This is a genomic window from Burkholderia sp. 567 (assembly GCF_040545115.1).
In the GTDB taxonomy this organism is placed as follows: Bacteria; Pseudomonadota; Gammaproteobacteria; order Burkholderiales; family Burkholderiaceae; genus Burkholderia; species Burkholderia ambifaria.
Map to the genome: position 1 here is coordinate 674,962 of NZ_JBEPLG010000001.1, position 57,671 is coordinate 732,632.

Below are 57,671 nucleotides of genomic sequence, written 5' to 3' on the forward strand. Positions count from 1 at the left end.
AGCGCGGGCCCGACGGGCCACAGCGGCACCTTGAACTTCAGCGCGGCGACTTCCGCGCTCGACAGGCGACGGCGCATCGCGACCTGCGACAGCAGGATCATCAGCCACACCCACACGGTCGCGAACGTCGCGATCGCGGCGACCACCAGGAACACGTCCTTCGGCATCAGGTAGTTGAGCACCACGCCGACCAGCAGCGCGCCGGCCATCACGAGCACCGTGACCCACGGTACGCCGTGCCGCGACGTCGTCATCAGCACGCGCGGCGCCTGGCCCTGCCGCGCCATCCCGAACATCATCCGGCCCGCGCCGAAGATGTCGCTGTTGATTGCCGAGATCGCCGCGCTGATCACCACGAGGTTGAGGATCGTCGCGGCCGACTTCACGCCGAGCGCCGAGAAGATCTGCACGAACGGGCTGCCGTCGCTGCCGACGCCGGTCCACGGGCTGATCGACATCAGCACGACCATCGTCAGCACGTAGAACAGCAGGATGCGCGCGGGCACCGCGTTGATCGCGCGCGGAATCACGCGCTCGGGATCCTTCGCCTCGCCTGCGCTCATCCCGATCACCTCGATGCCGCCGTACGCGAAGATCACGACCGACAGCGACGCGATCAGCCCGCCGATCCCGTTCGGGAAGAAGCCTCCATGGTTCCACAGGTTCGCGAATGTCGGCACGTCGGCCGAATGGCCGAAGTGCATGCCAGTCAGCAGGATCGCGACGCCGCCGCCGATCATCGCGACGATCGCGCCGACCTTGATGATCGACAGCCAGAATTCGAGCTCGCCGAACACCTTCACGTGACACAGGTTCAGCCCGCAGATGACCGCGACGACGCCGAGCACCCAGATCCATTGCGGCACGTCCGGAAACCAGAAGCTCATGTAGATGCCGAACGCGGTGATGTCGGCGATCGCGACGATCACCATTTCGAGCGTGTAGGTCCAGCCGGTGACGAAGCCGGCGAACGGGCCGAGGTTTTCGGTCGCGTAGTGGCCGAACGAGCCGGCGACGGGTTCGCGCACGGCCATCTCGCCGAGCGCGCGCATCACCATGTAGACGGCCGCGCCGCCCAGGATGTAGGCGAGGATCACCGCCGGGCCCGCGAGCTGGATCGCGGATGCCGAGCCGTAGAACAGGCCGGTGCCGATCGCCGAGCCCAGCGCGAGAAAGCGGATGTGCCGTGCGCTCAGGTGGCGCTGCAGGTTCTTCATCGAGTCTCCGATATCGTTATGCGACGGACCGGGCGAGCAGGGCTGGCCCGGTCGGCTCAAGTTGTCTATACAACTTGAATGTGAACGAATGATAACAAGCCCGGCCATGTGACCGGAATCGGGTATTCCCTGACTGGCGCAACCGGTTGAATCGCGGGTGGGACAAACGCGCGGCGCGCGCACGGGCCGGGTGGGACGGGCGGGTCATGCTGCGGAACGGTATTGCGGGAGCGGGGAAGCGGTGGAGCGCCGCCGGTCGGCCCGCTTGCATGCGCGGCCGGCCGGCGGCGGGAACGACGTCATGCGGTCATGCAGGCAGGCGGATGACGCTCGCGTCCTTGCGGATCAGCAGCGACGACGCGAGCATCTGCTTGCACTGGTGTGCGAGCACCTTCAGGTCGTGCGTGAGCTCGGCGCCCACCGCGTCGGATTTTTCCGCGGACACGACCATCGCGTCGAGCTCGCGCGTGATCTGCTTCGTCGCATCGAGCTGGTCGGCCGGCGGCGGCTCGCCGGCTTCCGCCTTCTCGAGGTTCTCCAGCACGGCGGACAGGCCGCGGTGCAGCGCGTCGTCGTGGACGAGGCTCTCGTCGGCCGCGCACGCGCTGCGGATCAGCGGCGCGGCGGCGGTGATCTGCGCACCGAGCACGTGCGTCTGCACGAGCAGGTCGTTCAGCTCCGGCACGAAGCGCTGGTGCGCCTTCGGCTCGATCATCATCCGCTGGAACGCCTGGCCGAGGTTCGCGAACGCGATGTGCACGTCCTTGCGCGCGAGGCGGTAGCGGTAGTCGTCGTCGAGGGCGGTGGTGGGCGCTTCGATCGCCGCGGCGACGACCGGCACGACCGCCGCGCCGTCGGCGGTCGGCACGGGCGGCGGCGATGCGCCGCGCCCGGCGCGCCACACGGCCTCGAAATACTTGCGGGTCGACGTCAGCATGTCGGTGACGAGCTTGCCCATCAGCCGGTATTCCCAGTACGGGAACAGGCGGCTCGCGGCGATCGCGATCATGCAGCCGACCACGGTGTCGATAGCGCGCTCGCCGATGATCCGCATGCTGCCCGGCGCGAGCAGGTGGAACATCAGCAGCACGTACGACGACGTGAACACGACGCTCGCCGCGTAGTTGAACAGCAGCAGGCTGTAGCTCATCACCATCGAGCCGAACATGATCGCGATCAGCAGGTGCGGCTCCTTCACCGTGTAGATCAGCGCGATGCTCGCCGCGCAGCCGATCAGCGTGCCGACGATACGCTGCGCATTGCGCTGCTTGGTGAGCGAGTAGCCGGGCTTCAGGATGATGATGGTCGTCATCACGATCCAGTATGCGTTCGTGAGCGGCAGCAGCCGGCCGAGCCAGAAGCCGACCGCCACCGCGATCGTCACGCGCAGTGCGTGGCGAAAGCTCGGCGAGCGCATGTTCAGGTTCGAGAAGATCAGCAGCGGCGACATCCGGCGCCGCTGCAGGAAGCGCGTGAGCGCCTTGTCGATCTTCAGTTCCATCTGCTGCGGGTCGGCATGGCCCGACAGGTTGCGGCGCATCCGGTCGATCAGGCGCGTCGCGCTCCAGATGCGCCGGAACGTCGCGAGCACCGCCGCGTACGCTTCCGCATTGCTGGCCGGGAAATTCTTCTTGCGCATCAGCTCGATCTCGTACTCGATCGCGCGCAGTTCGGCCTTCACGCTGATTCGCGAATGCGGCGCGCGGTTTTCGAGCACCGCGAGGCCGATCTGCTCGAGATCGGCGGCTGCCTTGCGGATCAGGTCACGGTAGAAGATGATCAGATCCGAGCCGCCGAACGTGTTGCGCACGAGCGGATAGTCGGTGTGCGCACCGACGAACAGCTCGTGCAGGTCGACGCTGTTGATGAACAGGTTGTACATCGTCGCGCGGCCGGGATCGAGCTTGCCGCGACGCAGCTTCGGCAGATTGCGCAGCACGATGTCGCGCGCGGTTTCCTGCGTTTCGACCGCGGTGATCTGCTTCGCGACGAGGTTGCGGTAGCACTCGTCGAGATCGGCGTCGAGATCGTAGAACTGCGCGCGCGCGAGTAGGTAGTCGGCGCAGGCGAACAGGCTTTCGGCCAGCGCCTGCTGTTCGATCCGGCGCGCCTGCCATTGCGACACGAACGTCGCCCAGTACGTGTACCAGAGGCCGCCCGCGAGAATCCAGCCCGCGTTGACGAACGCCTCCAGCGGCGTGAACTTCTCCTCGAGCGTCATCACCATCATGAACAGCGTCGCGAAGCTGATCTGCGGCCAGCGGTTGCCGTAGACGACGATCAGCGACAGCACGAACGTGAGCGGCACGATCGTCAGCCACAGCCCGAAGATGTTCGGCGTGGCGAGGCCGGTCGCGAGCGCGGCCAGGAAGCCGATCACGCTGCACGCGAGCATTTCGTTGTGCTTGTACTTCAGCGGGCCCGGCATGTCGACGACGCACGCGCCGAGCGCGCCGGTCGAGATCGTGAAGCCGAGCTCGCGGTTGTGAAACACGATCAGGCACAGCACGGCCGGCAGCGACACGCCGACCGCGATCCGCAGGCCGCCGAAAAAGTACTGGCTGTAGAGAAACTTTCTGATTTCGACCGAATAGCGCATCGATGGGCTGAATGACAGACGAAGACGCCGGGGCGGCGTATTGACTGGCGACGAGTCTATCGTATTTCGCGGTCCGCAAAACCTGGCCGTTCGGCCGAGCTTCGTGGTGACGGTCCTTTTGCTATCCTTGGTGCTTCTGTTCGCCCGGCCCGGCCGGCGCGACGCTTCGACACCCGCTTGATGCTCCATCTCTTCTATTCGAACCGTCACGAAACGCTCGCCGACGCACTGCTCGACGACCTCGCCGCGTTCCCGGCCCGCAACGGCCCGTGGGCGCCGCAGCAGGTCATCGTGCCGAGCGCGGCGCTGCGCCGCCGGCTCGAGCTCGACATCGCCGCGCGCCACGGCGTGTGCGCGAACGTCGAGTTCACGTATCTCGCGCAGTGGCTGTGGGCGCAGATCGGCCGCGTACTGACGGTGCCCGCGCGTTCGCCGTTTGCACCCGACCGCCTCGTGTGGCGCTGCTACCGGTTGTTCGCGCAGGCCGCGGGCGGCGCGCCGTGGTTCGCGTCGCCGCGGCTGGCCGCGTATCTGTCCGCGTCCGACGATGCGATGCGCTACGAGCTTGCGCAGCGCGTCGCGGCCGTGCTCGATCATTACCTGACCTATCGGCCCGAATGGCTGGCCGCGTGGCAGGCCGGCGAGTCGGTGCTCGCGGGCGACGCCGCGCCGCGCGGGATCAGCGATGCCGCACGCGACGACGAGCACTGGCAGGCCGCGCTGTGGCGCGCGCTGCTCGCCGAGCTGAGCGACAGCGGCACGCCGCCCGCGCATCGGTTCCTCGTGGAGGCACGCAACCTCGATGCCGAAACCGTCGCTCGCGCCGACTGGCCGGAATCGGTCAGCGTGTTCGCGCTGCCGACGATGCCGCCGCTGCACGTCGCGCTGCTGCGCGAGCTGTCGCGCTGGATCGACGTGCGCGTCTATGCGCTCAACCCGTGCCGCGAATTCTGGTTCGACATCGTCACCGCCGCGCATGCCGAGGCGCTCGATGCGGCCGGCCGGCTCGACTACCAGCAAGTCGGCCATCCGTTGCTCGCGGAGTGGGGCCGGCAGACGCAGGCGCAGCTGCACATGCTGCATGAACTGACCGAAAGCGCCGCGTTGGGCGACGCGTCGCGCTTCGTCGGCAATCCCGCGCCGACCTGGCTCGCGCGCGTGCAGAACGCGATCCTCGACCTGCAGCCGGAGGCCGAACTCGGCGAAGCGCCGGCCGAGCGCGGGATCGAGGTGCACGTGTGCCACAGTCTCGCGCGTCAGCTCGAGGTGCTGCATGACCGCCTGCTCGCGTGGTTCGACGCCGACGCGACGCTGCAGCCGTCCGATGTGCTGGTGGCGGTCGCCGATCTCGCGGCGGCCGGGCCACTGATCGATGCGGTGTTCGGCACGGCGGGCGCCGGCGGCGCGCGCGTGCCTTACCGGATCACCGGCCTGCCGCCGTCGCAGGCGAACCCGGTCGCGCGCGTGCTGCTCGAATGGCTCGCGTTGCCGGAGCGGCAGGTCGGCGCGCCGGAGCTGGTCGAATGGCTGCGCGTCGACGCGGTCGCGGCCCGTTACGGCATCGACGCCGCCGCGCTCGAGACGGTGCAGACCTGGCTCGCGGCCGCCGGCGCGCGGCGCGGGCTGTCGCCGACGGCGAGCGACGATGCGGCGGTGCCGGCGCCGCGCCATACATTCTCCGATGCGCTCGCGCGGCTCTTCCTCGGCTATGCGATGCCCGAAGGCGCGGCACCCGTCGGCGCGTGGCTGCCGATCGAGGCGGCCACCGGCAGCGAGGCCGAACTGCTCGGCCGGCTCGCGCGCTTTACCGACGATCTCGATGGCTTTTCACGGCGGCTCGCCAGCGCGCATACGCCGCGCGCATGGAGCGAACTGTTCGCCGACACCCTCGCGCGCTTCTTCGATTCCGGCGCCGCGTATGCCGATGCGCTCGCGGGCGTGCGCGACGCGCTCGACGCGATGCTCGCCGCGATGACCGAAGGCGCGCCCGACGAGGCGTTGCCCGCGGCCGTCGTGCGCGCGGGGCTGACAGCCGCGCTCGACGATCCGGCGCGCGGCGGCGTGCCGTGGGGCGGCGTCACGTTCTCGTCGCTGACGAGCTTGCGCGGCTTGCCGTACCGCGTCGTGTGCCTGCTCGGCATGGACGACGGCGTGCTGCCGAGCCTCGCGCGCGCGGACGAGTTCGACCTGATGGCCGTCCTGCCGAAGCTCGGCGACCGCCAGCGCCGCGACGACGAGCGCAACCTGTTTCTCGATCTGCTGCTCGCGGCGCGCGACCGGCTGCTGATCGCCTATACGGGGCGAAGCATTCGCGACAACGCGCCGTTGCCGCCCGCGGCGCTCGTCGACGAACTGCTCGACCATCTCGCGCTCGTCACGGCCGGCGCGGACACCGCGCCGGGCGCCGTCGATGCCGCGCGGCGCGCGTTCATCGTCGAGCATCCGCTGCAACCGTTCGCGGCCGAGTATTTCCGGCTCGGTAGCGAACTGGCGTCGTACGACGCCGAGCGCGCGACGCTCGCGTCGCTGCTGGCGGCCGAAGCCGCGCGCGACGCGACGCGCGAGCAGCCGTTCTTCGCGCAGCCGCTGCCGGCCGAGCCGGTCGAGCCCGTTGCATTCAGCGAATTCGAACGTTTCTGGCGGCATCCGGCGCGCGCGCTGCTGCGTGCGCGGCTCGGCATCGTGTTGTCCGACGCGCAGGCCGAACTGCTCGACACGGAGCCGTTCGCACTCGACTTCGCCGGCAGCGACGCGCTCGCCGAGCGCGTGCTGCCGCTCCTGATCGAATCGGATGAAGGCGGCGTGCACGATCATGCGCTGCGCATCGCGGACGCCAGCCCCGAACTGCCCGGCGGCGCGACGGGTGCCGTCTGGCGCGACCAGGCGCTCGGCTCGATGATGCAGCTTGCGTCGAACGTGCGTCGTGCGCTGGCCGACGGCATGGAGCGGCGGCCGTTTACGATCGCGATCGCGCCCGCATGGCCCGACACCGACCAGGCGCTGTTCGGCGCCGATGACGCGATGCTGTCGGGCGACGCGGTGAGTGCGCGGCTCGAATTGCACGGCACGCTGAACCGGCTGACGCCGGCGGGCCAGATCATCTATCGCTATGCGCGGCCGAGCGCGCGTGACTACCTGTCCGCGTGGCTTGCGCACCTCGTCTATTGCGCGGTGGAGCCCGACGGCCCGCGCCGCACGCTGTGGTTCGGCAGCGGCGGCGCGTTCGAACTCACGCCGGTCGCTGCACCGCTCGAGCGTCTCGCGCCGCTTGCCGCGCTGTTTCGCGCGGGGCGGCGCATGCCGCTGCGATTTTTCCCGCGCAGCGCATGGGCACGCGTTTCCGACGGCGAGGCGAAGGCCGCGAGCGTCTGGATCAACGAGCGCGTGGTGAGCGAAGCCGACGACCCGGCCATCGCGATCGCGTGGCGCGGCGCCCATCCGTCGCTCGACGAGCCGTTCGGCACACTTGCGCGACTCGTGTTCGAGCCGATGCTGGAACATCTGAAGGAGATCGCATGAGCGCCGCATCGCAGCCGCAGGCGGCGCTCGAACTCGACGTGTTCGCGTGCCCGCTCGACGGCGTCAACCAGATCGAGGCGTCGGCCGGTACCGGCAAGACGTGGAACATCTGCGCACTGTACGTGCGGCTGCTGCTCGAGAAGGATCTCGGCGCGGACGAAATCCTCGTCGTGACCTTCACGAAGGCCGCGACCGCCGAACTGCACGAGCGGATCCGCGGGCGGCTCGCGCAGCTCGCGCATGCACTCGATACCGGTGACGACGGCGGCGATCCGTTCGTCGCGCGCCTGCTCGAGACGACACTCGGTGACGCCGGCACGCTCGACCCCGAGACCGCCGCGAAGCGGATCCGGCGCGCGTTGCGTGCATTCGACCAGGCGGCGATCCACACGATCCACGCGTTCTGCCAGCGTGCGCTGCAGGAAGCGCCGTTCGCGGCAGCGATGCCGTTCGCGTTCGACATGCAGGCCGACGATGCGGCGCTGCGCTTCGAACTCGCGGCGGACTTCTGGCGCACGCGCGTCGAACCGATAGCCGCGCGCTGGCCCGGCTTCGCGACGTGGCTCGTCGATTCGGGCGCGGGCCCGGCCGCGCTCGACGCCCAGCTTGCGCGCCGGTTGAAGAAGCCGCTCGCCGCGCTGCGCTGGGACGGCGTCGTCGAACCGGACGAATCGGCGGAGGCCGCTGCCGCCGAGTGCTTTGCGGAGGCGGCACGGCTGTGGGCCGACGAGCGCGATGCGATCGACGCGTTGCTGCGCGCCGCGCAGCCCGCGCTCAACCAGCGCTCGCACAAGCCCGACGCGCTCGCCGATGCACTCGCCGCGTGGAGCGCGCATTTCGCGCAGGGCGATGCCGCGGCCGCGCTGCCGAAGGCGGCGCTCAAGCTCACGCGCACCGCGCTCGCGAAGGCGACGAAAAAGGGCGGCGTGACCCCCGAGCACGCGTTCTTCGACGTGGCCGACGCGCTCGAAGCGGCGGTGGCCGCGGCCGAGGCCACGCAGCGCGCCCGCTGGCTCGCGCTGATCGCCGACTGGCTCGACACCGCGCCGGGCGAGCTGGCCGAACGCAAGCGTACGCGTCGCGTCGTGTCGTTCGACGACCTGCTCGCGAACCTGTATCACGCACTGCACGCGCACCCGTGGCTCGCCGAGACGCTGCGCGCGCGCTATCCGGCCGCGCTGATCGACGAATTCCAGGATACCGACCCGCTGCAGTTCGCGATCTTCAACCGGATCTTCGCGCCGGGCGGGCCGCTCTTTCTCGTCGGGGACCCGAAGCAGGCGATCTACAGCTTCCGCGCGGCGGATCTGCATACCTATCTCGCCGCACGGGCAAGCGCGAGCGCGTGCTATACGCTCGCGGTCAACCAGCGCTCGACGCCGGCGATCGTCGACGCGTGCAACCGCTTCTTCATGTCGAACCCACGCGCATTCGTGCTCGACGGGCTCGACTATTACGCGGTGCGCGCCGGCACGCGCGTGCGCGCACGGTTCGTCGACGCAACCGATCCGGGCCCGGCCGGCGATTTCCGGATCTGGTCGCTGCCGGGCGGCGATGGCACGCTGCTCAAGCGCGATGCGCAGGCGCAGGCCGCGCAGGCATGCGCGGCCGAGATTGCCCGGCTGATGCGCGGCGCGCGCGAGGGCCATGCGCGGCTCGGCGATACGCCGCTGTCGCCGGGCGACATCGCGGTGCTGGTGCAGACGCACCGGCAGGGCAGTCTCGTGAAGCGCGTGCTCGCCACGTGGGGTATCGGCAGCGTCGAGCTCGCGCAGGCGTCGGTGTTTTCGACCGGCGATGCGGAGCAGCTCGAGCGCGTGCTGGCGGCGATCGACGCGCCGGGCGACTTGCGGCGCTTGCGCTCGGCGCTGGCCGCTGACTGGTTCGGCCTCGATGCCGGTGCGCTGTGGCGGATGGAGCAGGGCGACGGCGACGCGTCGCGCGAAGCGGCTGACAGCGCGGACGCGATGAGCTGGGTCGAGCGCTTCTCGCGCTATCGGCTGCTGTGGCGCGAACGCGGCTTCGCGGTGATGTGGCGCACGTTCACGCGCGAGCTGCGCATCGCCGAGCGGCTGATGGCCGGCGCGGACGGCGAGCGCCGCGTGACCGACATCAACCATCTGGCCGAACTGACGCAGGCGCGCGCGTCCGCGCAGCCCGGCATCGCGCCGACGCTGCGCTGGCTCGCCGCGCAACGGCTCGACGGTGGCGGCGAGGAGGCACAGCTGCGCCTCGAATCCGACCGCAACCTCGTGCAGATCGTGACCGTGCACAAGTCGAAGGGCCTCGAATACGCGGTCGTGTTCTGTCCGTTCCTGAACGACGGCGGGCTGCGCGAGCCGCCCGCGTCGGGGTTGCCGGACGCGCGCGAGTATCACGACGACGCGGGCGACGCCGTGCTGCATTACGGGTGCGACGACGAAGCCGCCGAGCATGCCGCGCGCCAGGCGCTGCGCGAACAGGCGGCGGAACGCGCGCGGCTCGTCTACGTGGCGCTCACGCGCGCGGTGTATCGGTGCTATCTCGTCGCCGGGCCTTATCTGTCGTCGCGCTCGACCCGCGAGGCACGGCGCAGCGTGCTGAACTGGCTCGTGGCCGGCGCCGGCCAGTCGTTCGACGCGTGGCTCGACGAGCCGCCCGACGAAGCGGTGCTCGACGCGGCGTGGCAAGCGCTGGCCGGCGGCCCCGTGAGCGTTGCGCCGTTGCCGGTGCCGGCTCGGCGCGAACGGCTCGCGGCCGGCCACGATGCAACGCAGACGCTCGCGGCACGCCATGCGACGCGCGTGCTGCGCGACGCGTGGCGGATGGCGAGCTTCAGTTCGCTGACGGCGTCGATGGCGCGCGAGGAGGCGGGCGTCGCGGTCGTGCCGGACGACGAGCTTCGGCCCGATCACGATGCGCTAGCCGCCGTGACGCCGGACGGCGCGTTCGTCGCGGTCGACACGATCGCTACCGAGCCGCCGGACGACGACATCCTCCGGTTTCCGCGCGGTGCGGCAGCGGGCGAGTGCCTGCACCGCCTGTTCGAACTCAGCCGCTTCACGGAGCCCGATTCGTGGCATCAGGCAGCGCTCGGCGCGCTGCACGACCGGCCGGTCGAGGCCGAGCCCGAACTCGCGACGCGTCTGCCGGCGATGATGGCGCGGCTCGTCGACGATGTCGTGCGTACGGAGCTCGTGCCGGGCATGCGGCTTGCGGATCTCGACCCCGCCAGGCGGCTCGACGAAATGGGTTTCCTGTTCCCGGCGCCGTCGCTGGAGCTGGGCACGCTGCGCCGGCTGCTGGTGGCGCACGGCTATCCGGACGTGGCGCTCGACTCGGGCATGCTCGCCGGTTTCATCAAGGGTTTCATCGACATGATCGTCGAACACGACGGCCGGTTCTGGATCGTCGACTGGAAGTCGAACCATCTCGGCAATACGCCGGATGCGTATGGCCCGCGCGCGCTCGACGTCGCGATGGCCGATCACGCGTATCACCTGCAGGCGCTGCTCTATACGGTCGCGCTGCATCGCTATCTGCGCGGGCGGCTGCCCGACTACGACTACGACACGCATATGGCGGGCTACCTGTACCTGTTCGTGCGTGGCGTGCGGCCCGACTGGCGCAGCGGCGGCGAACCGGCCGGCGTGCATGCGCGGCGGCCCGCGCGCGAACTCGTCGACGCACTCGACCGGATGATGGAAGGGGGCCGCGCATGAACGCGTCCGACGATACGCTCGAATTCACCGGCGGCCTCGTCGCGCGCCTGCCCGAGCCCGCGGATTTCGGCATCGCGCTCGCGGAAGGATTCGCGCGCCGCATGGGCGACCTGTCGCGCCGCGCGGGTGCGCCGGCCGTGGCCGCACGCTGGGCGGCGCGTGCCGCGTTCGCGGCGAGCCGGGCGACCGCGGGCGGCCACGTGTGCGTGTCGCTGGGCGCGCTCGCGCAGCGCTACGAGGAGCCGGTCGACGACGTGCGCGCGGCGCTTGCCGCGAGCGGCGTGGTGGCGTTCGGTACGCTCGCGCGCGGCGACGAGCGGCCGCTGATCGTCGACCGGCTCGACCATCTGTATCTGTCGCGCTATTTCGACTACGAACGGCGGCTCGCCGATGCGCTCGTCGCGCAGGCCGGCGTCGCCGCACCGGGCGACGCGCTGTCGCCCGAGCGCTTGCGCGACAGTCTTGCGCGTTACTTCGGGCCCGCGACCGGCGAGGTGGACTGGCAGCGCGTCGCGGCGATCGTTGCGCTGACAGGGCGCGTGACGATCGTCAGCGGCGGCCCCGGCACCGGCAAGACAACGACCGTCGTCGGGGTGCTGGCTTGTCTGCTCGACGCGCATCCGGGGCTGCGGATCGCGCTGGCGGCGCCGACCGGGAAGGCCGCGCAACGGATGCAGGAAGCGTTGCACGCGCGGGCGGGCGACCTGCCGCCGGAACTCGCCGCGCGCCTGCCCGACACGTCGTACACGCTGCATCGCCTGCTGGGCGGCGGCGGAGCGGCGGGCTTCCGCCATCACCGCGACAATCCGTTGCCGTATGACCTGATCGTCGTCGACGAGGCGTCGATGATCGACGTCGCGCTCGCCGCGCATCTGCTCGATGCGCTCGCGCCCGGCGCACGGCTCGTGCTGCTGGGCGACAAGGATCAGCTCGCCGCGGTCGAGGCCGGCGCCGTGTTCGCCGAACTCAGCGCACGGCCGACGTTTACCGCCGCGGCACGCACGCGCATCGCGGGTGCGCTCGGGATCGACGAAGCGGCTTTCGTCGCGGCGTTGCCTGTGCCGGACGGCGAGGCGGCGGCGGTTGCGGCGCCCGCTCCAGCTCCGGCCTCAGCGCCAGCTCCGGCATCCGCGCCGGTGTCGACGAGCGCCGCGCGCAAGCCGCCGGCGCGACGGAACGTGGATACGCGCCAGGCGTCGCTGTTCGACGACGATCCGCAGGACGAAGCAATGTCCGCTGCCGATGTCGTGCCGCCGGCCGTGTCGTTGCCAGCCGCGGCGCCCGGGCCGACCGACATCGACAGTATCGGCGCTTCCGCCGATCCTGCATGGATCGAAGCCGAGGACCTAGCGTGGCTCGACGCGATCGAGCTCGCGCCATTCGATCCGGCCGATGCAGCCGATGCAGCCAATGCGGCAAATGCAGCCAATGCGGCAAATGCGGCAAATGCGGCAAATACCTCGCTTGCATCGGCCGTCGCAACGCAACCCGACGACCACGCCGCAGCGTCACCCGCGCCCGCACCGCTTGCAGACTGCGTCGTGTGGCTCGAACGCAATTACCGTTTCGGTCTCGATTCGCCGATCGGCCGCCTGTCGCTGGCGATCCGCCGCGGGGACGTGCAGGCCGCGCTCGATGCGTTGCCGACGGACGATGCCGCTGCCGCGTCGTTTCATGACGACGCGGGCGATACGCTTGCGGCGTCGACGGTCGAGCGGCTCGCGCGCCGGTTCGGCGCGTACCTCGACGCATTGCGTACCGCGTTGTCCGAGCCGGTGCCTGACCCATTGCCGCTGTTCGATGCGCTCAACCGTTTCCGGATCCTGTGCGCGACGCGCACCGGATCGCGCGGCGCCGAGCACGTCAATGCGCTGGTGGCCACGCACGTGCGACATGCCGCGCGCGTGCCGCTCGCGGTCGGCGCACACTGGTTCACGGGACGGCCGATCATGGTCACGCGTAACGACTATGCGCTCGGGCTGTTCAACGGCGACATCGGCATCGCGTTGCCGGACGCGCACGGTGTGTTGCGCGTGTGGTTCCGGCGCGCGGACGGCACCGCGCGCGCCGTGTCGCCCGCCGCGCTGCCGCCGCACGAAACCGCGTTCGCGCTGACGGTCCACAAGTCGCAGGGCTCCGAATTCGACGAGGCCGCGCTCGTGCTGCCGGCATCGTTCGGGCGCGTGCTCACGCGCGAACTTGTCTATACGGCCGTCACGCGCGCGCGCACGCGCGTGCAGGTGATCGGCCCGCGGCGCGTGCTCGCGCAAGCGGTCGCGACGCGCACGCAACGCGATTCGGGCCTCGCGGCCCGCGTCGACGAGGCGCTCGCGCGGCGTCGCAAGGAGCCGTCGCGATGATGATCCGCTACACGCTCGATCCGGCCGAAGTCGAATGGACCGCCGTGCGCGCGCAGGGAGCCGGCGGACAGAACGTCAACAAGGTGTCGAGCGCGATTCACCTGCGCTTCGACATTCGCGCGTCGTCGCTGCCGCCCGTCATCAAGGAGCGGCTCCTCGCGCTGTCCGACCAGCGCATCACGCGCGACGGCATCGTCGTGATCAAGTCGCAGGAATACCGCACGCAGGAGAAGAACCGCGACGCGGCGCTCGCGCGGCTCGATGCGTTGATCGGCAGCGTCGCGTACACGCCGCGTGCGCGGGTCGCGACACGCCCGACGCGCGCATCGAAGGAGCGGCGGCTCGAACACAAGTCACGTCGCAGCGCGGTGAAGTCGGGAAGAGGGAAGGTGACGGACTGACGAAGGGCTAGGCTGGGCTGGCCGGCGTTGCGCACGGTTCCGGGCCGCCGAGCGCGCTACCGCATCACGGTGCCCGCGCTGTCCAGCACGAAGTCGACGCAGAACACGACGAGGCGGCTTTGCGCGCGAATCGCGACCGCCGCGGTATAGCAGTCGCGGCCTTCGGTCAGCGAGAAGTGCGGGCCCATCAACGCGACGCGTCCCGGCGCAGCGATTGCGCGCTGGAAGTACGGGCGTCGCGACCAGTTGCTGTGCGTTTCCGGAAACAGCGGCGAGAGCCGGGTGCCGCCCGCCTGGCCGTCCTCGGGGGGCGCGCCGATCGACGGCAGGAACTGTTCGCCGATCTCGTCCGTGACGAACACGCGGCGCGCGGCCGGCACCGTGAAGACGCGCTGGGCGGCGTCGTTCAGGTCGCCGCTCGCGGAAAACGCGGCTGCGCCGGCGAGCACGAGCCGCTCGATCGCGTCGAAGCCCGGCTGCTCGGCGCTCCCCGGCGTATGCCGCTGCGCGATGAAACGCTGCCACGCGGCATCGAGCATCGCGGGCGCCGCGGCGCTCGCATGTGCGATCGATCCATCGGGCTGGCCGAACTGAAAGCCCTGGACGAAATCGATATCGGCGTCCATCAGCGCCTGCAGTGCGTCGTCGTTTTCGACACCCTCGGCGAGCACCATTGCGCCGGCCTGGTGGAGCATCGATACCAGGTGATGCATGATGCGGCGATCCTCGCCCGAGCCGGTCGCACGTTCGACGAGCGAGCGGTCGAGCTTGACGATATCCGGCCGTGCGCGCCACACGCGGTCGAAATTCGAGAATCCGGTGCCGAAATCGTCGATCGCGATCAGGAAGTCGCGATGCTGGATCATGTCGATCGTGCGGGCGAGCGCGGCTTCGTCGCGCGACGGCTGCTCGACGACTTCCAGCACGATGCGGTTCGGCGGGAGTGCGAAATGCCGGCACAGCGCCTCGACGAATTCGCGCTGCACGAGGCCCGAATCGAGCACGCGCGGCGTCACGTTCAGGAACAGCCAGCCGTCGCCGATGCCTTGCGCGACGAAGTTGGCCGTATGCAGGCAGCGCGCGAGCCGGTCGAGCAGCAACGCGTCGGCGGCCGCGCGCGTCTTGTCGAACAGTGCGACCGGCGACACCAGCGTGCCGTTCGCGTCCACCACGCGCAGCAGCGCTTCGTAGCCGACCACGCGTTTGTGCGTGATCGACAGCACGGGTTGGAACACGCTGCGCAGCGTCGTCTCGCGATACGTGGCGATCCAGCCGCTGGGCGTCGGCGTCAGGCGTTCGAGCAGGGATTCGAGCGAGAGCTCGCGGGAGGCCTTCATGTCAGTGGTGCGCTGGCGCGCTCCGGGGGGCCGTGTCGTGCCGCCACGCCGAAGCCGTCGCACGCGCAGGTGGACGCGAAAGAACGTGGCGCATCGTGACCGCCTTCTGCGGATGAGTGTCCCGAGTGTAACGGGAATGGCGCGGCGCGCGTATCAGGGTTACTCCAGACGCAAACGCTACACAGCACGGGGGCGGGGTTGTCCGGCCGGAAACATGCACCCCGCGAGGGCGCCGGTCGAGCCGCGGCGACAGCGCAACGTGGCCCGCATGCATTGCGTGCGAAGAATGCGGCGGGATTCCGAAAACGGTGGGGCCGGAAGGCTACGCACCGCGCGAGGTCATCGGCGTCGGGCGAAAGACGCCGTGCTTCGGCGCGTATCGGTGGGCGCGCGGTGCTCGAAGAAGACCGAGAACTGACAACGGGCGCGTCACGCGAAACAGAGAACCGGTGGGGCGCCGGCCGCCACGCTCACCGCCGTTCAGTCCGCTCAGGCTGCTCAGTCCGCTCACACGCTCACACCGTTCACACCACTCAGGCAGCTCAGGCAGCTCAGTCCACGTAGTCCGCTCCGGCCGCACAGTCAGCTCAGGCCGCTCACGCAGCTTCCTCCCCCCGCGGGCGGACCCCGGGAATCCGCTTGATCACGCCGGTCGCAAGCGCGGTGCCGACGAGCACGATCGCGCAGCCCTCGAGCATCACGACCGATACGTGTTCACTGAGGAACAATGCGCCCCACAGCAGCCCGAACACCGGGATCACGAACGTCACGGTAATCGCGCGGGCAGGGCCGACATGCGCGATCAGGTAGAAGAAGATGAAATACGCGATGCCCGTGCACGCGATGCCGAGCGCGAGCACCGCGCCCCATGCATGTGCACTGACCGCCGCCGCAGGCCAGGTCGCGATTGCAAACGGCAGCAGCAGCACGGTCGAGCCGATCATGCTGCCGGTCGCGTTGACGAGCGGATCGACGCCGCTGAGCTTGCGCTTCGTATAGTTGGCCGCGATGCCGTACAGCAACGTCGCGCCGAGCGCGGCGACGGCAGCCAGCGCGGTCGCGCTGGCGCCGGTGCTGCCGTGCGCGTTCGCGATCTGATCCCAGACGAGCGTGAGCACGCCGGCAAAGCCGATCACGAGGCCGAGTGCGCGCGGCAGCGACAGCTTGTCCTTCAGCCATACGTAGGCGACGAGCGCGCCCCACAGCGGCGTGGTCGCGTTGATCACCGAGGTCACGCCGGCCGACAGCGTCAGTTCGGCATAGGCGAACAGGCAGAACGGCGCGCCCGAGTTCAGCAGGCCCACGACGAACAATGGCCACGCATGCCGGCGCAGCCGCGCGGCGAGGTCGGCGGGCTTGAAACGCGTCAGCGCGAGGCCCGTCAGGAACAGCGCGCCGATGCCGACGCGCAACGCCATCAGCGGCGCGACGCCGAATTCGGCGACGCCGATCCGGATGAACAGGAACGACGCGCCCCACAGGGCGGCGAGTACGGTCAGCAGAAAGGCGTTCTTGGGCGACATCGAGGGGGGCGGGCGTGGGGAAGGGATGCGCTAAATCTTACACCGCGCTACCACGCCGTCGTTTCACGATCGGATGAAACGACAAGAAACGGGAACTCCGCTCGCTGCCGCCGCGAGCCGGCCGGATGGCCGGCTCGGTGGCTCAGTGATGGCGATGGCCGCCGCGTCCGCCGAAACCGAAGTTCAGTGACAGCGCGGGGCCCCAATAGCCGCCCCATGCCGGCGCATACGCGGGGGCCGGATAGTAGTACGCGGGGCCGGGCTCGACATACACCGGCGCGGTCTGTACCGGCGCCGCTGCGTAATAGCCGGACGGATAGTAGCCGTAAGGGTAGTAACAACCGGCGAGTGTCGCGCACGCGAGCGCCGCGGCGACGAGGGTCCTGTTCATGATGTTTCTCCGGCGTAGCCGGCAATCGGCGGATGCTTAAAGCTTAGGCCGCACGACGATGACGCGGTGCGCAAAACGGTAACGGATCATTTCCGCGCGTCGGCTGCGCCGGATGCGAAAACGGCGCTTCCGCAATGCGGAAACGCCGTCTGGTCAAAACTGGAACGTGCCGCGCGTCGCGCGGCACGCGTGGGGCCGGCTTACTTGCCGACCTGGTTGCCGATCAGGCCGCCGGCTGCCGCGCCGCCGAGCGTCGACAGTGCATTGCCGCCGATCGCCGCGCCGGCTACGCCGCCGACACCCGCACCGATTGCCGTATCGCGCTGGCGCCGTGACATCGAATCGCAGGCCGACAGGCTGGCCACCGTCGCGACCAGGAGCGCGTATACCCCAAAACGCCGAATCGAGTTCATGATCGTTGTCCTTGTGGTAGTGGGCGGAAGTCGCGCGACCCCCGGGTCGCGCATGACCCCAATCTACGCGCCGTACCCCCACGCTGCTGTAAGGACTTGTTAAGCCTGGTACGGTTTCGTAATCAATTGTTTCCCGCGCCTGAGCAGGCATGCGTGATGCGGGCGCAAAAAAGCCCGCTCGAAAGCGGGCTTCCTGCAGGGCGTCACGAGGCGATCCGTGCGGATCGCTATGCGCGCTTACTGACGGTGATAGATCTCGGCGCCGGTCTTCACGAACTCGACCGCCTTGACTTCCATCCCCTTCTTCAGCGCCTCGGTTTCCGACACGCCCTGCTGCGCGGCGAACTCGCGCACGTCCTGCGTGATCTTCATCGAGCAGAAGTGCGGGCCGCACATCGAGCAGAAGTGGGCGACCTTCGCCGAGTCCTTCGGCAGCGTCTCGTCGTGGAACTCGCGCGCCTTGTCCGGATCGAGGCCGATGTTGAACTGGTCTTCCCAGCGGAACTCGAAACGCGCCTTCGACAGCGCGTTGTCGCGCACCTGCGCGCCGGGGTGACCCTTGGCGAGGTCGGCGGCGTGCGCGGCGAGCTTGTACGTGATGATGCCTTCCTTCACGTCGTCCTTGTTCGGCAGTCCGAGGTGTTCCTTCGGCGTCACGTAGCACAGCATCGCGGTGCCGAACCAGCCGATCATCGCGGCGCCGATGCCGGACGTGATGTGGTCGTAGCCCGGTGCGATGTCGGTGGTCAGCGGCCCGAGCGTGTAGAACGGCGCTTCCTTGCACCAGTCGAGCTGGAGATCCATGTTCTCCTTGATCAGCTGCATCGGCACGTGGCCGGGGCCTTCGATCATCACCTGCACGTCGTGCTTCCACGCGATCTGCGTGAGCTCGCCGAGCGTCTTCAGTTCGCCGAGCTGCGCTTCGTCGTTCGCGTCGTAGATCGAGCCGGGACGCAGGCCGTCGCCGAGCGAGAAGCTCACGTCGTACGCCTTCATGATCTCGCAGATATCTTCGAAGTGTTCGTACAGGAAGCTTTCCTTGTGATGCGCGAGGCACCACTTCGCCATGATCGAGCCGCCGCGCGACACGATGCCCGTCATCCGGTTCGCGGTGAGCGGCACGTACTGCAGCCGCACGCCCGCATGGATCGTGAAGTAGTCGACGCCTTGCTCGGCCTGCTCGATCAGCGTGTCGCGGAAGATTTCCCAGGTGAGATCCTCGGCCTTGCCGTTGACCTTTTCGAGCGCCTGGTAGATCGGCACCGTGCCGATCGGCACCGGGCTGTTGCGGATGATCCACTCGCGCGTTTCATGGATGTGCTTGCCGGTCGACAGGTCCATCACGGTGTCGCCGCCCCAGCGGATCGCCCACGTCATCTTGTCGACTTCCTCGCCGATCGACGACGTAACGGCCGAGTTGCCGATGTTCGCGTTGATCTTCACGAGGAAGTTGCGGCCGATGATCATCGGCTCGGATTCCGGGTGGTTGATGTTCGCGGGAATGATCGCGCGGCCGCGCGCGACTTCGTCGCGCACGAACTCGGGGGTGATCTCGGCGAGTGCGTTCGCGCCGAAGGCCGCGGCGCCGAACGCCTGGCCCGGGTGCTGGCGGCCCATCATCGCGGCGAGCTTCGCGCCGTTCGGGCCGCTCGACTTCAGGCTCTCGATGTACTCGGCGCGGCGCTGGTTCTCGCGGATCGCGATGTATTCCATTTCCGGCGTGATGATGCCCTGACGCGCGTAGTGCATCTGCGTGACGTTCTTGCCCGGCTGCGCGCGGCGCGGGTTGCGGTGCAGGCCCGGGAAACGCAGGTCGGCGGTGGCCGGGTCGGCCGCGCGCTCGAGGCCATACTGGCTCGACAGGCCGTCGAGCACCTCGGTGTCGCCGCGCGCTTCGATCCAGCCCTGGCGCAGCGCGGGCAGGCCCGCGCGGATGTCGATCTTCGCGTCCGGATCGGTGTACGGGCCCGACGTGTCGTACACGTAGATCGGCGGATTCTTTTCGCCGCCGAAGCCGGTCGGCGTGTCGGCCTGCGTGATTTCACGCATCGGCACGCGGATGTCGGGCTGCGAGCCGGTTACATAAACCTTTCGCGAATTGGGCAGCGGCGCGACGGCAGCGGCATCGACGTGGGCGTCGGCGGACAGAAACTTCGGATTGGCGTTCATGCAATCTCCTGTGTGAGCGCCGGACACGCGCTACGGCGCTTGCCCGGAGCCCTTGACGTATGTGGGGCTCGAGCTAAGCAGGAGACGAGGTTTGGTGAGGCGGCGGATTTCGTCAGAAGGAAGGCGGCGAAATCCGTACGCTTCCCTGCGCTGGCATTATCCAGATCAGGTTCAAAGGGTATTTCTCACCCGCAATGCCGGTTTGTTTGACCGAACGCATTGCAGGACCCCCGCGTTAGCAAGGGCACACGATACACCGGCTTCGCGGCGGTTTCAACCGGGGGCGGAACTTAGGCGAGGGTGCGACCGCAGCATCGCGGGCCGCGCGCGCGGCCGGCGGCGGGGCCGCCAGCACGGCCGCCGCGGCGAAGCGGTGCGGCATCGCGGCCATTCGATTCCTGCCGGAAACGCCGACCAAAAAAAATATTCAAACGGCTGTCATTTCCAGGCTCATGCTGCGTCTATTCGGCTCCTTAAACCCATGTACCGGAGAGATGTCATGAAAAATGGACTGCTGGCTGCCTGTGTCGCCGCTTTCGCGATGGTTGCCGTGAGCGCGCATGCGCAGAACGATGCGATGTCGAAAGACGGCACGTCGATGTCGAAGGACGCGATGGGCCACGACGCGATGGCGAAGGACGGCGCGATGAAGAAGGGCACCATGAAGAAGCATGCGATGAAGAAGGACGCGATGGGCCACGACGCAATGGGCAAGACGACGCCGAGCGACAAGATGGCGCCGTCGAACTGACGCCGGCGGGCGCGGCAGGCGGTGCGTGCATTGCATCGCCCGCCGCGCCGTATGAGGGCGTGTGCATCATTCCCGCATCTCCGGAGGTTTCATCATGCAAACCGTTCCCGCCACAGGTCGCGACGCGGCGTCACCGCCCGCGCGCCCGATCCATCCGGTGTGGGTGCGCGTGAGCCACTGGCTCAACGCGCTCGCGGCGATCCTGATGGTGTTGTCCGGCTGGCGCATCTACGACGCGTCGCCGATCTATCCGCCGTTCACGTTTCCTCACGGCATCACGCTCGGCGGCTGGCTGGGCGGCGCGCTGCAGTGGCATTTCGCGGCGATGTGGCTGCTCGTCGCCAACGGATTGTTCTACCTCGCGATGTCGATCACGACCGGGCGCTTCGCGCGCATGCTGCTGCCGGTCACGCCGGCGTCCGTTTGGCGCGACCTGCGTGCCGCACTGCGCGGACGGCTGTCGCATGACGACCTCGGCGTCTACAACGCGGTGCAGCGCACCGCGTACCTGACCGCGATCGTCGACCTCGTCGTGCTGGTGCTGTCAGGGCTCACCATCTGGAAGTCCGTGCAGTTTCCGCTGCTGCGCGAGCTGTTCGGCGGCTACGACATGGCGCGCGTCGTGCATTTCTGGGCGATGTCGCTACTGGTCGCATTCGTCGTCGTGCACGTCGCGATGGCGTTGCGCGTGCCGCGCTCGCTGCTCGCGATGCTGCGCGGACGTTGACCCGCACCGTGCGGGCAAAGGGGATCATCATGTCGGAATCCGAAAGCACGCGCGACGGTTCGCGCTGGACGCTCGACCGCAAGTCGCTCGAACTCGACGTACGCCGCACGCTCGACATGCCGTCGCGGCGGCTTTTCAACCGCCGCATCCTGACGCTCGGCGGCCTGACGATGCTGACCGGCTGTTCGCTGCACGACGACGCGTCGGTCAACACGTTTCTCGAGCGGGTATCGCGGCTGAACGATCGCGTGCAGGCGTGGATCTTCAGTGGCGAGCGGCTCGCGCCGACCTATACCGAAGCCGACATTACGCGGCCCTTCCCGTTCAACGCGTACTACGGCATCGACGAGGTGCCGCACGTCGACGCGGCGACGTACCGGCTGATGCTGTCGGGCCGCGTGACGGGCAAGCGCGTGTGGACGCTCGACGAGCTGTATGCGCTGCCGCACGCGGAGCAGATCACGCGGCACATCTGCGTGGAAGGGTGGAGCGCGATCGGGCGCTGGGGCGGCACGCCGTTCGGCGCGTTTCTGGCGCGCGCGGGCGCCGATACGCACGCGAAATACGTCGGCTTCAAATGCGCGGACGATTACTACGAAAGCATCGACATGCCGACCGCGCTGCACCCGCAGACGCTGCTCACATTCGACTACGACGGCCAGCGCCTGCCGCCGGAATTCGGCTTTCCGATGAAGCTGCGGATGCCGACCAAGCTCGGCTACAAGAATCCGAAGCACATCATGGAGATCTTCGTGACCGATACGTTCCCGGGCGGCTACTGGGTCGACCAGGGGTACAACTGGTTTGGCGGATCGTGAGCGGCGGGGCTTGCCGATGCGTTACGCCGATTGGCGCACCTGCAGATCGACGCGCAGGCCGACGGCCGACGCCATGTTCACGAGCGCGTCGAGCCCGAACAGGTTGATCTTGCCGCGCAGCAGGTCGGACACGCGCGGCTGCGTGACGCCCAGTTGTTTCGCGGCCTGCGCCTGGCTGAGTTCCAGCTGCGCGATGCGCTGCTTGAGCGCGATCATCAGTTCGGAGCGCAGCTTCATGTTCTCGGCCTCGGCCGGCTGGCCCTCGATTGCATCCCAGACATTCGTATAGCGTTCGTTGCTCATCGTTTCCTCTCGATCGTCAGCGCGCGATAGCGCCGGGTGGCCAGTTCGATATCGGCCTGGCAGGTGCGCGCCGATTGCTTGCGGAAGCAGTGCAGCACGTAGATCGCGTCGGCGAATGTCGCGACGTAGATGATCCGGAATGCGCCGCTCGCATCGCGCAGGCGAATTTCCCGCACGCCGGGGCCGACGGTGCGCATCGGTTTCCAGTCGTCGGGCGCCAGACCGCGCTGCACCTGGTCGATCTGGTGACCGGCTTCGCGGCGCGCGGGCAGCGGAAAGCCGCGCAGCGCGTCAAGCGCGCCGCCGACGAAGACAACCGGCTTCGGCGGAAGAATGGTTGGATTATACAAAATTTTGTATGGGTGGTGTGCGAATCGAATGAACGGAATGTCGGCGGCCCGACGGCAGGCCGATCGTCACGATAAGCGCGAAGCGACACCTGCAGCGCATGACTGGCCATCAGGCCGAGGTATCGAACGTGGCGCGGGGGAAGGGTTCGAGCACGGCGCTCGCGACGCCCGTACAGCGCGTATCCGGCCCCGGGTCCACCGTGAGCGGCGGCCCGAAAATGTCGCGCCGAAACGTCAGTCGATATCCTTTCAGACGGGTCCGACGATGCTTTCGAATCCGTGATGCCATAATGCCGAGCATTGCGTGGACGAAGCCGTTCACGCACGTTTTCGTGACCCTCTGCCGCCGCTCGCCGGTTCTTATTCGTCGCCGTTCGCACCGCCATGTCGTTCCGCACGTTTGTCTGCGCCTTCCCGGTCCCGTCAGGGCCGTTTGCCGGTTTCTCCGGTGTCTTTCAGCGCAGCGCGCGGCACGTCGTGCAGGCAGGCTGACCGATGACACCGCTCGACCGCCTCCTCGATTTCCTCGCCCGCCTGCCGTTCCGGATCCGCCTGCCGCAAAGCCGCGGCGGCCGTGTCGCACTGGCGCTGGTATTCATCTATTTCGTCTGGGGTTCGACCTACAGCGGCCTGCATTTCGCGCTGCAGTCGTTCCCGCCGCTGCTGCTGTCGGGGCTGCGCAACCTGCTCGGCGGGATCGGCCTGTTCATCTTCGCGCTGCGGCGCAAGCCCGAATGGCCGACGCTGCTGGAAATCCGCAACTCGGCGATCGTCGGCACGATGCTGGTCGCGCTGTCGTCCGGCACGATCGCGCTCGGGATGCGCACGGTCAGCAGCGGCTCGGCCGCGGTGATGGTCGCCACGGTTCCGCTGTTCGCGACCGTGATCGCGGCGGTGGCCGGGCGTCCGGTGACGAAGGGCGAGTGGTCGGCCGTCGCGCTCGGGATGGTCGGCATCGTCGTGCTGAATTCGGGCGGCGCAGCTGCCGCGAACTCGGCGCTCGGCACGATCTGCGTGCTGGCCGGCGCGCTGTTCTGGGCGGGCGGCGCGCATCTGTCGACGCGGCTCAAGCTGCCGTCGGACCTGTTCCTGTCGACGTCGCTGCAGATCGGTCTCGGCGGGCTGATGTCCACGCTGGCCGCGTGGCTGCTCGGCGAGCGCATCGAGCAGGTCACGGCGGCGCCGGTGTTCGCGTTCCTGTACCTGATGGTGTTCTGCACGATGGCGGCGTACGTCGCGTACGGCTACCTGATTCGCCACACGAGCCCGATCATCGCGAGCAGCTGCATGTACGTGAACCCGATCGTCGCGGTCGCGCTCGGCGCGCTGATGCTCGGCGAGCCCGTGACGATGGCCACCGTGATCGCGACGGTCGCGATTCTCGGCAGCGTCGGGCTGTCGTTCCTGTTCGATCCCGCGCGCCGTCCCGCGGCGCGCGCGGCGGCCGACGTTTCGCCGGCCGTGGCGACCGGCTCGGCGGCGGCGCCTGCACCGGCACCTGCACCGGATCAGGCCGCGGTGCCGGATCCGGCGCCGATCCTCACGCCTTCCGCGATACCGCTTGCGGTGCCGACCCCGGCCGCCGTCGTGGACCCGGCCGCGGTCATGGACCCTGCTCAGGCATTCACGCCGCCACCCGCAGACGAACCGGCCGAGTCGCGCGCCCGCGCGTGACGCCGCCGCGCGCGGCGCAGGTCAGCCGCGTTGCGCGCCGCGATGGTGGAACCAGGCGGCGAGCGCGGTAAACAGCAGGCCGGCCGCGCACATGCCGATCCAGCCGAATGCATGCCACGCGGCGACGCCGACCGACGAGCCGAGCGCGCCGCCGATGAAGTAGCACACCATGTACACGGTGTTCACGCGGCTGCGCGCGTCGGGCTTCAGCGCGTAGATGCGCGACTGGTTCGAGATTTGCGCGGCCTGCACGCCGACATCCAGCACGATCACGCCGATCACGAGCCCGACGAGGCTCGTCCCCGACAGCGCAAAAATCACGAACGACGCCGCGAGCAGCGCGATCGCGAGCGAGATGATCGCGCGCGGGCCGCGCTTGTCGGCGAAACGGCCCGCGTAAGGCGCGGCCAGCGCACCGGCCGCGCCGACGATCCCGAACAGCCCGGCGGCCTGCGGGCCGAGATGGAACGGCGCGCCGGCGAGCAGCAGCGTGAGCACCGGCCAGAACGCGCTGAACGCGGCGAACAGCGCGGCGCCCGTCAGCGACGCCTCGCGCAGCCCGCGCAGTTCGACCGCCAGATGCCACATCGAGCCGAGCAGCTTGCCGTACGACAGCGTCGACGTCGGCGAACTGCGCGGCAGTCGCAGCACGATCACCGCGGCCAGTGCGGCGAGCGCCGCGACCGACACACCGAATACCGCCCGCCAGCCGAAATATTCGGCGACGAAGCCGGCCGCCGTGCGCGCCAGCAGGATGCCCAGCAGCAGGCCGCTCATCACGGTGCCGACCGCATGGCCGCGCTCGGCGGGCGGCGCGATCTCGGCCGCGAACGGCACGGCCTGCTGCGCGATCGTCGCGAGCACGCCGATCGCAAGGCTCGCCGCGGCGAGCACCGCCAGCGACGGCGCGGCCGCGGCCACGATCAGCGCGATCGACAGGCCCGCGATCTGCAGCAGGATCAGCCCGCGGCGATCGAAACGGTCGCCGAGCGGTGCGAGCAGGAACATGCCGGCCGCATAGCCGAGCTGGGTCGCGGTCGGCACCGCGCCGATCCACGACGCGCTGTCGGGAAAGGCCGAGCGGAAGCTGTCTAGCAGCGGCTGGTTGTAGTAGATGTTCGCGACCGACACGCCCGCGATCGTCGCGAGCAGCAACAGCAGGCTGCGCGAGTAGTGGGGCGAGGCGGCGTCGGTCGGACGGTCGGTGGAGGCGGCGGACATGGCGGCAACGGGTCGGAGTGGGACGGCGTGGCGCGCGGCGCGGCGTCGGATGCGCGGGCGGCGGGGCGCCAATCGAGCGTGCCGATCATACCGGAGCACCGGGAATCATGCCGGGAGGGCAGCCACGTGGCCAAGCGGCCAAGCGGCCAAGCGGCCAGGCGGCCAGGCGGCCAAGCGACCAAGCGACCAAGCGACCAAGCGACCAAGCGACCAAGCGACCAAGCGACCAAGCGACCAAGCGACCAAGCGACCAAGCGGTCAAGCGGTCAAGCGGTCAAGCGGTCAAGCGGCCAAGCGGCCAAGCGGCCAAGCGGCCAAGCGACCAAGCGGTCAAGCGGCCGGCGTGAGCGGGCGCTCGACCGGCCGCTACCGGCACCGCCCGGCCGCAGCGAGCGCCGACGGGCCGCCGCCCGTCATTCGTTCGCGATGCGCGTCGTCAGTCGACCAGTTCCCCGCTCGGTTCATAGAACGGATAAGGCCCGTCGCCTTCGTCCACGTACACGTGATGGGACGTCATCCCCATCTGCGGCGTATGGACGTGCACCGCGAATGCGGGCGGCTCGAGCCGGAACGCCGACGGCCCGTCCGCGCGCAGGTCGAACGCAACCTGGTGCGCGGGCGCCGGCACGGCCGACGCGAGCGTGCCGCCGAAGCGCGTGAACATCGTCCGGTGCACGTGGCCGCACAGCACGCGTTCGACGTTCGGATAGCCGCGCAGCAGCGCATCGAGCTTCGCGGCGGCGGCGGGCGCGAGGCGCAGCGCGTCCATGTGCCCGATTCCGGACACGAACGGCGGATGATGCAGCGCGACGATCACCGGCCGGTCGCGCGCGGCGTCGAGCTGAGCGGCGAGCCACGCGAGCCGCGCGTCGCACAGGTCGCCGTGGCTCGCGCCGGGCACCTGCGAGTCGAGCGCGAGCACGCGCACCGCGCCGACGTCGAGCGCGTATTGCACGAACTCGCCGTCCTGCAATTCGGGGCGATCGGCGAACGCGCGGCGCAGCCCCGCGCGATCGTCGTGATTGCCGACCATCAGGTAATACGGAATCTCGAGCGGCGCGAGCAGGTCGCGCAGATGGCGGTATTCGTCGTCGTGGCCGAAATCGGTCAGGTCGCCCGTGACGAGCACCGCGTCGGGGCGCGGCACCAGCGCGTTCAGCTTCGCGATGCAGCGCGCGAGCGCGGCGGCCGTGTCGACGCGCCGGTACGCGAGCTGGCCCGGACGCTTGATGTGGAGATCGCTGATTTGAGCAAGCAGCATCGTCGTTCCTCGGAATGTCGGGTTATCGTGGGGCGCGGTTATGCGGCGAGCGCGATCAGGCCTTCCGCCGCGATCGCGATGCCCACCGCCGTGCCACGGGCGAGCTCGATGCGGCCCGGCACGTCGATGACGAGCGCGTCGGGCGCCGCCTGCTCGATGGTGAGCCGCGTGCGCTCGCCGAGGAACGCGCACGCGCCGATCGCACCGCGCAGCGGCGCATGCGCGGGATCGGCGAGCTGCGCGTCTTCCGGGCGGAAGAACCACTCGTCGGCGGCGTGCGGCGTGACGATCGCGCCACCCGTCGTCACGAGCGCGCCATCGCGCCATTGTCCCGCAAGCCGGTTCAGCGTGCCGATGAACTGCGCGACCGTGCGGTTCGCCGGCCGGTAGTAGATGTCGCGCGGCGTGCCGATCTGTTCGATCCGGCCCGCGCCCATCACGACGATCCGGTCCCCGAGCTCCATCGCCTCGGCCTGGTCGTGCGTCACGTACACGGTCGTCACGCCGAGCTCGCGCAACAGCGCATTCATCTCGCGGCGCAGCACGTCGCGCAGCTTCGCGTCGAGCGCGGTCAGCGGTTCGTCGAGCAGCAGCACGCGCGGGCGCACCGCGAGCGCGCGCGCCAGCGCGACACGCTGGCGCTGGCCGCCCGACAGCTGATCGACCGGTTTGTCCGCGTGCGCGTCGAGCCGCATCATCGCGAGCAATTCGTCGACGCGTTCGCGCAGCGCGCGCGGCTCGGTCTTGCGGATCTTCAGTCCATAGCCGACGTTGCCGCGCACCGTCAGGTTCGGAAACAGCGCGTAGTTCTGGAACACCATGCCGACCTGGCGGCGTTCGATCGGAAGCGGCGTCACGTCGTCGCCGCCGAATGCGATCGTGCCGCCGGCGTCCGGCGTGTCGAGGCCGGCGATCAGGCGCAGCGTCGTCGTCTTGCCGCAGCCCGACGGGCCAAGCAGCACGAGCGTCTCGCCCGCGCCGATCGAGAGGTCGAGCGGTTCGAGCACGCGTGTGCCGCGGAACGTCTTCGCGCAGCGGGTCAGGGTGATGGGCGTGGAATCGAGTTTCATGGGATCGGTAAAGTCAGCACAGGGTCAGCGCGGGCGGCGCTTGAGCGCGCGCGTGCCGGACGGATCGACGCCGAGCCACTGCATCGCGACGAGGAGCGGCAGCGTCATCAGCAGGAACACGATCGTGTAGGCGCTGCCGACTTCGAGACGCAGCGACGCATAGGTATCGGCGAGTCCGACGGGCAGTGTCTTCGTGTCGGGCGTATGCAGCATCCACGTCAGGTTGAATTCGCCAATCGACAGCGCGAGCACCGCGAGCGCGCCCGCGACGATGCCGGGGCGCAGGTTCGGCAGCACGATCGTCACGAAGCGCGTGACGAACGACGCGCCGAGGCTCGCCGCGCCTTCCTCAAGCGTGCGCAGGTCGGCACCCGCCGCGACGGCCGCGACCGCGCGCACCATGAACGGCAGCGTGAACACGACGTGGCCGGCGACGATGAACCACAGGCTCATCCGGAACGCGGTGAAGCCGCCGTACACGACCAGCAGCGCGAGCGCCGACGCGAGGCCCGGCAGCGCGACCGGCAGCACGAGCGCTTCCTCGATCATGCGGGCGACGCGGCTCTTGCTGCGCGCGAGCGCATAGCCGGCCGGCACGCCGACGGCGAGCACGATCGCGAGCGTCGCGAACGCGACGCCGAGCGACAGCGCGACCGAGCCCTGGTATTGCTGCCACACCTGTTCGAGCCAGCGCAGCGTGAGGCCGCTCGACAGCCCGCGGAAATAGTTGACGGTGAGGCCCGCGAGCACCGACATCACGACGGGCACGATCAGGAACGCGCACAGCAGCAGCGTGACGCTCCATTGCAGCGCGGCGATCGCGCGCGCGCCCGTGACGCGCGGCGCGCGTCGTGCGACGCCGTTCGCATGCGACGGAGCGGGCGCCGGCGACGGCGCGGACGAACGGGAAAGCGATTGCATGAAGGAATCCTCAGGCCGCGGCGGCGGCGGTATGGCCGGTGAACCGGCGCGCGAGCGCGAGCACGGCCCACGTGACGATGCCGAGCACGATCGACAGGCCGGCCGCCGTCGCGATGTTCGCGTTCAGTGTGAACTCGGTGTAGATCGTCATCGGCAGCACGTTCAGGTCGGTGGCGAGCGTAAACGCGGTGCCGAATGCGCCCATCGCGGTCGCGAAGCAGATCGCGCCGGCCGCGATCAGGCCCGGTGCGAGCGCCGGCAGCACGATGTCGACGAAGATGCGCCACGGCGACGCGCCGAGCGAGCGCGCGGCCTCCTCGAGCGACGCATCGAGCTTCGACGCGGCCGCGATCACGGTGACGATCACGCGCGGAATCGAGAAGTACAGGTAGCCGACGAACAGCCCGGCAACCGAATACGCGAACACCCACTTGTCGCCGGTCAGCTTCGCGGACAGCATGCCGATCAGCCCTTGACGCCCGGCCAGCATGATCACCATGAAGCCGACCACGACGCCCGGGAACGCAAGCGGAAACGTGAGCAGTGCGAGCAGCACGCGCTTGCCCGCGAAGTCGCGGCGCGCGAGCAGCAGGCCCGAGATCGTCGACAGCGCGAGCGTCGCGAGCGTGACGCCGGCCGACAACGCCACCGTTTCGCCGAGGCTCTTCATGTAGCGCGCGTTGCCGAGCAGCGTCGCGTACTGCGTGAAGAACGCGCCGTCGGCGGACACGTGCACGAGCGCCGCCATCGGCAGCAGCCAGAATGCGGCGAACACCGCGAGCGCCGGCGCGACGAGTGCGACACGCCAGCGCAGCGGGAAAGTCAGATCGAGCATCGCTTGGTTCCAGCCGCTTACTGCATCACCTGCAGGTATTGCAGGCCGAACGCTTGCTGGCCGGCCGCCATCTTGCCGAAGTCGACCGGTTTCGCGCGTGCGTATTCGCTTGCCGGCAGGAACTTCGCGGCGACGTCGGCGCCGAGCGTCTGGGCGCGCACAGGACGCAGATACGCGTTGGCCCACAGTTTCTGGCCTTCGTCGGAGAGCACGAAGTCGAGCACCTTCTTGCCGTTCGCGTCGTGCGGCGCGCCCTTCACGAGGCTCATCACGTACGGCACCGCGATCGTGCCTTCCTGCGGAATCACGAACTCGACGTTCGCGTGATCCTTGTACTTCGCGCGATACGCGTCGAAGTCGTAGTCGAGCAGGATCGGAATCTCGCCGGACAGCACGCGCGCATACGCGGTCTGCTTCGGCACGATCGGCGCGTTCGCCTTCAGCTTGCGGAACCAGTCGAGCGCCGGCTTGAAGTTGTCGAGGCTGCCGCCGAGCGCCTGGTTCACGGCGACCGCCCCCGCATAACCGACGAACGCGCTCGACGGATCGAGGTAGCCGACCATGCCCTTGTATTCGGGCTTCAGCAGATCGGCCCACGAGCGCGGCACCGGCTTGCCGTCGAGCGCGTCCTTGTTCACGAAGAAGCCGAGCGTGCCCGAGTGGATCGCGAACCAGTAGCCTTGCGGGTCCTTCAGGTTCGCGGGAATGTCGTTCCAGTGCGCGGGCTTGTACGGCGCGATCACGCCCTTGTCCTTCGCCTGGAATGCCGACGACACGCCGAGATAGACGACGTCGGCGACCGGGCTCTTCTGTTCGGCGATCAGCTGCGCGATCGCCTGACCGGAGTTCTTGTTGTCGAACGGCACGCGGATACCGGTTTTCTGCTTGATCGCCGCGATTTGCGCGGCCCAGTCGGCCCATTCGGGCGGGCAGTTGTAGCAGATCGCGGATTCGTCGGCATGGGCGGCGGGCGCGAACGCGACGAGCGCGGCGCAGGCGACGGGTGCGGCGAGCACGCGCAGCAGCGAGGTCAGGCGAAAGGACACGGTGGGTCTCCGGGCGAGGTAAGGGTATGTCGCCGCGCGCTCGCGCGGCACACGCATTCAGGCTTGGTGCAATTGCAGGTTGGCGGCCGGCGGCGCGACCGTCGCGCCGTCGCGCACCGTGTGCGGCAGGATCAGCGACGTGCGCTCGATCGTCGCGCCGCCGATGCATTCGACGAGGCGCCGCCATGCATGACGGCCGATGTCCTGGTTCGGCGTCGCGACGCTCGCGAGCGGCGGCGCGAGCAGCTCGCCGATCGCGATGCCGTCGAAGCCGAGCACCGACAGATCGTCGGGAATCGAGAAGCCCGCGCGGCGCAGGCCGCGCATCACGACCATCGCGAGCAGGTCGTTACTGCAGAACAGGGCGGTGGGGCGCGTGGCCTGCGCGGTGAGATGCGCGAGCACTGCGTCGGGCAGCTCGGCCGCGTTGAAGTCGACTTCGACCGGCGGCAGCGTCGCGACGCCGGCTTCGTCGAGCGCCTGCGCGTAGCCGAGATGACGCTGGCGGGCGCGGTCCGACGCGGCGAGCGAGCCGGCCAGCATCAGCACGCGGCGATGGCCGCGTGCGGTCAGCAGGCGGACGCCGTCGTAGGCAGCGCGGCGGTTGTCGACCGACACCGACGGGCGGCGTTGCGTGTCGTTGTGCATCAGCACGTAGTGGGGGCCGTCGCGGTCGAGCATGTCGAGCAGCGGATGCGTGTCGGCGTCGGCGACGGTCAGGATCAGTCCTTCGACGCGCTGCTCGCGCAGCGTCTCGATCGCGTGGCGCTCGCGTGCCTCGTCGTATTCGGTCGTCATCACGATCAGCTTGAAGCCGGCCGCGGTCGCGAGTGCGTCGATGCCTTGCAGGCAGTCGGCGAACACCGGATTCGACAGCGTCGGCACGACGACGCCGACGAGGCGCGTGCGCTCGCCGCGCAACTGCCGGCCGAGCGGGCTCGGGCGGAACTGCAGCGTGTCGATGGCGGTGCGGATCGTCGTCAGCGTGGCGGGGCTGACGGTATGCGGCGCGTTGATCGCGCGCGAGACGGTGGCGATCGAAAAGCCGGCGAGCGCGGCGACATCCTTGATGGTGGGGGTCATGAAGTTACGCGATGTAAACGTTTTCGACCGATGGATTATCGAAAATGTTTGTGACTTCGCGATGACTCGCCAGACATCTGTTTCGTAAAAAATACGATACAAACATCAGACGTTTTGCGCCCCGAGAATGGGGCGCAGTGATTGTATCGGGGGATATTGCGGCGCGGGACGAAATCGATGACGCTGTGGCGGCGGGGTCGATGTCCGGATATGAATTCGGCCGCGGATGGTGCAGGCAGGCATGCCGCGTCGCGATGCGCCGCGCGTGAATCAGGGAACGCATGCGCGAAGCAATGGTAGAATCGCGTCCCGCCCTTTTGCCGGGGTGATGAAATTGGTAAACATAGCGGACTTAAACGATTGAGTGCCCGGCCGGAAACGGTCGGTGCAGAACCCTTCAAATTCGGCGAAACCCCTGATGCGCGCATCGAGGCAACGCCGAGCCAAGCCTCGCGGTGAGATCGCAGCGAGGAAGGTGTAGAGACTAGACGGGGGGCGCCTAAGGCGCACGGGCGGCGATCACGCCCGCGCGCGACGGTGAAGGCATAGTCCAGCGCACGAACGGCATCGTTTCGACGACGCCGGCTTCGAAAGAAGCAGTGTGACGAAAATCCGCCGCCTTAATTGGCTTGCCGGTTCAAGTCCGGTCCCCGGCACCAACATCGCTTCCGTGTGATTCCACGAAGCTTCAAAGACCCGCGAGAAACAAGCGTCTCTCGCGGGTTTTTTGTTTTCATGCCGAGCCGTCGGGTGCGTTCATGGCCACCTTGCTAGGCGATACCCCAATGCCTTTCACCGGCGCCTCAACGCACACTGGTTCGCGTCGCTCGAGGAATGCCAGCGGCCCCGTCCAGTACCAGATTCGATTCGCATGACGTTCGTTCAACCGTCGTCCAGCATCCGGGTTCAGCTCAGGTGGGGAGGCCAAATGGGACAGTGCCGTCGCATCTATTCACGTTTCGTCGTCACGGGCTCGATCGCGGGTCTGGCGATTCTGGCAGGCATTGGCCACGCGCATGCCGAGGACGGTCCCGCGAGTTCACCGACCGCGTTCAAGCCATCGGAAAGAACGATCAACGCTTATGCGGTGTATGGCGACGGACGCGCGACCGACGGCGGCGATATGCATTGGCGCGCCTACGAAGTCGGCTTCGGCGACGTGTTGAACGACTACTTCTCGATCTACCTCGCCTATTTGAACGAGGGGCATCCGGTGGATCACCACCGTGACGGCTTCGCCGCGCTGGGTTCGTTTCGTTGGCCGCTCGGCAATCGCGTGGCGGTCGAATTGTCGGCGGGGCCGTATTTCAGCATCGACACGACCCATGTCGACAACCAGGCGCGCAATGAAAAGCGCTGGGGTGTGCGCGCGTCAGCAGCCGTGCGGTATTACCTCGTTCCCGACCGCTTCTTCCTCAAGCTGCAGTACAACCACGTGCAGATGATTGGCGGATTCAATTCCGACGCGGTGCTGTTCGGCATCGGTTCGGATTTTGGCGGCGATCCCGGCCCGGCGTTGTCGGACGGCAAGACGCAGGTCAGCATTTGGGCCGGGACGTCGCAGACGAACCGTCCTCAAGTGCCGATCGAAAAGGGCTACATGGTCGAAGTCAAACGGCCGCTCGGCAATGCGTGGGCCTATTCGGCGAGCTTCGTCTACGAAGGCAACAATGGCGTCGCCGGCCGAAGGGGTGTGGCAGCGCAACTCTGGTACGTCGCGCCGATCAAGACCAAATGGACGCTTTCGGCAGGGGCAGGTCCGTATCTTTCGCACGACCGGGACGAAGCCTCAAGCAAAACGAGAGTCAATGCGTTGCTCAGCGCGCAGGTGAGTTACCAGGTCACGAACGATTGGGCGGCGAGCTTGCGCTTCAATCGTGTCGCGACCGGCAACGACAAGGACCAGGATATGTTCATGGTCGGCTTGGCACGCAATTTCTAGGGCTTCATTCTCACGCGCATTCTCGCGGCGCAAATTGAAATTCATGTGCGGTGCGGCATAAGCGTGGCATCTCGAGTGATGTCGTCGGATTCCAGCGTACAGACGAAATCGGCCGCACGCGCCGAGGCAGGCACGAAAATCGCTGCGGCATGCAAACAAACGTTGCACTGACAACCGGTCAGGGTTCCGGTTGCCTGCGTCGGTAAAAATCTCCCACCCGTCACGGAATCGCATGCAGCGTTGAAAAGGAGCGGCTCCGAAGCACAGGGTCGTGCAATACGGTTTCGAGGTGCTCCAGTTGGCGATTTCGCGATCTATTGTTAAGGGGCAACGCCATGCACATATTCACGAACTTGAGCCCATTGGTCTCGCTGATCGCTGGCATTCTGATTCTGGTGGTGCCGCGCCTGCTGAATTTCATCGTTGCGATCTACTTGATCATCATAGGATTGCTCGGACTGTTCGCAGGACATATACACTGACGAGCCCTTTTCGGCCTCCCTCCCTGGTTCGACGGCGACCGCTTCAATGAAGATTTGAAAAAACCGCGAGCGAGAAAACGAATGAAGGGCTCGCGGTTTTTTTATGTTGCGTGCCACATGCATCGCCGCTGCAACGTCGCGCGCGACCGCACCCTCACTGCAACGAAACCGACCCCATGTGATACTTGGCGCGCACATCGCACCGCACACCGTTGCTGCCCTTGGCACACGCGCGCCGGTCGATGGACTTCAACGCTGCTTGCCTGCCTCGACATCACGCCATGACCGACTCGACCCATCACTATTACGAACCCTCGCAAGGCCACGGCCTCCCGCACGATCCGCTGAACGCGATCGTGGGCCCGCGCCCGATCGGCTGGATCTCTTCCCGAGGCAGCGACGGCACGATCAACCTCGCACCGTACAGCTTCTTCAACGCATTCAACTATCGTCCGCCGATCATCGGCTTTTCGAGCACGGCCGCGAAGGACAGCCTGCGTAACGTGCAGGAGACCGGCGAGTTCGTCTGGAACCTCGCGACGCGCGATCTCGCCGACAGGATGAACCAGACCTGTGCGGCCGTGCCGTACGGCGTCGACGAATTCGAACTCGGCGGCCTGACCGCGATCCCGTCGCGCCTCGTCGATGTGCCGCGCGTCGCGGAAAGCGGCGTCAACTTCGAATGCAAGGTGACCGACGTGATCCCGCTGCGCGATCACCATGGCGTCGACTCGCCGGCCACGTTGGTACTCGGCGAAGTCATCGCCGTGCACATTCGCCACGACCTGCTGAAGGACGGCATCTTCGACACGTTCGGCGCGGGCATCATTCTTCGCGCGGGCGGCCCGTCGGCCTACGTGCACGTCAAGCCCGACAGCCGCTTCGACATCGCGCGCCCCGACGCGTAACCCATCGCGCCGGCACGACCCGGCAAGCGCCCGGACGAAGAGACCCCGCCGAGATCCCGGATTTCGCGGGGTCTCTTGCTTCGTATCGTCCGACATGATCGACGCGGAACGATCGGTGCGGCCGCGATCCGCACGCTCCGCAGCCATTGACGCATCGCAGCACACGCGGCCTTCGTTCACCACGCCGGCGGCGCCGATCGCCCGCCGACACCCACCATGGCAAATCTGCTCACCGCAATCGAGCGGCTTGGTCATCGACGTCGCGCTTCGCGAGGCATAGATTTTCAAGGTTGGCGTGCTTATCCGTGCGCCAGCCCGCGCGTGAGCCGGCAACCGGCCGCGCGTTCCAACAGCGTGAGACACAATCGAGCGTGGAGACGACACGATGAGCCTGTCAGAGCCATTGCGTCTGCATGTGCCGGAGCCCACCGGGCGTCCGGGCTGCAAGACGGATTTTTCCTATCTGCATCTATCGCCGGCCGGCGCGGTTCGCCGCCCGCCGATCGACGTTGCCCCCGCGGACACCGCCCATCTCGCCCGCAGCCTCGTGCGCGTGCTCGACGACCACGGCGCAGCGCTCGGCCCATGGGCGCCGGACCTCGACGATGCGCGCCTGATCGCCGGGATGCGCGCGATGCTGAAGACCCGCATCTTCGACGCGCGCATGATGATCGCGCAGCGTCAGAAGAAAATCTCCTTCTACATGGTGAGCCTCGGCGAAGAGGCGATCGGCGCCGCGCACGCGATGGCGCTGCGTCACGGCGACATGTGCTTCCCGACCTACCGCCAGCAAAGCATCCTGATCGCGCGCGACGTGCCGCTCGAACGGATGATCTGCCAGTTGATGTCGAACGAAGGCGACCCGCTGAAGGGGCGCCAGCTCCCGGTGATGTACTCGGACCGCGAAGCCGGCTTCTTCTCGATCTCCGGCAATCTCGCGACGCAGTTCATCCAGGCGGTCGGCTGGGCGATGGCGTCGGCGATCAAGGGCGACACGAAGATCGCGTCCGCGTGGATCGGCGACGGCGCGACCGCGGAAGCCGACTTCCACACCGCGCTGACGTTCGCGCACGTGTATCGCGCGCCGGTCGTGCTGAACGTCGTCAACAACCAGTGGGCGATCTCGACGTTCCAGGCGATCGCGGGCGGCGAGGGCACCACCTTCGCCGGGCGCGGCGTCGGCTGCGGCATCGCTTCGCTGCGCGTCGACGGCAACGACTTCCTCGCGATCTACGCGGCATCGACCTGGGCCGCCGAGCGCGCGCGCCGCAATCTCGGCCCGACGCTGATCGAATGGGTCACCTACCGCGCGGGCGCGCATTCGACGTCGGACGATCCGACGAAATACCGGCCGGCCGACGACTGGGCCCATTTCCCGCTCGGCGATCCGATCGCGCGCTTCAAGCAGCATCTGATCGCGAAAGGCATCTGGTCGGACAGCGCGCACGACGCGCTGACGGCCGAGCTGGAAGCCGAAGTGATCGCCGCGCAGAAGGAAGCGGAGCAGTTCGGCACGCTGGCCGACGACCGGATTCCGTCGCCGGCCTCGATGTTCGACGACGTGTACAAGGAGCTGCCCGCGCACCTGCGCCGTCAGCGCCAGGAACTGGGAGCGTGATCATGGCGCAACAGGAAACGACGACGGCATCGGCGCAGCCGATGACGATGATCCAGGCGCTGCGCTCCGCGATGGACGTGATGCTCGAGCGCGACGGCGACGTGGTGGTGTTCGGGCAGGATGTCGGCTACTTCGGCGGCGTGTTCCGCTGCACCGAAGGGCTGCAGGCCAAGTACGGCAAGTCGCGCGTGTTCGATGCGCCGATCTCGGAAGGCGGGATCGTCGGCGCGGCGGTCGGGATGGGCGCGTATGGATTGCGGCCGGTCTGCGAGATCCAGTTCGCGGACTACTTCTACCCGGCGTCCGACCAGATCGTGTCGGAAGGCGCACGGCTGCGCTATCGCTCCGCGGGCCAGTTCACCGCGCCAATGACGATCCGGATGCCGTGCGGCGGCGGCATCTACGGCGGCCAGACGCACAGCCAGAGCCCGGAGGCGATGTTCACGCAGGTCTGCGGGTTGCGCACGGTAATGCCGTCGAATCCGTACGACGCGAAAGGGCTGCTGATCGCGTCGATCGAGAACGACGATCCGGTGATCTTCCTCGAGCCGAAACGCCTGTACAACGGGCCGTTCGACGGCCATCACGAGCGGCCGGTCACGTCGTGGCTCAAGCATCCGGGCAGCGTGGTGCCGGACGGCTATTACACGGTGCCGCTCGATACGGCGGCCGTCGTGCGGCCCGGCAACGACCTCACGGTGCTGACGTACGGGACGACCGTCCACGTGTCGCTCGCCGCGGCCGAGGAGACCGGCATCGACGCGGAAGTGATCGATCTGCGCACGCTGTGGCCGGTCGACCTCGACACGATCGTCGCATCGGTGCGCAAGACCGGCCGCTGCGTGGTGGTGCACGAAGCGACGCGCACCTGCGGCTACGGCGCGGAACTGGTATCGCTCGTCCAGGAGCACTGCTTCTACCATCTGGAAGCGCCGGTCGAGCGGACGACGGGCTGGGACACGCCGTATCCGCACGCGCAGGAATGGGCGTATTTCCCCGGCCCGGCCCGGGTTGGCGAAGCATTGCGACGCGTGATGGAGGCCTGAGATGGGGATTCATGTGATCAAGATGCCGGATATCGGCGAAGGGATCGCCGAGGTCGAGCTGGTGGCCTGGCATGTGGAAGTCGGCCAGACGATCAAGGAAGACCAGCCGCTCGCCGACGTGATGACCGACAAGGCGGCGGTGGAGATTCCGTCGCCGGTGGCGGGCAAGGTGCTGGCGCTCGGCGGCCGGATCGGCGAGATGATGGCGGTCGGCAGCGAGCTGATTCGTGTCGAGGTCGAAGGCAACGGCAACCTGAAGCCGGGCACGAAGGCACGCGATGCCGAAGCGGATGCGACGTCGCGTCCGGCGGCGGTTGACGCGCCTGCAAAGTCATCGAAAGTCCCCGAAGCGCACGACGCGTCGAAGGCAGCGCGCCACACCGCTGAGCGTGCACCGGCCGAGCCGCGTCGCACGGAACACGCGGCGCCGCCGCGCGCGGCCCTCGCGCCGGGCGAACGGCCGCTCGCGTCGCCGGCGGTGCGCCAGCGCGCCTGGGACATGGGCATCGAGCTGCGCTACGTGCGCGGCACCGGCGAGGCCGGCCGGATCCTGCATGCGGACCTCGATGCGTACGCACGCACGGGCGGCACGGCGGCGGGTGGCGCGCAAGCGCGCGGCTACGACGAGCGCAACGATGAAACGGAGGTGCCGGTGATCGGCCTGCGCCGCGCCATCGCGCGCAAGATGCAGGAAGCGAAGCGCCGCATTCCGCACTTCAGCTACGTCGAGGAGATCGACGTCACCGAGCTCGAATCGCTGCGCAGCGAGCTGAACCGACGCCACGGCGACGCGCGTGGCCGGCTCACGCCGCTGCCGCTGCTGATCCGCGCGATGGTGATCGCGCTGCGCGACTTCCCGCAGATCAACGCGCGCTACGACGACGAAGCCGGTGTCGTCACGCGTTACGGCGCGGTGCACATGGGCGTCGCGACGCAGACGGACAGCGGCCTCACGGTGCCGGTGCTGCGTCATGCGGAAGCGCGCGACGTGTGGTCGATCTCGGCGGAAATCGCGCGGCTCGCCGACGCGGTGCGCGCGAACCGCGCGCAGCGCGACGAGCTGACCGGCTCGACGATCACGATCTCGAGCCTCGGCGCGCTCGGCGGCATCATGTCGACGCCGGTCATCAACCATCCGGAGGTCGGCATCGTCGGCGTGAACCGGATCGTCGAGCGGCCGATGATCCGCGACGGCGCGATCGTCGCGCGCAAGCTGATGAACCTGTCGTCGTCGTTCGACCATCGCGTCGTCGACGGCGCGGACGCGGCCGAATTCATCCAGGCCGTGCGTGGATTGCTCGAGCGCCCGGCGCTGCTGTTCGTGGAGTGAGTGCGATGCCGAACGAACACACCACGCTGCTCGTGATCGGCGGCGGGCCGGGCGGTTACGTCGCCGCGATTCGCGCGGGGCAGCTCGGCATTCCGACGGTGCTCGTCGAGCGCGAACGGCTCGGCGGCACGTGCCTGAACATCGGCTGCATTCCGTCGAAGGCGCTGATCCATGTCGCCGATGCGTTCGAGCAGGCGTGCGCGCAGGCCGGCGAAGGCATGCTCGGCATTCGCGTGCGCGCGCCGGAGATCGACATCGCGAAAAGCGTCGCATGGAAGGACGGGATCGTCGAGCGGCTCACGCGCGGCGTCGGCGCGCTGCTGAAGAAGCACGGCGTGCGCGTGCTGCAGGGCGACGCGCGCGTCGTCGACGGCAAGACGGTCGATGTCGTCGCCGGCGACCACACGACGCGCATCGCATGCGAACACCTGTTGCTCGCGACCGGTTCGGAACCGGTCGCGCTGCCGTCGATGCCGTTCGGCGGGCACGTCGTATCGTCGACCGACGCACTGTCGCCCACGTCGTTGCCGACGCGGCTGGTCGTCGTCGGCGCCGGATACATCGGGCTCGAACTCGGGACCGTCTATCGTAAGCTCGGCGTCGAGGTCAGCATCGTCGAAGCGGCGGAGCGCGTGCTGCCCGCGTACGACGCGGAACTCGCGAAGCCGGTCGCCGATTCGCTCGCGCGGCTCGGCGTCGGTTTGTGGCTGGGCCACACGGTGCTCGGTTTGGCGAGCGACGGCGCGGTGCGCGTGCAGGCGCCCGACGGCGCGCAGAAGACGCTGCCGGCCGATCGCGTGCTGGTCGCGGTTGGGCGCCGGCCGCGCGTGGACGGCTTCGGGCTCGAAGCATTGCCGCTCGATCGCAACGGCCGCGCGCTGCGCATCGACGACGCATGCCGGACCTCGATGCGCAACGTATGGGCGATCGGCGATGTCGCAGGCGAGCCGATGCTCGCGCATCGCGCGATGGCGCAGGGCGAGATGGTGGCCGAGCTGATCGCAGGGCGGCGCCGCAAGTTCACGCCCGCGTCGATCCCCGCCGTGTGCTTCACCGATCCCGAGGTCGTCACGTCCGGCTGGTCGCCCGACGACGCGAAGGCGGCCGGCGTCGACTGCATCAGCGCGTCGTTCCCGTTCGCGGCGAACGGGCGCGCGATGACGCTGCACGCGACCGACGGTTTCGTGCGCGTCGTCGCGCGGCGCGACACGCATCTGATCGTCGGCTGGCAGGCGGTCGGGCGCGGCGTGTCGGAACTGGCCGCGGCGTTCTCGCAGTCGCTCGAGATGGGCGCGCGGCTCGAGGACATCGGCGGCACGATCCACGCGCATCCGACGCTCGGCGAAGCGGTGCAGGAGGCGGCATTGCGCGCGCTGGGACACGCGTTGCACGTGTGAACGCGCGTCGGCATCCGTCGTCATCCGTCGCCGGACGAAGCCCGGCTGCGGCGCCGATCCGCGCGACCGGTGTGATCGCGTTCGAGCATGCGCGGCTCGCGGGTCGCTGTTGACCCTCGTGCGCGAACCGTTCATCGTGTCGGTATCCCGTCCGATTCATCGGCTTCGAACGGGCGGCTCCGCCGCGATGCGGCATGGCGATGTGCCGCGTCGCACGGCTGCCGCTCACGGCCAGCTCTGCACCGGCCATACACGGACAACTGCACATGAAATTGCTGCTCGTCGGCGCGACCGGACTCGTTGGGCGCCACGTCCTCGACATCGCGCTGGCCGACGCGCGGGTGGACCAGGTCGTCGTGCTCGCGCGCCGGCCGTTGTCGCCGCATCCGAAGATGCGCGCATTGACGGTCGACTTCGATCACCTGCCCGAGTCGGCCGACTGGTGGCAGGCCGACGCGGTGATCTGCACGCTCGGCACCACGATGCGGGTCGCGGGCTCGCAGGCCGCATTCCGCCGCGTCGATCACGACTATCCGCTCGCGGTCGCGCGCCTCGCGCACCGGTCCGGCACGCCGACCTACGTGCTGAATTCCGCGCTCGGCGCGGACCCGGCGTCGCGCATCTTCTACAACCGCGTGAAGGGCGAGGTCGAGCGTGCGCTCGCTGGCATCGGGTTCGCGTCGCTTACCTGCGTGCGGCCGGGGCTGATCGGCGGTAGCCGCGACGAGTTCCGGTTCGGCGAACGGATGATGGCGCTGGCGCTCGGTACCGCCGGGCCGCTGTTGCCGCCGAAGTGGCGCGTGAATCCCGCGCCGCGCATCGCGCGCGCGCTGCTCGATGCGGCGATCGATGCACGCCCGGGCGTGCATGTCATCGGATCGGAACGGCTCGCCTGAACCGGGGCCGGCACGTTGTCGGCACGGATGAATGAACGGACGTGCGCGCCGGCTATTCACACACGAAGCCGTCGAGTGGAACGCGTCCAGCGCTTCGCCGCCGTCGCTGTTGCGCTGCGTCGCAAGCTGGAATTCGACCGCATGGCTCAGCTTGCTCGCGAGCAGCCTGCGCATCTTGCTGCCGGCAAGAGTGGAAGCAATGACCGATCGACGGGCCGAGCCACTGCCACCTGTGAGACTGTTTCGTCATACCAACCGATTGCACAAACACGGCATGCCCGCTGACCTACGATGAAGACATCGCGTCCATCGTCTACCGAAACGTGTGCACTCACTACCGCGCCCCCGATGAAGACCCGGGCATCAGCGAGCTGAAGCTCGGCATCGGCGACCTGTTTCGCCGCGACCCGTGGGAACCCGACGTGTATCCCGATTACGTGGCGCCCATCGCGCGTGCCGACGGCGACGGCCTCGCGGTCGTCAGCGCGGTGTTCGGCTTCTGGCCGAAGTTCATGCAGCCCGTGCGTGTCGACGAGAACGGCCGCAAGCGCAAGAAGCTCGATACGGTGAACGCGCGCGCGGAAACGGTCGGCTCGTCGCGGCTCTACAGCACGGCCTGGCGCAACGGCCAGCGTTGCCTGATTCCTGTGCGCTGGATTTTCGAGCCGTGCTACGAGACGGGCCGCAACGTGTGGCACCGGATCGGCGTCGACGGCTGGCAACCGTGCTGCGTCGCCGGCATCTGGCGCAGCTTCATCACGGCCGACGGCCGCGAGCGAATCGGCATGACGATGCTCACGGTCAACGCCGACGATCACCCGGTGTTCGCGCGCATGCATCGGCCCGGCGACGAGAAGCGGGGCGTCGTGATCCTGCGCCGCGCCGACTACGACGCATGGCTGCACGCACGCGACGTCGAAGCCGTGCGGCGCTTGCTGACGCTCCTTCCCGCCGACGACCTGGTGGCCGAGCCCGAGCCGGCGTCGCCCGCCGGCACCTGAGCTTTCATTTTTCCTACGCGCGACCGACGACTCCGCAGGTCCGACGCGTGCCGTTTTCCGACACGTTTCATAAATCGTCGAACACCCGGGAAATCACCGATATCACGCAAGTTGTATATACAAGAATATCCGCTGGCAATGTCGGCGCTCATCGGCGATCCATGGCGCGCCACGTCCGGCGAGCCGAAAGGGCGCCCCGGCAGGTTTGCCGTTTCCCGTCTCGTCCGAACCATTCGCGATCCTCAGTATCTTGGAGATTTCCCCGTGTCAACGAATCCCAGTGGAAAAGCCGGCGGCCTGATCGAGGTACGCTCGATCGATTTCATTCCCGACGCCGAACGCCACGGCGGGCTGCTGAGCCAGTTCACGCTGTGGCTGTCGGCGAACATGCAGATCACGGCCATCGTCACGGGGGCGCTCGCGGTCGTGCTCGGCGGCGACGTATTCTGGTCGCTGGTCGCGCTGCTGCTCGGCCAGTTCGTCGGCGGCGCGGTGATGGCGCTGCACGGCGCGCAGGGGCCGCAGCTCGGGTTGCCGCAGATGATCTCGAGCCGCGTGCAGTTCGGCGTCTACGGCGCGATGATCCCGATCGTGCTCGTGTGCCTGATGTACATCGGCTTTTCCGCCAGCGGCTCGGTGCTCGCCGGGCAGGCGGTCGCGCAACTGCTGCACGTCGACGACGCGGCCGGCATCCTGCTGTTCGCGGCCGTGATCGTCGTGCTGACGGTGTTCGGCTATCGCGCGATCCACTTCGTCGGCCGGATCGCGAGCGTGGTCGGCATCGTCGCGTTCGTCTACATGTTCACGCAGCTGTTCGCGAACCACGACGTCGGCGCGCTGCTCGCGAACCGGCACTTCTCGCTCGCGAGCTTCCTGCTGTCGATGTCGCTGTCCGCGTCGTGGCAGATCGCGTTCGGCCCGTACGTCGCCGACTATTCGCGCTACCTGCCGCGCTCGACGTCGTCGGTCGCTACGTTCCTCGCGGTCGGCCTGGGCTCGGTGATCGGCGCGCAGGCCGCGATGGTGTTCGGCGTGTTCGCGGCCGCGCTGGCCGGCAGCCAGTTCGCGCACCACGAGGTGTCGTACATCGTCGGGCTCGGCTCGACGGGGGCCGTCGCCGCACTGCTGTATTTGAGCATCGCGTTCGGCAAGGTGACGGTGACCGCGCTCAACGCGTACGGCAGCTTCATGTCGATGGCGACGATCGTCAGCGGTTTCCGCGGCAAGGGCGCGGTGTCGTCGCGCAGCCGTCTCGTCTACATCTTCGGGATGATCTGCGTGTCGACGCTGATCGCGCTCGCCGGCCGTCATTCGTTCCTGAAGGAATTCACCGCGTTCATCCTGTTCCTGCTCGCGTTCTTCACGCCGTGGAGCGCGATCAACCTGGTCGACTACTACTGCTTCACGCGCTCGCGCTACGACGTGCCGGCGCTGTCCGATCCGGATGGCCGCTACGGCCGCTGGAACGTGATGGCGATCACGATCTACGTGGTCGGCATCCTGGTGCAGGTGCCGTTCATGTCGACGCACATCTACACGGGCGCGCTCGTCGATGCGCTCGGCGGCACCGACATCTCGTGGATCCTCGGCCTCATCGTGCCGGCCGTGCTGTACTACGTCGGCGCGCGTGCGTCGCGACGCAGCATCCCCGAGCGGCTGATCCTGCCGCTCGAACGCAGCGAGGTTCACCACTGACGCATGACGCATCGCGTCGCCCGTCGGGCCGGCCTTCCGCCGGCCTGAGCGGCCCGCCGAATCCCGCATCATCGGCAGCCGCGCTGCACATCACACCTTCGTGATCCACGATGCCGGCACGGCGGACCACCGTGCCCGGCGTCGTTCCGCTCAAGCATGCGGCGCGCGTCGCAGGGTAGTAGCCGAAGAACGCGACGACGACCGCGACCCTCCTTTCGCGTGTGCGAGCAATCCAACGCCTACATCCCCAGCCGTTCCGCGAGCGAGTGCTGCTGCATGCAGCGCTCCATCGCGTCGAGGAACGCGTGCTCGGCCGCGTTCATCTTGCGGTCGCGATGCCACAGCAGGAACACGTCGACGTCGACGAGGCCGTCGTCGGGCGGCAGTCGCCACAGCCGTTGCTGCGCGATGTCGTCGCGCACGATGTGCTCGGGCAGGCAGCCGATTCCGTAACCGGCGAAGATCAGCCGCCGCACTTCCTCGAGACTCGGCGACGACGCGACGATGCGCCCGGTGAAGCCCTTCTGGTCGCGGAACACGGTGAGCGGCGACAGGCTGTCGCCGATCTGATCGCTCGTGAACGACACGAAGTTCTCCGCGAGCAGATCCTCCATCCGCAACTGCGTCTGCCCGAACAGCCGGTGATGGCGACCGCAGTAGATCGCGTAGCGCTGGCGCAGGAAGCAGCGCATCTCGAGCTTGTCGTGCGGCGTGCGGCACAGGCCGAGCCCGGCGGTGGCCGTCTTCTGCAGCAGCGACGACAGGATGTCGGATGAGCGCATCACTTCGATCTGCAGATCGATGCGCGGATACGCGCGATGGAAGTCGGCGAGGAATGCGTCGTAGACGGGCGACTCGATGCGGCTCACCGTCAGCAGCCGGATCGAACCGGTGAGGTCGGCCGTGCTGTCGTCGAGTTCCGTTTCGAGCCGCGACACGCCGCCGTAGATGTCGCTCGCGATCCGATACACGGCTTCGCCCGCTGGAGTGGGCGCGAAGTGCGCACCGCGCCGCTCGATCAGCTTGCGCTCCAGCGTGTCTTCCAGCCGCCGCAGCGCCTGGCTCACGGCCGGCTGCGTCACGTGCAGGCGCGCGGCCGCCCGGCTCACGCTGCGCTCCTGCATGATCACCAGGTAGGTGCGCAGCAGGTTCCAGTCGAGGCGGTCGTTGAGGAAGGGGGTGAGGTCGGCGCGCATCGGGTCTCCGCTCGAATCGGATCAGTCATTAGCTGAATTTATACGCTGAATAATAACTTGAAATTTGACTAATGATTTGCGGTCGCCGATAAAGGAGGGGCGCCGCACCGTGCGGCGCGAGGCCGCGACAGACGGCCCGCCACCACGATATTGCGCGTGCCGCGGCGCGCGTCAGGAGCCCGCATGACCCAGTCCCTTCCTTCCGCCCGCCAGCCGGCGCGTGCCGCGACGGCCGCGTTCGTCGGCACGATGATCGAGTGGTACGACTTCTACATCTACGCGACCGCCGCCGCGCTCGTGTTCGGCGAACTCTATTTCCCGTCGCATGACCGCTTCGTCAGCACGATGGCGTCGTTCGCGACGTTCGCGGTCGGCTTCTTCGCGCGCCCGCTCGGCGGCATCGTGTTCGGCCACCTCGGCGACCGCATCGGCCGCAAGAAGGCGCTGATGACGACGCTGATGATGATGGGCGTCGCGACCGTGTGCGTCGGGCTGCTGCCCGACTATTCGCAGGTCGGCATGCTCGCGCCGGTGCTGCTGATCGTGCTGCGCGTCGTGCAGGGGATCGCCGTCGGCGGCGAGTGGGGCGGCGCGGTGCTGATGGCGGGCGAGCACGCGCCGCAGGGCCGCCGCACGTTCTTCGCGTCGTTCGCGCAGCTCGGCAGCCCGGCCGGGCTGATCCTGTCGCTGGTCGCGTTTCGCGCGGTCACGTCGATGGACAAGGCCGATTTCCTCGCATGGGGCTGGCGCCTGCCGTTTCTCGCGAGCTCAGTGCTGCTCGTCGTCGGCCTCCTGATCCGGCTCGGCGTGAACGAGTCGCCGGAATTCGCGCGCGTGAAGGAAGCGAACCGCACCGTGAAGCTGCCGGTGGCCGAAGTGCTGCGCTCCGCGTCGGGGCTCGTGCTGCTCTGCATCGGCGCGAACACGATCGGGATCGCGGGCGTCTATTTCACCAACACGTTCATGATCGCGTACACCACGCAGTACGTCGGCGTGTCGCGCTCGCTGATCCTCGACAGCCTGTTCGCGGTCGCGATCATCCAGTTCATCGCGCAGCCGCTCGCCGCGTGGATCGCCGAGCGTATCGGCGGCGCGCGTTTCCTGAAGATCGCCGCGCTGCTCGCGATGCTGTCGCCGTACCCGATGTTCATGCTCGTGCAGGGCGGCACGTCCGGGTCGCTCGTCGCCGGCATCGCGCTCGCGGTCGTGTGCATGGCCGGCTTCTACTCGGTGATCGCCGGCTTCGTGAGCGACGTGTTTCCCGCGCACGTGCGCTATTCGGCGATCTCGCTCGCGTACCAGGTTTGTGGCGCGATCGCGGGCGGCCTGACGCCGCTCGTCGGCACCTGGCTCGCGCATCGCTTCGCGGGCCAGTGGTGGCCGCTCGCGGTGTTCTACACGTGTCTCGCCGGCATCTCGCTGCTTTGCATCGTCGCGCTCGACGCGCGACGCGCGGGCCGGCCGGCCACGGCCGAAGCGCTCGGCTCGCACTGACCCTCGACGAACGAATTCATCGGAGTGCAAATGAAAGACCTGTTGGAAATCGACGGTGCCCGCCTGTGGCGGAGCCTGGCCGACATGGCGCGCATCGGCGCGACGCCGCGCGGCGGCGTGCGGCGCCTCGCGCTGACCGACGACGACCGGCGCGGGCGCGACCTGTTCGCGCAGTGGTGCCGCGACGCGGGGATGACGGTGAGCGTCGACGCGGTCGGCAACCTGTTCGCGCGGCGCGACGGCACCGACGTGCAGGCCGCGCCGGTGCTGATCGGCAGCCATCTCGACACGCAGCCCGAAGGCGGGCGCTTCGACGGCGTGTACGGCGTGCTCGCCGGGCTCGAAGTCGTGCGCACGCTGAACGATGCGGGCATCGTGACCGGCAAGCCGCTCGAGATCGTGTCGTGGACCAACGAGGAGGGCGCGCGTTTCGCGCCGGCGATGCTCGGCTCGGCCGTGTTCACGGGCGCGCTGCCGCTCGATGACGCACTTGCGAAGCAGGACGCCGACGGCATCACGCTCGGCGCCGCGCTGGACGCGTGCGGCTGTCGCGGCACGCGTGCGCCGGGCGGCGCGGTCGACGCGTATTTCGAAGCGCATATCGAACAGGGGCCCGTGCTCGAGGCGAACGGCACGACGATCGGCATCGTTACGGGCGGGCAGGCGATCCGCTGGCTCGACGTGCGCGTGACGGGCGTGGCCGCGCATGCGGGCACGACGCCGATGCCGTATCGCAAGGACGCGTATTTCGCGAGCGCGCAGATGGCGCTCGAACTGGAACGCATCGTCGCCGGCCACGCGCCGCGCGGGCTCGCGACGATCGGGCAAGTCGGCATCCGCAACGCGTCGCGCAACACGATCGCCGGCGACGTGACGTTCACCGTCGACCTGCGCCATCACGACGACGCGCAAGTCGATGCGATGGAGCGCGCGCTGCGTGACGCATGCGCGCGCGTGGGTGCGGCGCGCGGCGTGCAGGTCGCGATCGATACCTGCTGGCGCAGCCCCGCGACGCCGTTCGACCGCGGCTGCGTCGAGCTGGTCGCGCAGGCCGCGGAGGCATTTGGTTATACGAACGAACGGATCGTCAGCGGCGCCGGTCACGATGCGATCGTGCTCGCGCGCTGCGTGCCGACCGCGATGGTGTTCATCCCGTGCGTCGACGGGCTGTCGCACAACGAGGCCGAGGACGCGCTGCCCGACGACGTGACGCGCGGCACGAACGTGCTGCTCAACGCGGTGCTCGCGCGGGCGGGCGTCGCGACGCGCGTGGCTGCAGCGGCAGCCGCGCACGATGCATGACGCGACGAATCGACGAGGACCGACGATGAACACCTATTTCCACCCCGAACAGTTGCTGCACCATCCGCGGACCTACCTGTCGCGCGGCAGGATGCGCGAGCCACAGGAAGTGCCCGAGCGCGCGGCGCGGCTGGTCGCGGCCGTGCGTTCGCTCGACTTCGACGTGCGCGAGCCGGACGACCGCGGCACCGCGCCGATCGCGGCCGTGCACGACATGAACTACCTGCGCTTTCTGGAGGAAGCGCACCGCGACTGGAAGCGGATGCCCGACGACTGGGGCGACGAAGTGATGTCGAACGTGTTCGTGCGCGATCCGAATCCGCTGCGCGGCGTGCTCGCGAAAGCCGCGCGCTATCTCGCCGACGGCAGCTGCCCGGTCGGCGCGAACACGTGGCGCGCCGCGTACTGGTCCGCACAGAGCGCACTCTCGGCCGCAGCGGACGTCAACGACGGCGCGCGCGACGCGTACGCGCTGTGCCGCCCGCCCGGCCATCACGCGCGCCGCGATGCCGCCGGCGGCTTCTGCTACCTCAACAACGCGGCGATCGCCGCGCAGGCGCTGCTCGGCCGCCATCGGCGGGTCGCGATCCTCGATACCGACATGCATCACGGGCAGGGCGTGCAGGAAATCTTCTACGGCCGCGACGACGTGCTGTACGTGTCGATCCACGGCGACCCGACCAATTTCTATCCGGTCGTCGCCGGCTACGAGGAAGAGACGGGCGCGGGGCCCGGCGACGGCTACAACCTGAACCTGCCGATGCCGCACGGTGCGCCCGAGTCGACCTTCTTCGAGCGGCTCGACGACGCGCTGCGCGCGCTCGCGCGGTTCCAGCCCGATGCGCTCGTGCTCGCGCTCGGCTTCGACATCTACAAGGACGACCCGCAATCGCAGGTGGCCGTCACGACCGACGGGTTCGGCCGGCTCGGCGGCGCGATCGGCGCGCTCGGCTTGCCGACGGTGATCGTGCAGGAGGGCGGCTATCACCTCGAGAGCCTCGATGCGAACGCACGAGCATTCTTCGGCGGGTTCGCCGCCGCGGGCTGATACGTCGACCCGGCGGCCGCGATGCGCGGCCCATCAGCGACAACGCCCGCGTCGGCATCCCGGCGCGGGCGTTGTTCAATTGGGGCGCCGCGTATCGGCACCCTGCGGGTCGCGGTGCGCTTACGAGTTCGCGGCAACCGGTGCGCGGCGGCGTTGCATCCTTTGCAGCGCGACCAGCGCGAGCCCGGCCGCGGCAATCAGCCCGCCGACGAGCGGCACGGCCGCGTAGCCGAAGCCGGCCGAGATCGCCGCGCCGCCGGCTGCCGCGCCGAGCGCATTGCCGAGGTTGAACGCGCCGATGTTGACGGCCGACGCGAGGCCCGGCGCTTCGTGTGCGGCACGCATCACGCGCATCTGCAGCGGCGGGACCACCGCGAACGTCGCGACACCCCACACCAGCAGCGTGGCCGCCGCGCCGACATGCGTGCGGGCGAGCATTGGGAACCCGGCCATCGTCACGATCAGCAGCACCAGGAAGCCGACCAGCGTGGCGTCGAGCGAGCGGTCGGCGAGGCGGCCGCCGGCGATGTTGCCGATCGAGAAGCCGACGCCGATCAGCACGAGCATCGCGGTCACGAAGCCGGGCGTCGCGCCGGTCACGTGTTCGAGCGTCGGGGCGACGTACGTGTAGAGCGTGAACATCGCGCCGGCGCCGAGCACCGTGGTCGCGAGCGCGCCGAGCACGACCGGGCGCGTGAGCACCGACAGTTCGGCACGCAGGTTCGGCATCTTGCCGGCCTCGCCCTTCGGCAGCGCGGCGAACAGACCGGCGATCGCGATCAGGCCGAGCGCGGCGGTGGCCGCGAACGACATGCGCCAGCCGATCATCTGGCCGAGCCAGGTCGCGGCCGGCACGCCGCCGACGTTCGCGATCGTGAGGCCCATGAACATCGTCGCGACCGCGCTGGCTTGCCGTTCACGCGGCACGAGGCCGGCCGCGACCACCGAGCCGAGCCCGAAGAACGCGCCGTGGTTCAGGCTCGTGACGAGTCGTGCGAGCAGCAGCGTCGTGTAGTCCGGCGCGATGGCCGACAGCAGGTTGCCGATCGTGAAGATCGACATCAGTGCGATCAGCGCCGAGCGGCGCGACCAGCGCGCGAGCAGCAGCGTCATCAGCGGCGCGCCGGCCATCACGCCGATCGCATACGCGCTGATCAGCATGCCGGCCTGCGGAATCGACACGTGGACGCCGTCGGCGATCACGGGCAGCAGGCCCATCGGCGAGAACTCGGTCGTGCCGATGCCGAACGCACCGGCGGCGAGCGCCAGCAGCGGCAGCGCGGCGCTGCCGCCCGGGCGGGAAGGAGAAGAAGTCGTGGGGTTCACGCGATGCGCTCCTGTAAGCATTGGGCAACGGCATCGGCCGTTGTGGACAGGGTGAAGTGTGCCTGCATGACTTTTGCGGAAAAAGCCGTATCCGGGCGAAATTATCTTGATTTCATGTCAACAATGCGGGGTTGGGGCCGCGTGAGTGTGAGGTCGGCAGCGTCGGGGCGCTCGGGCCACGGGGTAGGGCAGCCGACTCGTGGTGACGCAAGTGCGTGATCCTTCCCGCAGATCCTGTACCACCGCGGCTTGCGGCAAAAAAAGCCCCGGTCACAGGGGGACCGTGACCGGGGCGGAAAGGCATCCTCTCTTTGGCACGAGGGTTGGATGCGGGCGCAGTATATTTCGGGGCATAACGATTCGAAATGACGTTAAACGGCCGTTTTTGGTGTCAATTTAAAAATAGCGAGGCGGCTGCGCCGATTGTCACGAATCTGAAAGAATTTTCGTACGTTCCGGCGGATGTTTAGGTGCGGTGACGGCGAAGCCGGCCGTCGTCGCGCGGCGCGGCGCCCCGCTCCAGGCGGCCCGATCCGCGGTCCGCGATGCTACAGAATCCGTCGCAGGTGCGCCGGTTGATTTCGCCGGCGCTCGGTCAATCCGCGTGGCCGGCCGCGTCGCGTACGGCGTCGAGAAACCGTGCGACGACAGGGGAAGCGGGCGCCGCCGCGCCGTCGAACACGAACTCGATGTCGAAGCGGCTCGCGAGTTCGTCGAGCGCGACGAGCCGGACCGTGCGCGGGCACGTCGGCGACGCGCTTTCCGGCACGAACGCGCAACCCATGCCGGCCGCGACGAGCCCGATCAGCGTCGGGATGTCGCTGCCGACCTGCGCGATGCGAGGCGTGAAGCCCGCGCGTTCGCACTGCGTCATCAGGAAGCGATGGTGCGCGGCGGAGCGCTGCGCGTCGAACCACACGAACGGTTCGTGCGCGACGTCGGCGAGCGTGCGCGGCGCGTGAAAGCGCCCGCCGGGCGGCGCGGGCATCGCCAGCACGAAGCGGTCGCTCAGCAGCCGCACGCCCGACAGATGCGGTGCCTCGTCGCGGCGCCACGCCATGATGCCGCCGTCGAGCTGGCCGCGCATCAGCGCCGCCGCCTGCTCGGCCGACAGCATCGGCGCGATCGACAACTTCACGTCCGGACACGCATCGCGAAACGCCTTGAGCACGTTCGCGACGACCGGCAGCGGCAGGCAGTTCGGCAGCGCGCCGAGCCGCAGTTCGCCGAGCTGGCCGGCCGCGCTGCGCAACGCGCGTTCGCGGCTGTCCTGCAACGTCGCGAGCAGGCCCGTCGCATCCTGCAGGAAACTCGCGCCGGCCGCCGTGAGCGTGACGCCCGTCGTGCGGCGGATCAGCAGCGGCGTACCGATTGCGTCCTCGAGTTCGCGGATCTGCCGCGACAGCGCAGGCTGGACGATGCCGGCCGCGCGGGCGCCGGCCATCACGCTGCCGGCTTGCGCGACCGCCACGAAGTAACGCAGGTGACGCAGTTCGATCTGGCGCATGCGGGGTGGGCTCCGGTTTCGATTCGGTTGATATGCCCGTAAAGCATAGCAAGAGCCATTCGATGGTATTGGAAAGCATGGCCGGCGTGCCGTACGATGGGCGCCATTGCCGGGCCTGTTCACAGGCTGCGTGCGATTCCCTTGTCCCGACTGTCCTCACGGTGTCCCGCGCCATGCCGCTTCATATCCCGACTCCCTATATCCGTTCGCAAATCGCGTCGCGCCGCCTCGGCACGAACATCCGGCTGAAGCTCGACGCGCTGCAGCCGTCCGGTTCGTTCAAGTTGCGCGGCATCGGCGCGGTTTGCGAAGCGCGGCATGCGGCCGGCGCGCGCCGGTTCGTGTCGTCGTCGGGCGGCAATGCGGGCATCGCGGTCGCGTATTGCGGTCGGGAACTCGGCGTGCCGGTGCTCGTCGTCGTGCCCGAAACCGCATCGGCCCGCGCGCGCGAGCTGATTCGTGTCGAAGGCGCGGAGGTGATCGTGCACGGTGCGAGCTGGGTGGAGGCGAACGCGTTCGCGCTGGCGGCCGTCGGTGCGCAGGACGCGTTCGTGCATCCGTTCGACGACCCGGTGCTGTGGCAAGGGCACGCGACGATGATCGACGAGATGGCGCTGACCGGCCCGAAGCCCGACGCGGTCGTGCTGTCGGTCGGCGGCGGCGGGTTGCTGTGCGGCGTACTCGAGGGGCTTGCGCGCAACGGCTGGCACGACGTGCCGGTGATCGCGGTCGAGACGGTGGGCGCCGACAGCTATGCGCGCTCGGTCGCGCAGGGGCGCCCGGTCGAGTTGCCGGCGATCACGAGCATCGCGACGACGCTCGGCGCGAAGCGCCCGTGCGACGCGGCGGTCGAATGGGCGACGCGGCATCCGATTCATCCGGTCGTCGTGTCGGATGCGCAGGCGGTGGCGGCGTCGTTGCGGTTCCTGGACGAGCACCGGATCGTCGTCGAGCCGGCGTGCGGCGCGGCGCTGGCCGCGCTCGAACGGTCGGTGCCGGTGCTTGCGTCGGCGTCGGACATCGCGGTGATCGTGTGCGGCGGGGTGACGGCGACGGTCGAGCAACTGCAGACGTTGAACGCGACGCTCCGGTAACGCGCTGACGCCCCGGCGTACGTCACGCGGCGCAGCGGGACGACGTTGCAGAAGAAGCCGTAACGGCGGCTGTGCAGTCAGTTCGCGGCGGGCGCGCTGGCGCCGGACGGCGCGGACGAGGCGAGGGGAGCGGCAGTTGCCGATGCAGGCGCTTTGTCTGCGGCCGTCGAAGTGGCGCTCGACGGCACAGGTGCGGATGCCGCGGATACAGGCGCGGCCGATACCTGCGTTGCGGCCGCCGTCGTGGCAGCCACTGGCGTCGAAGCAGCCGACGTCGATGTGGCCGATGTCGAAGCGGCCGGCGTCGAAGCAACCGACGTCGAAGCAGCCGGCGTCGAAGCAGCCGACGTCGAAGCGGCCGGCATCGATGCGGCCGGCGTCGAAGCAGCCGACGTCGAAGCAGCGGGCATCGAAGCAGCCAGCGTCGAAGCCGAAGCCGGCGTCGGAGCAGCAGACGCAGGTGCCGAAGCCGGCACCGGACCCGAAGCCGGCGCGGCCCCCGGCACGACACCGCGCATCGCCCCCGGGGCAACCACGGCCGATGCCGGCGCAGGCACGGCCGGCACGACGGGCGTGCCCGGCGTCGGCGCGACGCTCGGCACCGACAGCGGTACAGGCGCCGCAGGCGGCGTCGGCACGACGGGCGTCGTCATCTTCATCGGCTCGCCCTGCGGCGTCGGCGCGGGTTCGGGCAGCGGCGCGACGGGCTCCTTCTCGGCCGCTTTCACGGTGGCGCGGTCGCGGCGGGCCGGATCGATCTTCAGGAAATGCTCGACGAGATTGAAGAAGCGCTCGTAGAACACGCCGGCGGGAATCGTCTCGCTCGCCGTTTTCACGAGCGCGTCGTCGCTCGAACCGATCGGCAGCGACAGCGACCCGAACACGCTCAGCCCGACGCTGGCCGACGTATTCGACTTCTTCAGCGTGTAGCGGTCCTGCACCGCGTTCACGTACGCGATGCTCGACGTGCCGTCCGCGGTCGCGTCCGCGCATACGACGTGAAACTCGATCACGACGTGCATGTCGTTGTTCGGCTGGAAATTCTTGCTGCCGTCGACCGCATCGTTGCGCGACGACGACACGACATAGCCCTGGCTCAGCAGCGCGCGACGCGCGGCCTCGCAGGCCGCGTCGGATTTCGAGCGGAACGTGTGCGCATACGGGCTGGTCGCCGCGTCGAACTGCTCCTGCTGGTAGATCGGCTTGGGCGGCGACGAGCACGCCGCCAGCACGGCCGCGGCCGCGAGCGCGCACGAAACGGAAAACAGGCGAAATCGGTTGTGCATGGCGTCTTTCAAAAGGCTCGGCGAAATGCCGGGCGGGGCGGCGGGCGCCGCCCACGCGATGCCGCGCAACGGCTGTGCCGGTGCACGGCGCTTGGCAATCTCGTATGGCCGGGGCGTCATTATAGTTTCGTTTGATGTCGCGCTTGCTTCAGCCGGCCGGTGCCGACGGCGCGACGGCGAGCAATTGCGACACGAGCGGATGGTGTTCGCCGCGCCGCGAGCGGATCGCGTGGATTTCCTCGGTCACGTCGCCCGCACGGCCGAGCCGGCGCAGTCCGCGCAACAGCGACGCGTCGTTCGCGCCGAGTTCGCTGAGCGGAAACACGCCGAGGCCGCGCGCCGCGAACACGGCCATCAGCGCGCTGTCCTCGAATTCGCCGGCCACGCGGGGCACGATCCGTTCCCGCTCCAGCCATAGGTCCAGACGTGCGCGCAGCGCCGAATGGGCGGTCGGCAGCAATACCGGCAGCTCGGCGAGGCAGTGCGGGAAGCGCTGGCGCGCGGCGGGCGTGACGAGCGCCGCGGGCCCGTACCAGTCGACCGGCGACGCGACGAGCCGCTCGCTCGTCACGCGCAGATTCGACCCCGAAGGCGCGCCCTGTCCGGCCAGCACCAGATCGAGGTGATGCAGGGCCAGTTCTGCGAGCAGCGCGTCGTGCTCGCCCTCGTGACACAGCAGCCGAAGCGTGGGCGTGTCGAGCACCGGCGCGAGGATCGCATGCGCGGCCAGCTTCGAGATCCCGTCCGCGAGGCCGACCGCGAGCCGCACGGTCGGCTGGCTCGCCGCCGCGCGCACTTCGTCGGGGATCAGCCGGCCCATCTCGAAGATCACCTCCGCGCGCGCATACGCGGCCTGGCCCGCATCGGTCATCGCGACGCCGCGCCCGGCCGGGCGCAACAGCTGGTGGCCGAGCGACTTCTCCAGGTCGCGCACCTGCGCGCTGATCGTCTGCACGGCCACGTCGAGCCGCTCGGCGGCGCGCGCGAAGCCACCTTCCTTCACGACGACCCAGAAATAGTACAGGTGGCGAAAATTCAGCATCGGAGCGAGATTTCGGAAAAACCGAACCAAAGATCAGATTCTCGCTGATTTTTCCGAAGTCATGGAAGGCCTATCATCGGACTTTCCAACATTCGAATCGGCCCTATTCATGGACTACCTGCTGACGCTTGCCGCCGACCCCGCCGTCTGGGCCGCGCTCCTGACGCTCGTCGTGATGGAAGTCGTGCTCGGCATCGACAACCTGATCTTCATCTCGATCCTCAGCAACAAGCTGCCGGAAGCGCAGCGCGCCCGCACGCAGCGCCTGGGCATCGGGCTCGCGCTCGTGATGCGCCTCGCGCTGCTCGGCAGCGTCGCGTGGATCGCGAGCCTCACCGAACCGGTGTTCACGCTGTTCGATCACGCGTTCTCGTGGCGCGACATGATCCTGCTGGCGGGCGGCCTGTTCCTCGTGTGGAAGGCGACCACCGAGATCCATCATCACGTGTCGCATGACGCCGACGGTTCGGGCGCGTCCGGCGGCGCGGCCGGCCTGACGGTCTGGGCCGCGATCGGCCAGATCGTGATGCTCGACATCGTGTTCTCGATCGACAGCATCGTGACCGCGATCGGCATGACCGAGCACGTCCCGATCATGTTCGTCGCGGTGATCGTCGCGGTGAGCGTGATGCTGTTCGCCGCCCAGCCGCTCGCACGCTTCATCGACCGCAACCCGACCATCGTGATGCTCGCGCTGTCGTTCCTGGTCGTGATCGGCATGACGCTGATCGCGGAAGGTTTCGGCTCGCACGTGCCGAAGGGCTATATCTACGCGGCGATGGCGTTCTCGGCGTTCGTCGAGGGCATGAACATGCTGGCGCGACGTGCGAAGGCGAAGCGCGCGGCGCGCGGCGAAGCTCACTGAGCAAGCGGGCGGGCGAGGGCCCGCCCTCGATTAGGAATTCTCAACGGAAGGAGAAACGCGATGAAATGTCCGGTCTGCAAGACGCCCGACCTGCTGATGGCCGAGCGCCAGTCGATCGAGATCGACTACTGTCCGACGTGCCGCGGCGTGTGGCTCGATCGTGGCGAACTCGACAAGCTGATCGCACGCGAAACCGGCGACGTGCCGGCACGCCGCGACGAGCCGCCGGTGCGTCACGATGCCCACGCGCCGCGCGGGCGTGACGATGGCTGGGGGCGCGACGGTCGCCCGCACGACGACCGTTACCGGCACGACGGCCAGCGTCGCAAGAAGTCGATGTTCGACCTGTTCGATTTCGATTGAGCGCGGCGGCGCGCGCGTAGTGCGCCGCACGTTGCAAAAAAGCCCCGCCAGGTGTGATGCCTGGCGGGGCTTTGTCATGTGCGTGACGCGATGGACACGCGCCGGCGTTTACGCGTTGCCGGCTGTCACGTCGATGCGGCGCGGGCGTGTTTCCTCGCGGCGCGGAATCGTCAACGTGAGTACGCCGTCGCGCAGGCTCGCATCGATTTGCGACGTGTCGAGATCGGGGCTCAGCACGAACGTGCGCACGAAGCGCGGCGCGCGGACTTCGGCATGGCGCACGCGCAGATCGGCCGGCGTGTCGATGCGCGTGTCGGCTTCGATCGTCAGCGTGTTGTCGTGCACCTTCACGTCGAGGTTCTCGCGCGGCACGCCGGGCAGGTCGGCGCGCAGCGTGACGCGCCGTGCGTCCTCGACGATATCGACGGCCGGCGTGAGCGCGGGCCGGCGCGCGGCTTCGGCGGCGGCTGCGTGGATGGCACCGTTGCGGCGTTCGGTCAGGTTCTGGCTCATCTGGCTCATATTCATGTCGTTCTCCTGAAGGTTACTGAACGGTGATCGCGCGCGGCTTCGCTGCCTCGCGCCGGCCGACGCGAATCAGCAGGCAGCCGTTTTCATAGCGGGCGCTGACGTTGTCGGCGTCGGCGTTCTGAGGCAGCTCGACGACGCGACGGAACGCGCCGTGAAAGCGCTCCTGCGCGTAGGTGCGCAGGTCGTCGCCGGCGTCGTGCGGCACCGGCTTGCGCTCGCCGCTGATCGTCAGCAGGTCCTTGTCGATCGATACGTCGAAGTCGGCCGCGGCCATGCCGGGGGCGAACGCGACGATCTCGATCGCGTCGTCGGTCGCGCCGACGTTCAGCGCGGGAAACGCGCTCGGCCGCACCGCGCGGATGCCGGTCGGGTGCTCGCCGAACAGGCTCGCCACCTGCCGCTGCACGCGGGCGAATTCGTCGAACAGGTCGTACCCGTAATGGATGCCGCTCATGAAGGTCCTCCGGAACATGAGTGCGAAAGACGCGACGACGCGACGCCGACGGCGTGTGCGATGCGCGGTTTTCCGCTGAGTCGAAACGGGGGCAGTGCGCGTGACGGGCACTGCCTGGCAACGGGTAATTAGAGGTCGCCGCGGCGGTTTTCAAGAGG

48 protein-coding genes and 1 riboswitch (1 of these 49 running past the window's edge) are annotated in these 57,671 nt (G+C 68.5%); of the genes, 24 read left to right on the top strand and 24 right to left on the bottom strand.

The features are described from left to right. Together ABIC50_RS03225 and ABIC50_RS03230 are read right to left on the bottom strand one after the other, a co-directional pair. Positions 1–1,217, bottom strand: the 5' portion of a protein-coding gene (locus ABIC50_RS03225; protein WP_011656430.1) for an amino acid permease. The gene continues 151 nt to the left of window position 1, outside the view; only the first 1,217 of its 1,368 coding nucleotides appear in the window; the start codon lies at positions 1,215–1,217; its stop codon lies beyond the left edge, outside the window. Positions 1,218–1,524: 307 nt separating this feature from the next. After that, complete coding sequence (locus ABIC50_RS03230) at positions 1,525–3,816, bottom strand: FUSC family protein (RefSeq protein ID WP_354161521.1); 2,292 nt, start codon at positions 3,814–3,816, stop codon at positions 1,525–1,527. 180 nt (positions 3,817–3,996) lie between these two features. On the opposite strand from ABIC50_RS03230, the gene recC reads away from it, so the two are divergent. The 4 genes from recC to arfB are packed head-to-tail and all read left to right on the top strand — an operon-like array spanning position 3,997 to position 13,797. Beyond that, positions 3,997–7,335 (top strand): exodeoxyribonuclease V subunit gamma, encoded by a 3,339-nt coding sequence (recC, locus tag ABIC50_RS03235; protein ID WP_354162167.1) that lies wholly within the window; start codon positions 3,997–3,999, stop codon positions 7,333–7,335. After that, positions 7,332–11,036: an exodeoxyribonuclease V subunit beta gene (recB, locus tag ABIC50_RS03240; protein ID WP_354161524.1), complete on the top strand. Its 3,705-nt coding sequence runs from the start codon at positions 7,332–7,334 to the stop codon at positions 11,034–11,036. The genes recC and recB overlap by 4 nt, the downstream gene beginning before the upstream one ends. Next, positions 11,033–13,396, top strand: a complete 2,364-nt coding sequence (locus ABIC50_RS03245; protein ID WP_354161527.1) for an AAA family ATPase — start codon at positions 11,033–11,035, stop codon at positions 13,394–13,396. Before recB ends, ABIC50_RS03245 begins: the two co-directional genes overlap by 4 nt. Then, positions 13,393–13,797 (top strand): alternative ribosome rescue aminoacyl-tRNA hydrolase ArfB, encoded by a 405-nt coding sequence (arfB, locus tag ABIC50_RS03250; protein ID WP_012363478.1) that lies wholly within the window; start codon positions 13,393–13,395, stop codon positions 13,795–13,797. The genes ABIC50_RS03245 and arfB overlap by 4 nt, the downstream gene beginning before the upstream one ends. 56 nt (positions 13,798–13,853) lie before the next feature. On the opposite strand, the gene ABIC50_RS03255 is transcribed toward arfB, so the two are convergent. The 5 genes from ABIC50_RS03255 to thiC all read right to left on the bottom strand — a co-directional run bounded on the left by ABIC50_RS03255 (position 13,854) and on the right by thiC (position 19,630). Next, the gene (locus tag ABIC50_RS03255) at positions 13,854–15,134 is read right to left on the bottom strand and encodes an EAL domain-containing protein (RefSeq protein WP_175655995.1); all 1,281 of its coding nucleotides are present in this window, start codon (positions 15,132–15,134) and stop codon (positions 13,854–13,856) included. A 596-nt stretch (positions 15,135–15,730) separates the two neighbouring features. Then, positions 15,731–16,657, bottom strand: a complete 927-nt coding sequence (locus ABIC50_RS03260; RefSeq protein WP_011656437.1) for a DMT family transporter — start codon at positions 16,655–16,657, stop codon at positions 15,731–15,733. 142 nt (positions 16,658–16,799) lie between these two features. Next, complete coding sequence (locus ABIC50_RS03265) at positions 16,800–17,048, bottom strand: hypothetical protein (protein WP_011656438.1); 249 nt, start codon at positions 17,046–17,048, stop codon at positions 16,800–16,802. Positions 17,049–17,248: 200 nt separating this feature from the next. Continuing rightward, complete coding sequence (locus tag ABIC50_RS03270; protein ID WP_006759245.1) at positions 17,249–17,461, bottom strand: YMGG-like glycine zipper-containing protein; 213 nt, start codon at positions 17,459–17,461, stop codon at positions 17,249–17,251. Positions 17,462–17,698: 237 nt separating this feature from the next. Then, positions 17,699–19,630, bottom strand: coding sequence for a phosphomethylpyrimidine synthase ThiC (gene thiC, locus ABIC50_RS03275; RefSeq protein WP_354161530.1), 1,932 nt, complete (start codon positions 19,628–19,630; stop codon positions 17,699–17,701). A gap of 124 nt (positions 19,631–19,754) precedes the next feature. Beyond that, positions 19,755–19,872: riboswitch (TPP riboswitch) on the bottom strand. Between the two features lie 257 nt (positions 19,873–20,129). Between thiC and ABIC50_RS03280 the strand changes: the two genes are divergently transcribed. The 3 genes from ABIC50_RS03280 to ABIC50_RS03290 all read left to right on the top strand — a co-directional run bounded on the left by ABIC50_RS03280 (position 20,130) and on the right by ABIC50_RS03290 (position 21,926). Continuing rightward, positions 20,130–20,381 (top strand): pentapeptide MXKDX repeat protein, encoded by a 252-nt coding sequence (locus ABIC50_RS03280; RefSeq protein WP_012363482.1) that lies wholly within the window; start codon positions 20,130–20,132, stop codon positions 20,379–20,381. Positions 20,382–20,475: 94 nt separating this feature from the next. After that, positions 20,476–21,108: a cytochrome b/b6 domain-containing protein gene (locus ABIC50_RS03285; protein ID WP_105833796.1), complete on the top strand. Its 633-nt coding sequence runs from the start codon at positions 20,476–20,478 to the stop codon at positions 21,106–21,108. Positions 21,109–21,137: 29 nt separating this feature from the next. Continuing rightward, positions 21,138–21,926 carry a molybdopterin-dependent oxidoreductase gene (locus tag ABIC50_RS03290; protein WP_126227454.1) on the top strand — a complete coding sequence of 263 codons (789 nt, stop codon included), beginning with the start codon at positions 21,138–21,140 and terminating at the stop codon, positions 21,924–21,926. 21 nt (positions 21,927–21,947) lie between these two features. Here the strand turns inward: ABIC50_RS03290 and ABIC50_RS03295 are convergent, their stop codons facing one another. From ABIC50_RS03295 to ABIC50_RS03305, 3 genes are all read right to left on the bottom strand, one after another. Further along, positions 21,948–22,229 (bottom strand): helix-turn-helix domain-containing protein, encoded by a 282-nt coding sequence (locus tag ABIC50_RS03295; RefSeq protein WP_011656442.1) that lies wholly within the window; start codon positions 22,227–22,229, stop codon positions 21,948–21,950. Continuing rightward, positions 22,226–22,579 (bottom strand): type II toxin-antitoxin system RelE/ParE family toxin, encoded by a 354-nt coding sequence (locus ABIC50_RS03300; protein WP_011656443.1) that lies wholly within the window; start codon positions 22,577–22,579, stop codon positions 22,226–22,228. Before ABIC50_RS03300 ends, ABIC50_RS03295 begins: the two co-directional genes overlap by 4 nt. Positions 22,580–22,688: 109 nt before the next feature. Next, positions 22,689–22,901: a hypothetical protein gene (locus ABIC50_RS03305; RefSeq protein ID WP_354161532.1), complete on the bottom strand. Its 213-nt coding sequence runs from the start codon at positions 22,899–22,901 to the stop codon at positions 22,689–22,691. Between the two features lie 173 nt (positions 22,902–23,074). Here ABIC50_RS03305 and ABIC50_RS03310 point away from each other — a divergent pair, with 173 nt between their 5' ends. Next, on the top strand, positions 23,075–24,253 hold the full coding sequence (locus ABIC50_RS03310; RefSeq protein WP_354161535.1) for an EamA family transporter: 1,179 nt from the start codon (positions 23,075–23,077) through the stop codon (positions 24,251–24,253). A 21-nt stretch (positions 24,254–24,274) separates the two neighbouring features. On the opposite strand, the gene ABIC50_RS03315 is transcribed toward ABIC50_RS03310, so the two are convergent. The 7 genes from ABIC50_RS03315 to ABIC50_RS03345 all read right to left on the bottom strand — a co-directional run bounded on the left by ABIC50_RS03315 (position 24,275) and on the right by ABIC50_RS03345 (position 31,690). Continuing rightward, positions 24,275–25,474, bottom strand: coding sequence for an MFS transporter (locus ABIC50_RS03315; RefSeq protein WP_354161538.1), 1,200 nt, complete (start codon positions 25,472–25,474; stop codon positions 24,275–24,277). A gap of 436 nt (positions 25,475–25,910) precedes the next feature. After that, complete coding sequence (locus ABIC50_RS03320) at positions 25,911–26,735, bottom strand: phosphodiesterase (RefSeq protein WP_354161540.1); 825 nt, start codon at positions 26,733–26,735, stop codon at positions 25,911–25,913. A 38-nt stretch (positions 26,736–26,773) separates the two neighbouring features. After that, positions 26,774–27,805 carry an ABC transporter ATP-binding protein gene (locus ABIC50_RS03325; protein ID WP_228907229.1) on the bottom strand — a complete coding sequence of 344 codons (1,032 nt, stop codon included), beginning with the start codon at positions 27,803–27,805 and terminating at the stop codon, positions 26,774–26,776. Between the two features lie 24 nt (positions 27,806–27,829). After that, positions 27,830–28,726: an ABC transporter permease gene (locus tag ABIC50_RS03330; protein WP_354161542.1), complete on the bottom strand. Its 897-nt coding sequence runs from the start codon at positions 28,724–28,726 to the stop codon at positions 27,830–27,832. A 10-nt stretch (positions 28,727–28,736) separates the two neighbouring features. Continuing rightward, complete coding sequence (locus ABIC50_RS03335) at positions 28,737–29,561, bottom strand: ABC transporter permease (protein ID WP_126227462.1); 825 nt, start codon at positions 29,559–29,561, stop codon at positions 28,737–28,739. A gap of 17 nt (positions 29,562–29,578) precedes the next feature. Then, positions 29,579–30,607, bottom strand: coding sequence for an ABC transporter substrate-binding protein (locus tag ABIC50_RS03340; protein WP_165751153.1), 1,029 nt, complete (start codon positions 30,605–30,607; stop codon positions 29,579–29,581). Positions 30,608–30,664: 57 nt separating this feature from the next. After that, positions 30,665–31,690 (bottom strand): LacI family DNA-binding transcriptional regulator, encoded by a 1,026-nt coding sequence (locus ABIC50_RS03345; protein WP_105833786.1) that lies wholly within the window; start codon positions 31,688–31,690, stop codon positions 30,665–30,667. Between the two features lie 928 nt (positions 31,691–32,618). On the opposite strand from ABIC50_RS03345, the gene ABIC50_RS03350 reads away from it, so the two are divergent. From ABIC50_RS03350 to ABIC50_RS03395, 10 genes are all read left to right on the top strand, one after another. Further along, entirely contained in the window at positions 32,619–33,632 is a 1,014-nt protein-coding gene (locus ABIC50_RS03350; protein ID WP_354162170.1) for a hypothetical protein, read from the top strand. A gap of 335 nt (positions 33,633–33,967) precedes the next feature. Continuing rightward, positions 33,968–34,114, top strand: a complete 147-nt coding sequence (locus ABIC50_RS03355; RefSeq protein WP_011656453.1) for a DUF3096 domain-containing protein — start codon at positions 33,968–33,970, stop codon at positions 34,112–34,114. A 281-nt stretch (positions 34,115–34,395) separates the two neighbouring features. Next, positions 34,396–35,022, top strand: coding sequence for a flavin reductase family protein (locus ABIC50_RS03360; RefSeq protein WP_354161545.1), 627 nt, complete (start codon positions 34,396–34,398; stop codon positions 35,020–35,022). A 385-nt stretch (positions 35,023–35,407) separates the two neighbouring features. After that, positions 35,408–36,640: a 3-methyl-2-oxobutanoate dehydrogenase (2-methylpropanoyl-transferring) subunit alpha gene (locus ABIC50_RS03365; protein WP_105833783.1), complete on the top strand. Its 1,233-nt coding sequence runs from the start codon at positions 35,408–35,410 to the stop codon at positions 36,638–36,640. 2 nt (positions 36,641–36,642) lie between these two features. Then, positions 36,643–37,686 carry an alpha-ketoacid dehydrogenase subunit beta gene (locus ABIC50_RS03370; RefSeq protein ID WP_011656456.1) on the top strand — a complete coding sequence of 348 codons (1,044 nt, stop codon included), beginning with the start codon at positions 36,643–36,645 and terminating at the stop codon, positions 37,684–37,686. 1 nt (position 37,687) lies between these two features. Further along, a complete protein-coding gene (locus ABIC50_RS03375) occupies positions 37,688–39,016 on the top strand; it encodes a dihydrolipoamide acetyltransferase family protein (RefSeq protein ID WP_354161548.1) in 1,329 nt (442 codons plus the stop codon). A gap of 5 nt (positions 39,017–39,021) precedes the next feature. Further along, positions 39,022–40,413 (top strand): dihydrolipoyl dehydrogenase, encoded by a 1,392-nt coding sequence (gene lpdA / locus ABIC50_RS03380; RefSeq protein ID WP_354161550.1) that lies wholly within the window; start codon positions 39,022–39,024, stop codon positions 40,411–40,413. A gap of 266 nt (positions 40,414–40,679) precedes the next feature. Beyond that, entirely contained in the window at positions 40,680–41,309 is a 630-nt protein-coding gene (locus tag ABIC50_RS03385) for a Rossmann-fold NAD(P)-binding domain-containing protein (protein WP_354161552.1), read from the top strand. Between the two features lie 323 nt (positions 41,310–41,632). Beyond that, positions 41,633–42,310 (top strand): SOS response-associated peptidase family protein, encoded by a 678-nt coding sequence (locus ABIC50_RS03390; protein WP_354161554.1) that lies wholly within the window; start codon positions 41,633–41,635, stop codon positions 42,308–42,310. A 264-nt stretch (positions 42,311–42,574) separates the two neighbouring features. Next, a complete protein-coding gene (locus ABIC50_RS03395) occupies positions 42,575–44,005 on the top strand; it encodes a purine-cytosine permease family protein (RefSeq protein ID WP_354161556.1) in 1,431 nt (476 codons plus the stop codon). A gap of 239 nt (positions 44,006–44,244) precedes the next feature. On the opposite strand, the gene ABIC50_RS03400 is transcribed toward ABIC50_RS03395, so the two are convergent. Beyond that, complete coding sequence (locus ABIC50_RS03400; protein WP_011656462.1) at positions 44,245–45,201, bottom strand: LysR family transcriptional regulator; 957 nt, start codon at positions 45,199–45,201, stop codon at positions 44,245–44,247. A 183-nt stretch (positions 45,202–45,384) separates the two neighbouring features. Here ABIC50_RS03400 and ABIC50_RS03405 point away from each other — a divergent pair, with 183 nt between their 5' ends. From ABIC50_RS03405 to ABIC50_RS03415, 3 genes are read left to right on the top strand one after another with little or no spacing between them, the layout of a single operon-like run. After that, positions 45,385–46,695 (top strand): MFS transporter, encoded by a 1,311-nt coding sequence (locus ABIC50_RS03405; protein WP_354161559.1) that lies wholly within the window; start codon positions 45,385–45,387, stop codon positions 46,693–46,695. A 30-nt stretch (positions 46,696–46,725) separates the two neighbouring features. After that, on the top strand, positions 46,726–47,997 hold the full coding sequence (locus tag ABIC50_RS03410; RefSeq protein WP_354161562.1) for a Zn-dependent hydrolase: 1,272 nt from the start codon (positions 46,726–46,728) through the stop codon (positions 47,995–47,997). Positions 47,998–48,022: 25 nt separating this feature from the next. Then, positions 48,023–49,045 carry a histone deacetylase family protein gene (locus ABIC50_RS03415; RefSeq protein WP_354161565.1) on the top strand — a complete coding sequence of 341 codons (1,023 nt, stop codon included), beginning with the start codon at positions 48,023–48,025 and terminating at the stop codon, positions 49,043–49,045. 120 nt (positions 49,046–49,165) lie between these two features. Here ABIC50_RS03415 and ABIC50_RS03420 read toward each other — a convergent pair whose 3' ends face one another. Beyond that, a complete protein-coding gene (locus ABIC50_RS03420; protein WP_354161568.1) occupies positions 49,166–50,371 on the bottom strand; it encodes an MFS transporter in 1,206 nt (401 codons plus the stop codon). Between the two features lie 595 nt (positions 50,372–50,966). Then, complete coding sequence (locus tag ABIC50_RS03425) at positions 50,967–51,878, bottom strand: LysR family transcriptional regulator (RefSeq protein WP_354161571.1); 912 nt, start codon at positions 51,876–51,878, stop codon at positions 50,967–50,969. A gap of 173 nt (positions 51,879–52,051) precedes the next feature. On the opposite strand from ABIC50_RS03425, the gene ABIC50_RS03430 reads away from it, so the two are divergent. Continuing rightward, positions 52,052–52,972 carry a pyridoxal-phosphate dependent enzyme gene (locus tag ABIC50_RS03430; RefSeq protein ID WP_354161574.1) on the top strand — a complete coding sequence of 307 codons (921 nt, stop codon included), beginning with the start codon at positions 52,052–52,054 and terminating at the stop codon, positions 52,970–52,972. Positions 52,973–53,049: 77 nt separating this feature from the next. Here the strand turns inward: ABIC50_RS03430 and ABIC50_RS03435 are convergent, their stop codons facing one another. Beyond that, the gene (locus ABIC50_RS03435; protein ID WP_354161576.1) at positions 53,050–54,258 is read right to left on the bottom strand and encodes a DUF2242 domain-containing protein; all 1,209 of its coding nucleotides are present in this window, start codon (positions 54,256–54,258) and stop codon (positions 53,050–53,052) included. 148 nt (positions 54,259–54,406) lie between these two features. Further along, on the bottom strand, positions 54,407–55,300 hold the full coding sequence (locus tag ABIC50_RS03440) for a LysR family transcriptional regulator (RefSeq protein WP_354161579.1): 894 nt from the start codon (positions 55,298–55,300) through the stop codon (positions 54,407–54,409). 109 nt (positions 55,301–55,409) lie between these two features. Between ABIC50_RS03440 and ABIC50_RS03445 the strand changes: the two genes are divergently transcribed. Both ABIC50_RS03445 and ABIC50_RS03450 read left to right on the top strand, forming a co-directional pair. Beyond that, complete coding sequence (locus ABIC50_RS03445) at positions 55,410–56,165, top strand: TerC family protein (RefSeq protein WP_165751169.1); 756 nt, start codon at positions 55,410–55,412, stop codon at positions 56,163–56,165. Between the two features lie 60 nt (positions 56,166–56,225). Beyond that, on the top strand, positions 56,226–56,528 hold the full coding sequence (locus ABIC50_RS03450) for a TFIIB-type zinc ribbon-containing protein (protein WP_105833768.1): 303 nt from the start codon (positions 56,226–56,228) through the stop codon (positions 56,526–56,528). Between the two features lie 108 nt (positions 56,529–56,636). Here ABIC50_RS03450 and ABIC50_RS03455 read toward each other — a convergent pair whose 3' ends face one another. Together ABIC50_RS03455 and ABIC50_RS03460 are read right to left on the bottom strand one after the other, a co-directional pair. Further along, a complete protein-coding gene (locus tag ABIC50_RS03455) occupies positions 56,637–57,056 on the bottom strand; it encodes an Hsp20/alpha crystallin family protein (protein ID WP_422110895.1) in 420 nt (139 codons plus the stop codon). A 16-nt stretch (positions 57,057–57,072) separates the two neighbouring features. Further along, positions 57,073–57,513 carry an Hsp20/alpha crystallin family protein gene (locus tag ABIC50_RS03460; protein ID WP_105787255.1) on the bottom strand — a complete coding sequence of 147 codons (441 nt, stop codon included), beginning with the start codon at positions 57,511–57,513 and terminating at the stop codon, positions 57,073–57,075. Between the last annotated feature and the right edge of the window lie 158 nt (positions 57,514–57,671).

Bases quoted from the DNA above. Each gene is read 5' to 3' on its own strand.
- recC (WP_354162167.1), top strand. From the start codon at position 3,997: ATGCTCCATCTCTTCTATTCGAACCGTCACGAAACGCTCGCCGACGCA.
- ABIC50_RS03350 (WP_354162170.1), top strand. From the start codon at position 32,619: ATGGGACAGTGCCGTCGCATCTATTCACGTTTCGTCGTCACGGGCTCG.
- ABIC50_RS03285 (WP_105833796.1), top strand. From the start codon at position 20,476: ATGCAAACCGTTCCCGCCACAGGTCGCGACGCGGCGTCACCGCCCGCG.
- ABIC50_RS03270 (WP_006759245.1), bottom strand. From the start codon at position 17,461: ATGAACTCGATTCGGCGTTTTGGGGTATACGCGCTCCTGGTCGCGACG.
- ABIC50_RS03255 (WP_175655995.1), bottom strand. From the start codon at position 15,134: ATGAAGGCCTCCCGCGAGCTCTCGCTCGAATCCCTGCTCGAACGCCTG.
- ABIC50_RS03430 (WP_354161574.1), top strand. From the start codon at position 52,052: ATGCCGCTTCATATCCCGACTCCCTATATCCGTTCGCAAATCGCGTCG.
- ABIC50_RS03410 (WP_354161562.1), top strand. From the start codon at position 46,726: ATGAAAGACCTGTTGGAAATCGACGGTGCCCGCCTGTGGCGGAGCCTG.
- ABIC50_RS03280 (WP_012363482.1), top strand. From the start codon at position 20,130: ATGAAAAATGGACTGCTGGCTGCCTGTGTCGCCGCTTTCGCGATGGTT.
- ABIC50_RS03325 (WP_228907229.1), bottom strand. From the start codon at position 27,805: ATGAAACTCGATTCCACGCCCATCACCCTGACCCGCTGCGCGAAGACG.
- ABIC50_RS03365 (WP_105833783.1), top strand. From the start codon at position 35,408: ATGAGCCTGTCAGAGCCATTGCGTCTGCATGTGCCGGAGCCCACCGGG.
- ABIC50_RS03245 (WP_354161527.1), top strand. From the start codon at position 11,033: ATGAACGCGTCCGACGATACGCTCGAATTCACCGGCGGCCTCGTCGCG.
- ABIC50_RS03375 (WP_354161548.1), top strand. From the start codon at position 37,688: ATGGGGATTCATGTGATCAAGATGCCGGATATCGGCGAAGGGATCGCC.
- ABIC50_RS03415 (WP_354161565.1), top strand. From the start codon at position 48,023: ATGAACACCTATTTCCACCCCGAACAGTTGCTGCACCATCCGCGGACC.
- ABIC50_RS03290 (WP_126227454.1), top strand. From the start codon at position 21,138: ATGTCGGAATCCGAAAGCACGCGCGACGGTTCGCGCTGGACGCTCGAC.
- lpdA (WP_354161550.1), top strand. From the start codon at position 39,022: ATGCCGAACGAACACACCACGCTGCTCGTGATCGGCGGCGGGCCGGGC.
- ABIC50_RS03260 (WP_011656437.1), bottom strand. From the start codon at position 16,657: ATGTCGCCCAAGAACGCCTTTCTGCTGACCGTACTCGCCGCCCTGTGG.
- ABIC50_RS03230 (WP_354161521.1), bottom strand. From the start codon at position 3,816: ATGCGCTATTCGGTCGAAATCAGAAAGTTTCTCTACAGCCAGTACTTT.
- ABIC50_RS03385 (WP_354161552.1), top strand. From the start codon at position 40,680: ATGAAATTGCTGCTCGTCGGCGCGACCGGACTCGTTGGGCGCCACGTC.
- ABIC50_RS03330 (WP_354161542.1), bottom strand. From the start codon at position 28,726: ATGCAATCGCTTTCCCGTTCGTCCGCGCCGTCGCCGGCGCCCGCTCCG.
- arfB (WP_012363478.1), top strand. From the start codon at position 13,393: ATGATGATCCGCTACACGCTCGATCCGGCCGAAGTCGAATGGACCGCC.
- recB (WP_354161524.1), top strand. From the start codon at position 7,332: ATGAGCGCCGCATCGCAGCCGCAGGCGGCGCTCGAACTCGACGTGTTC.
- ABIC50_RS03355 (WP_011656453.1), top strand. From the start codon at position 33,968: ATGCACATATTCACGAACTTGAGCCCATTGGTCTCGCTGATCGCTGGC.
- ABIC50_RS03400 (WP_011656462.1), bottom strand. From the start codon at position 45,201: ATGCGCGCCGACCTCACCCCCTTCCTCAACGACCGCCTCGACTGGAAC.
- ABIC50_RS03335 (WP_126227462.1), bottom strand. From the start codon at position 29,561: ATGCTCGATCTGACTTTCCCGCTGCGCTGGCGTGTCGCACTCGTCGCG.
- ABIC50_RS03295 (WP_011656442.1), bottom strand. From the start codon at position 22,229: ATGAGCAACGAACGCTATACGAATGTCTGGGATGCAATCGAGGGCCAG.
- ABIC50_RS03320 (WP_354161540.1), bottom strand. From the start codon at position 26,735: ATGCTGCTTGCTCAAATCAGCGATCTCCACATCAAGCGTCCGGGCCAG.
- ABIC50_RS03310 (WP_354161535.1), top strand. From the start codon at position 23,075: ATGACACCGCTCGACCGCCTCCTCGATTTCCTCGCCCGCCTGCCGTTC.
- ABIC50_RS03370 (WP_011656456.1), top strand. From the start codon at position 36,643: ATGGCGCAACAGGAAACGACGACGGCATCGGCGCAGCCGATGACGATG.
- ABIC50_RS03450 (WP_105833768.1), top strand. From the start codon at position 56,226: ATGAAATGTCCGGTCTGCAAGACGCCCGACCTGCTGATGGCCGAGCGC.
- ABIC50_RS03360 (WP_354161545.1), top strand. From the start codon at position 34,396: ATGACCGACTCGACCCATCACTATTACGAACCCTCGCAAGGCCACGGC.
- ABIC50_RS03435 (WP_354161576.1), bottom strand. From the start codon at position 54,258: ATGCACAACCGATTTCGCCTGTTTTCCGTTTCGTGCGCGCTCGCGGCC.
- ABIC50_RS03345 (WP_105833786.1), bottom strand. From the start codon at position 31,690: ATGACCCCCACCATCAAGGATGTCGCCGCGCTCGCCGGCTTTTCGATC.
- ABIC50_RS03315 (WP_354161538.1), bottom strand. From the start codon at position 25,474: ATGTCCGCCGCCTCCACCGACCGTCCGACCGACGCCGCCTCGCCCCAC.
- ABIC50_RS03445 (WP_165751169.1), top strand. From the start codon at position 55,410: ATGGACTACCTGCTGACGCTTGCCGCCGACCCCGCCGTCTGGGCCGCG.
- ABIC50_RS03405 (WP_354161559.1), top strand. From the start codon at position 45,385: ATGACCCAGTCCCTTCCTTCCGCCCGCCAGCCGGCGCGTGCCGCGACG.
- ABIC50_RS03455 (WP_422110895.1), bottom strand. From the start codon at position 57,056: ATGAATATGAGCCAGATGAGCCAGAACCTGACCGAACGCCGCAACGGT.
- ABIC50_RS03460 (WP_105787255.1), bottom strand. From the start codon at position 57,513: ATGAGCGGCATCCATTACGGGTACGACCTGTTCGACGAATTCGCCCGC.
- ABIC50_RS03265 (WP_011656438.1), bottom strand. From the start codon at position 17,048: ATGAACAGGACCCTCGTCGCCGCGGCGCTCGCGTGCGCGACACTCGCC.
- thiC (WP_354161530.1), bottom strand. From the start codon at position 19,630: ATGAACGCCAATCCGAAGTTTCTGTCCGCCGACGCCCACGTCGATGCC.
- ABIC50_RS03440 (WP_354161579.1), bottom strand. From the start codon at position 55,300: ATGCTGAATTTTCGCCACCTGTACTATTTCTGGGTCGTCGTGAAGGAA.
- ABIC50_RS03425 (WP_354161571.1), bottom strand. From the start codon at position 51,878: ATGCGCCAGATCGAACTGCGTCACCTGCGTTACTTCGTGGCGGTCGCG.